The following is a 55,766-nucleotide window of genomic DNA, read 5'->3' as shown; positions in this document are numbered from 1 at the left end:
CATCCACATGCCCCTGGACGGCGTGCTGGAGAGCATGGTGTTCGTGCCGGGGGATCTCTTCTCCGTCAACCCGCTCACCGCCGAAAACGTACCCAACCTGTTCGCCCGCAACGAGCGGGTGGTCGCCACCTTCCGCACCCCCCACGGCCCCATGGCGCTGGTGCTGGTTGGCGCCACTATCGTCGCCAGCATCGAAACCATCTGGGCCGGCAACATAGCGCCGACCAAGCAGAAGGAAGTGGTGCGCTGGGATTACACCGGCGACGAGGCCATCACCTTGCAAAAAGGCGCCGAAATGGGTCTGTTCAAGCTCGGCAGCACAGTCGTCTGCCTGTTTGGCCCCGGCATGCTGGCCGGTTTCGAACCCCATCTGGCCAACGGCGTCACCACCCGCATGGGTCAGCCCTTTGCCAAGCTGGCGGATCAGGCATGAGTGACCAGTCCAAGCCAGGCGCCTCGCAGAAAAACAACCCGCTGCACGGACTGACCCTGGAGGCGATTGTCACCGCCCTGGTCGAGCACTACGGCTGGGAAGCCCTGGGGCAGCAGATCAACATCCGCTGCTTCACCGATGATCCCAGCGTCAAGTCGAGCCTCAAGTTCCTGCGCAAGACCCCCTGGGCGCGAGAGAAGGTAGAGAGTCTCTATCTCTATGTTCAGCGCAAACAGGCCAAACAGAAGGAAGACCCCAGTGGCGTTTAAGATTACCTACACCTACAAGAAGCAGGCCAAAGAGATAGGCTACGCCAACGACAAGTTCAACAGCATCTATGACGCCATTGCCGCGGCCGAGGGGCTGGATCTCTCCAGCTTCCACGCCATGGAGGCCCAGCTGGCCCAGGTGTGCCGCCGCGACAAGAAGAGCGTGAAGGACTACAGGGAGAACTACTTCAAGGAGCTGGGCTTCTCCAACGTCGTCATCGAACGGGACACTCTCGAAGACAAGCAGGAGTAAGCATGCGAACCCTGACTCTGATGGCCGCCTCCCTGCTGCTGGCGGCCTGCAGCACCCAGCCTCCCCAGCTGGTCGGCAACGATCAGGATGCCCACGGCTGCCGTGCCAGCGCCGGTTACCAGTGGTCCCCTCTGCTCGGCCAGTGCGTACGCCTGTTCGAGCAGGCGGTGCGGCTGCAATCCCTCGAGGCCACCGAGACCGGCAGCGCCTTCGTGCTGTTCAACGCAGATCAGAGCAAGGCCGAGCTGACCCTGCCAAGCGGCGAGCAGCACCTGCTGACCCGTCAAGGTGCGACCCCGAGGGCAACTGGTCGTGGCAGGGTAGCGGCTACACCCTCTTTATCTGGAAGGGTTATGTGCTCAAATCCGGCGAGCAAGCCCTTGAGGGTATCTGCTCTTTCACGGTGACAGCGCCCTCTAGTCGCCAGCAGTGAGTCAACCGCTGCCAGTACGCTCCCAGAACGTTCCCTCGGCGGTTTCCCTGCCGGGGGCGTTTTGTTTGGGCGAATGGCTGCTGCCCGGTGGCGAACACAGCCGGGTGTCAGAACCGGAAATGCGCTGACGGCGGCATATACCCGCTCTGCATCCCACTGCTCGCCAGCGAGTCGCGGCCCCACCGCCCAAAACAGCAAACACCCCGCTGCAAGCAAAGACCCCAGGGGGAGGCGAATCAGTTGCCGAGGGTGGCGAACAGACTCTGCTCCAGGCTGCCGCGGGAGACGCAGACCGGCGTGATAGAGGGAGCCAGCACACGCTCGCCGGAGGACTCGACGAAGTAGAGCTGGGTGTTGCCCTTGACGTTGACGGTCGCCACGCTGTTGTTGCCGCTCTGGGTGATGATCAGGTTGATCTGCAGATTGGGGTTGCCCAGCGCGACCTTGGAACCCATGGTGCCGCAATCCAGCCACTCCAGCCCCTCGGCCGCGTTTTCGACGTTGGCGGTCATCAGACCTGAGCCACGCTGGCTGTTTTCGATGTTCAGGCCGTGATCGCCAAACCACTTCTCGGCGCGGGCCCACACCAGATCCACCGGAATTGCCATCTCCTGGGTGTTGTTGGTCGCCTTGGCAACCGGCGGGGTATAGCGGTACTGCTCGCCACCATTGTTGTCACTGGCACAACCCACCATCAACAGCGCCAGCGCGCTCCCCATTATCTTTTTCATCTTGTCTCTCTCGTCCATATCACCAGGCCATTGGCCAACCGGCGGCTATTATGGCCGGAGCGACACAGACTGTCAGCAAGCATCCAGCGTTCGGATGTTATGGGGAGGTTATCGGGGTGCTTTACAAAATTGGTTTGCTATCATAGATTTGCTCGAAATTCCTCCATAAGCGCCCCTGTGACCAACATGCTCACCCCGGATCTGCTGCAGCAGATCATCGACCAATTGCCCATGAGTATCTTCTGTCGGGATAGCCATGGGCGCTACCTGTTCGCCAATCGTGCTTTTGTGCGTGAAGCCAAATGGAGCAACCTCTGCCGAGGTGGTCGGCAAGACGGACGCCGATATGCCCTGGGGCGATGTCTTTCGCGAGTGAGGATGAGCCTGCTGGCCGGAGGCAAACCCCTGCTGCATCAGCAGCTTGCACTGCAACGGCGGGCGGCGCCTGCTGGATGGAGATCCACAAGGTGCCGCTCTATGACGAGCAGGGAGAGGCCCTATGCGCCCTGTTTGGCATGGTCAACGAGATTGCCCAGCGCAAGGAGCCTGGAGCAGACCTTCAAACAGCAGCAGCTGCTGCAGCGCCGCCTGCTCGATGCCATCCCTGATCTGATCCGTTTCGATGATCACAACGGCGTGTTGCTGGAGTGCAATCAGGCCTTCCTCGACTTCATGGGTCAGGGGGCCGATGAGGTGCTGGGTCAGCAGTGCCGTTCCCCGCCTGCCCCGCAGCCCATGGGTAATGGCGAGTGTTGTCTGCTGGATGCCAGCGGGCAGGGGCGACACATGGAGATCACCCGGGTCGATGTGCCGGATGGTGATGGCAACTCCCTCGGGGTCCTGACGCTGGGCCGTGACATCACCGGCTTGCGCACCACCCAGGCCCAGTTGCAGCAGGAGCAGCACTACGACAGCCTGACCGGGCTGCTCAAGCTCTCCCACTTCCTGCAGACCAGCCGCCATCTCGGGGCCCGCAAGGCCAGCCTGGTGCTGGTCGATCTGCACCATTTTCGCGAGATCAACGATCGCTTCGGGATCCGGATTGCCGATCGCCTGCTCAGCCAGGTGGCCAAGCGGTTGCAGCAGTTGGTTCCGCCGCGTCCCTGCTTGTGCCGGGTCGCCGCCGATGATTTCAGCCTGCTGCTGCCCGACTTGAATGAACCCCTTGCAAGGGGTGGAGCCAGCATCTGCAGCAGCAGTTGATGGAGCACTATCAGGTGGAAGAGCACCGGATCCAGATCCCGGTGTTCCTCGGCATAGCCCACGGCAAGGCCAAGGAGGCCGAGCGCCTGCTGAGCCACGCTGAAGCCGCGCTGGCCCAGGGCAAGCGCCAGCAGCAGCACTGCACCCTGTTCGACCCCGAGCTGGACGCCAAGCTCAAGCGCCGTCAGCTCATCGCCGCCCAGCTGCCGCTGGCCATCAAGTCGGCCGAGCTGACAGCCGTCTACCAGCCCATCATCTGCACCCACAGCAACCGGCTACACGGGGCCGAGCTGCTCTGCCGCTGGCCTCATCCGGAGTTCGGCATGATCTCCCCCGACGAGTTCATCCCCCTGGCGGAAGAGCTGGGCCTCATCGGCCAGCTCGGCCAGCTGATGCTGGAGCTGGGTTGTGCCCAGCTGGCCCGCTGGCAGGTGGCGGCCCCGGATCTGGTGCTCTCCATCAACCTCTCGCCGCTGCAGTTTCGCGATCCGGCGCTCTGCCCGCGGGTCTTCGCCTGCATCGAGCGCCATGGTCTCAAGGCCAGTCAGCTGGAGCTGGAGATCACCGAAGGGGTGCTGATGGAGAATGCCGACGAGATTGAGACCAACCTCGACAACCTGATCGCCGCGGGTTTTCAGCTGGCCATCGATGACTTCGGTACCGGCTACTGCTCGCTGGCCTATCTGCCGCGGCTGCAGGTGGCGACCCTCAAGCTGGATCGCAGCTTCACCCAGGGGCTGGCCAGCAACCAGGCGACCACCGCCATCGTGCGTTCCGTCATCGGGCTGGGCCACGAGCTCGGCATCCGGATCACCGCCGAAGGGGTGGAGACGCCAGGAGCAGCAGCAGTGGCTGACCGAGGCGGGTTGCGATCGGCTGCAGGGCTACCTGTTCAGCCGCCCCTGCCACCCCGGAGTTCGCAGCCAGTTATCTGGCGTGACTCGCAGCAAAAACAAGGCCACCGAGGTGGCCTTGTTGTTTGGTCGATGGCACAGGCAGCGGTATGTCCTTACTCCTGGAAGTAGGTGCCCCAACCATCGTAATCCACCCCGTATTTTTCGAGGATGGGCAGCATCTTGGCGATATCGGCCACGATGGCTTCGACATTCAGCTTGCACTCGATGGTGGCATCGAAGCAGAAGATGGTGGCGCCGTCATCCAGCTCCATCTCTTCGGCATCGTCACTTCAAAACCGGCCTTGAACAGGTCAACCGCCGCTTTTTCCAGACGGTCGAAATCCTGGCAGGCGAAGTGGTGCTCAATGTCGTAATCCGCGTCGGGTTGCTGCCATCGGCCAGCAGTTCGTTGACGATCTCGGTCTCTCGGCCACTCTTGCATATTGATCATATAAACCCCAGGCGGTATTGGATATGTCAGCCCCTGCTGGCAGGCACGCTGTTGCCTCGCCGCCAGGCGGATATCATCAATGCGGCAAAGATAACTGCCTTGCCCGATAAATGGCTGTCCGCAGGTGGCAATAACCCGTCTTTGACAGGCGCGACCACAGATACGGCTGAAACAAAATACATTGCAGGCTCTTTGGGGAACCTGAGATTCAGACAGCAGGGTGTTCAGAACCAGCTAAGGCGGTGAAATGATAAGGCTTTGGTGAATAAATGGCGCTTGGCGTTCAGTTGTTGAGCGAACGCACCACCAGCGACGATCCCAACGGGGTGGGCTTCGGGATTTATCGTGCCATCTGGTTGACACTTACCCTGCGCAGGAAAGGGTTTAATGCGCGCCGTTGCCCAGATAGCTCAGTCGGTAGAGCAGGGGATTGAAAATCCCCGTGTCGGCGGTTCGATTCCGTCTCTGGGCACCAATAATTCCTCCTTAGTTCAGTCGGTAGAACGGCGGACTGTTAATCCGTATGTCACTGGTTCAAGTCCAGTAGGAGGAGCCAAATTCGAAAAAGCCCGCTCAATCGAGCGGGCTTTTTTTCATTGTCAGCCGCCGTTGCAGGCCGCCAAAAACAGGCGTCGCGCCGCAGGTGGCGCTGAACAGCAGCATTCCGGTTTGCAACATGCTGCCTGGGCATGGTCTTCTTTTCTCTCTTTCTGAACCCTGATCCACTTCGGCTTCATCACATTCCCTTATCCATTTTATGGCCTGAATACCTGCACTCCTGTGCAGGCGAGCCATCTTTGTTGAATGGCGCATGGCGTCAATCTCTCCGCAAAACAATTAATTCAGCAGCGCGAACCGCAGCTTGTCAGGCCCCATGTTGGTGTTTAAACCCTTGTTAACAATTTGGAAAACCGGAGTGACCCGTGGCTGGCCAAGGTTATGATGGGGTGAGAGATGTTCCCATCCTGACGGAGACCCCAGATGAACAGCCCCTTGCGCTATGTACTGGACGGCATCCATTGCGAGCCGCACTTTTTTACCGTTCCCCTCGATCATGATGATCCGGATGGTGACAGCATCACCCTGTTTGCCCGCACCCTCTGTCGCAAAGACAAACTCGATGACAAGCTGCCCTGGCTGCTCTTTTTGCAAGGGGGGCCGGGCTTTGGCGCTCCGCGCCCGACCGCCAACAGTGGCTGGCTCAAGCGGGCGTTGCAGGAGTTCAGAGTGTTGCTGCTGGATCAGCGTGGCACCGGGATGTCGAGCCCCATCAGCGCCGATGCGCTGGCCAAGATGACCCCCCGAGCAGGCGGAGTATCTCGGCCATTTTCGCGCCGACAGCATAGTGCAAGATGCCGAGTTCATCCGGCAGGAGCTCAGCCCAAGCATCGCTGGAGCCTGCTGGGCCAGAGCTTCGGCGGCTTTTGCAGCCTCACCTATCTCTCCCTGTTCCCGGACAGCCTGCACGAGGTCTACCTCACCGGCGGCGTGGCCCCCATAGGTCGCAGCGCAGACGAGGTCTACCGCGCCACCTACCAGAGGGTGGCGGACAAGAACCGCGCCTTCTTCGCCCGCTTCCCCCATGCCCAAGCCATCGCCAACCGGCTGGCGACCCACCTGCACCGCCACGATGTGCGCCTGCCCAACGGCCAGCGCCTGACGGTGGAGCAGTTGCAGCAGCAGGGGCTGGATCTCGGCGCCAGCGGCGCCTTCGAGGAGCTCTACTACCTGCTGGAGGATGCCTTCATCGGCGAGAAGCTCAACCCCGCCTTCCTCTACAAGGTGCAGGCCATGCAACCGTTCAACACCAACCCGGTGTTCGCCATCCTGCACGAGGCCATCTACGCCGAAGGGGAGGCCACCCGCTGGGCGGCCGAGCGGGTCAGAGGGGAGTTTCCGGCGCTGAACTGGGCGCCCGGCAAGGATTTCGCCTTCACCGGCGAGATGGTTTACCCCTGGATGTTCGAGCAGTTCCGCGAGTTGCAGCCCTGAAAGAGGCGGCCCATCTGCTGGCCAACAAGGCGGACTGGGGGCGCTCTATGACCCGGCGCAGCTGGCCCGCAACACAGGTGCCGGTGGCCTGCGCCGTCTATGCCGAGGACATGTACGTGGAGTTCGACTACAGCCGCGACACCCTCAGGGGCCTTGGCAACAGCCGCGCCTGGATCACCAACGAGTACGAGCACAACGGCCTGAGAGTCGACGGCGAGCTGGTGCTGGACAACTGATCGCCCTGAACCGGGACCGCTGATCTCTACCCCCTGCTGCCGGAAGACAGGCGCGACGAGCGGGCCGATGCCTTCCTCGCGCTCACCGCCGCTGCACCGGTGCGCCCCTGGCCCATCATGGCCTTTATCTGGCGTCACTACCGCCGCCGCATCGGCCTGCTCACCCTGTTGCAGCTGATCGGCATGCTGGCCACCCTGGCCAGCCCCTGGCTGCTCAACCACAGCATGACCCAGCTCGGCACCGGGGCCAGCACAGGCCACAAGCTGTTGCTCGCCTTCGCCCTGTTCGCCTCGGTGCTGGCCGCCGGCATGCTGGCGGAGCACTCCCTGCAACTGGCGCTCAAGATGCACGTCCCCATTCGCCGCCTGCTGGCCGAGTCCCTGCTCGCCAAGGTGATGAAACTCGGCGGCAAGAGCTTCGATGACAGGGCCGGCGGCCGGGTACAGAACCTCATCAACCGGGACGTATGGGACATTACTTGGATCCTGGCCGATCCCGCCATGCCGCTCACAATGGCGCTGCAACTGGCGGGCACCATAGCCCTGCTGGTATGGCAGGTGGGCAGCGCCGGCCTGGTGGGCTTTGCGGTGCTCACCCTGCTGCTGCTGCTCTCCACCCGGGTGGTGCGCCGCATGAACCAGCAGGAGCAGCAGCTCAAGCGCCAGCAGGACGAGCGCAACGGCATACTGGCCGAATACATCAAGAAGCTGCGGCTGGTGCGCCAGAACGGTCTCGGCGCCTTCTTCACCAAGGCGGCCAACGCCAAGCGCCAGCAGGAGCTGGGGGTGCTCGGTCGGGTGCTCAAGCTCGATGCCATCAACAGCTTCCTGATGATGAGCACCCCGCTGCTGGTGACCCTGGCCACCTTCACCACCTATCTGGCCTCGGGCCAGAGCCTGACCCTGCCCCAGGTGTTCACCACCATAGCCCTGTTCGCCGTGCTGCGGATCCCCATGATGCGGCTGCCTTACCTCATCCGTACCCTGATCAACTTCAATACCGGCTTCAACCGGCTGTGCGAGTTTCTGAGCAGCCCGGAGCAACACAGGGATCTCACCGACACCAGCCTGCCCGTCGGCAGCCTGGGGCTGGAAGAGGTCACCGCCCTGCACCAGCAAAAACCTGTACTGCAAGAGGTCAGCCTCAGCATACAACCAGGGGAGCTGGTGGGGATCACTGGGGCGACCGGGGCGGGCAAGAGCTGCCTGCTGCACCTGGTCGCCGGTTTTGACAACGGCTTTGAGGGGGCTATCCGTCGCAACGGCCGGGTGGCGCACCTCGGCCACAAACCCTGGCTGATGAACGACAGCATCCGCAACAACATTCTGTTCGGCCAGCCCTGGCACGAGGATCGCTACCAGTGGGTGCTCGGTGCCTGCGCCCTCACCACGGATCTGGGGCTGCTGAGCCACGGGGATCAGACCCTGGTGGGGGAGCTTGGCACCCGCCTCTCCGGCGGCCAGCAGCAGCGGGTCGCCCTGGCCCGCGCCCTCTATGCAGAGGCCGACATCCTGCTGCTGGACAACCCCTTGTCTGCGCTGGATCCCATGGTCTCGGCCCAGGTGCTGGAGCAGGGGCTCGCCTTCAAGCCGGGGCCGACCCGGCTGCTGGTGAGCCACGATCCGGACGTGCTGGCCCACTGCGATCGGGTGATCCGTATCGAGCAGGGCAGCCTGGTGGAGCTCGGCGCCCACCAGCTGGCGGATCTCATCCAGCACCCGCAACCCACTCCCCTGGTGGCGCCCCAGGAGGCGGAGCAGTTCAGCGAAGAAAAAGTGGTGGAGGGCAAGGTAGACTGGGGATTGTTTGGCTTCATGTGGCAGCGCCTGGCCGCCCCAGGCGCCATCCTGATCGCCCTGCTGCTCACGCTAGGTCAGGAGGGGCTGCGCATCGCCTCGGATCTCTGGCTCGGCGGCAAGGCCGAGGTGAGCGATGTGAGCACCCTGCTCGGCATCTATGTGCTGCTGGGGGCAGGATCGCTGGTCTGCATCATGGTGGTGCGGGTCATCAACTACAAACTCGGCCTCAAGCTGGCCTGGACCCTGTTCGACGGCATGCTGGGCCGCATCAGCCGCGCCCCCATGGCCTTCTTCGACAAGGTGCCCCAGGGGCGCATCCTCAACCGCTTCGATCGGGATCTCGGGGAGGCCCAGGAGGTGCTGCTCTCCATGCTGATGGGACTGTTCGGCATGCTGGTCTCTGTGCTGCTGCAGGTGGTGGTCATCGGCATCAACATTCCCCTGCTGCTGCTCATCGCCCCCCTGGTGGGCTGGGCACTCTACGTGCTGCAACGGCGCTACCGGGCGGTGCAGCTCAAGCTGCGGCGCCAGTCCTCGGTGCTGCGCTCCCCGCTTTATATCAGCATCAGCGAGACCATTCGCGGCGCCCCCGCCCTGCGTCTGGCCGGGGCCGAGCGCTTCGCCCTGGATCAGGTGCTGCATCACTATGACAACAACCTGCGCAGCTGGTACACCACCACCTCCATCAACCGCTGGCTCGGCATGCACCAGACCCTGCTCTCCGCCGCCCTGGTGGGAGCCGTGGCGCTGATGGTGGCCTTTGGCAACAGCCCGCTGCTGGGGGCCGTGGCCATCACCTACGCCTTCACCGCATCGGCCATGCTCAACTCCCTGATCCGTACCTTCGCCGAAGTGGAACAGGTGATGAACGCGGTGGAGCGGGTACGCGAATACAGCGAGATAGAGAGCGAGCGCCAGGAGGGAGAGGCCCTCGCCACTCCCCATCCGGCGGTGCGCTTCGACAACCTGGGGCTGCGCTACCCGGGCGCCAGCCAGTGGGCCCTGCACAGGGTCAACTTCGAGCTGGCCCCCGGCGAGAAGGTGGGGGTCTGTGGCCGCACAGGGGCAGGCAAGAGCTCCCTGCTCGGGGTGCTGCAGGCCATGTATCCAAGCTCCCAGGGGGAGATCTACTACAACGATCAGCCGCTGTCAGCGCTGGCGCCGGAGGCGGTGCGCGATCTGTACGACACCGTCTCCCAGATCCCCCTCACCTTCTTCGGCACCCTGCGCGCCAATCTCGCCCCCCTGAGCGAGCAGAGCGACGCCGCGCTGGAGCAGGCGCTGGCACGGGTGGGTCTGGCCGAGCGCTGCGCCGGCCGGCTGGACGAGGATCTCGACAGGCTGCAGCTCTCCGCCGGCGAGACCCAACTGCTGGTGATCGCCCGCATCCTGCTGTCGCGCCGCCCCCTCATCGTGCTGGACGAAGCCACCTCGGATCTCAGCCACGGCGGCATGCGCAAGATGGCGGAGCTGCTCTATCGCTACCGGCCAGAGGCCAGCTATCTGGTGGTAGCCCACCATCTGGAGCCGCTGTTGTCGGTGGACAAGGTGGTGGTGATGGAGGCTGGCACTGTGGTGGAGCAGGGATCCCCGGTCAGCCTGCTGGCCAATCCGGACTCCCGCTTCCACCAGCTGTTTGCCGGTCAGGTGAACCGCCAGGTGGGGGAACTGACGGGCTGAGATCTGCGTTGCCTTGCCGACGTCAGAAGGGCTGCCCGCGGGCAGCCCTACTCGTCGTGCGCCTCAGCGCTCCATGATCTGGGTGATGTCATCCTTGTTGATCAACATCTCCCGCCCCTCTTCGTCGTAGTAGCGGTACATGCCCGTGTCTTCATCCAGCTTGGGCTTGCTGTCGGTGGTAATCATCTTCCCGTCCCGGGTGCTCATGATGTATTGAGAGCTGCACGCCACCAGCCCCAGCATGCACACCAGGACCATCATCAGTCGTTTCATCGCCCGCCTCTTCTCCCTCCTGCATCCTCAGGACGAGGATGTTTCTTGAAGCCTAGCTCAAGCGCCCTCACCCGAATGAGTGTCACCAAAATATGAGAACAGCGAGCTGAATCAGCGAGTTAACATCGAGATGCGCCAGGATACCCAGATGAAAAAAGGCCGGACATGGGTCCGGCCTTCGAGTGGGCAACGCATTGGCGTTATCAGCCCTGTGGCTTGCGCTCACCTGTGACTGTGGGGTTCTTGGGGTCTGAGCTCCACTCGTACCAGCCGCCGTCATAGACGCTGATCCGCTTCCAGTCCATCAGCCAGGCGTAGAAGAAGGCCTCGGAGGCGCGCCAGCCGGTACCGCAGTAGAAGGCGGCCTGCTGGGTGGGTGCTATGTCCCACTGGTCCCACATGGCGAGGATCTCGCGGGCCGGTTTCATGGTACCGTCCGGGTTGTGGAAGTCGCTCATGCTGTTGGCATCCACGCCGCCGTGACCCCACTTGGCCCCTGGGATGTCGCCCTTGGGCTTGATGTAGCTGTAGCCGGAGGTGTTGCCGACAAACTCGTCCCAGGTGCGCACGCTGACCAGGGCGCTATCGGGCTGCTTGAGCAACTCTTTCGCCTGACTTAGCGTGGTGTAATACTCGGGGTGGGCCGGAATGGTCACGCCAAACTCCTTCACCGGCTCAAACTTGTTGGCCAGGCCGGTCTCGGTGCGCAGGTGCTGCACGAACCAGGCATCCAGGCCGCCGTCCAGCAGGCGCACGTCTTCCACCCCGGCATACATCATCAGGTGAGCGGCACGGGCCGCCGCCATGGTGTTGCGACCGTAGAGGATGACGGTGGTGTCGTGGCGGATGCCGTTCTCCAGCAGCAGCTGCTTGAGGGCTTCGTCAGACACCTTGTTCCACAGCGGCTCCTCTTCCAGGCGGTTGGTGTCGATGTAACCGGCCCCCGGGATATGGCTCAGCAAATAAGCCTTGGGGGCACCCCAGTCGACTTCGAAGACCTTCCAGTCCCCCTTGGGGGTGGCGGCCACCGGCTTGCCTGCCTGCAGATCGGCGAGCCAGAGCGGGTAGACCAGCTGCTGCCAGCGGGCCAGGTGCTCGCGCGGCGCACTCTGCCAGCCCTGCAGCTCGAACAGTTGCTTGATGCCCTGCTGGCGCAGCAGGCGGGCCACCTCGGCCACTTCCCGCGGGGCGCCGTAGAGGGCGACCGGCAGATCGGCCTTCAGCCCCTTGCTCGCGAGCGCCTTGGGCCACTCTTCGTCACTGTATTTCCACTCGGCGGAGAGGTTCTCGGCGCCAGCCACGTGGCCCCCCTGCTTCTCGCCCGCCATGGGCCAGCCCTGATAGAAGTAGCTGGGGCGGGTATCCAGGATCACGGCCTGCTTGGCCTTGGCATCGGCCAGGGAGAGAGGGGGCAGTTCGGCGGCCAGGGCGGGCCAGGCACACCAGAGCAGCAAGGCAGCCAGGCAGCTTCGCCACAGTCCAGTCATTCGTTTCATGATGTTGTCTCGATGCATAGTGAACAAAGTTAAAAAATGGAGCGGCCGAGGCGCTCGGCCAGCAGCTCCAGCGCCGCCGTGCCCGCCAGGGAGTTGCCCGCCTTGTTGAGTTCGGGGGACCAGACGCAGACCGTCAGTTCGCCGGGGATCAGCGCCATTATGCCACCCCCCACCCCGGACTTGCCCGGCATGCCAACCCGGTAGGCGAAGTCGCCAGCCTCGTCATAGAGGCCGCAGGTGGCGAGCAGGGCATTGACCTGCTTGGTGGTACGGGCTGGCAAGAGCGGCGTGCTCTCGCCGAGCGGCGCGCCGCGGTTGGCCAGGTAGATGAATGCCCGGGCCAGATCGACGCAGCTCATGCGGATGGCGCAGGCATTGAAGTAGCTCTGCAGCACCTTGTCCACCTCGTTCTCGAAGTTGCCATAGGCCTTCATCAGGTAGGCGATGGCGGCGTTGCGGGCGGCGTGCTGATATTCGGAGCGGGCCACTACCTGGTCCGCCATGATGGCCGGATTACCGGAGAGGCGTCGCACCAGATCCAGGGTGCGTTGGCGCGGGGCGGTGAGCCGGGTCTCCAGCAGATCGCTCACCACCAGGGCGCCGGCATTGATGAAGGGGTTGCGGGGAATGCCGTGCTCGAACTCGAGCTGCACCAGGGAGTTGAACGGCTGGCCGGAGGGCTCCTTGCCCACCCGGGCCCAGATCTCCTCCTCCTGATAGAGGGTGAGGGCCAGCGTCAGGCTCAAGGCCTTGGAGATGCTCTGGATGGAGAAGGGCTCGAAGGCATCACCGGCGGTGAACAGCTCCCCCTCCACGGTGCAGACAGCGATCCCGAGTCTGTCCGCCGGCACCTGTGCCAGCGCGGGAATGTAATCGGCCACCTTGCCCTGCCCGAGCAGCGGGCGCACCTCTTCCAGGATGCTGGCCAGTAATTCGGATGACAACACCATAGACGATTCCATGACGTGAGACGGGGTGAGGCCAGGCTCACCGACAAAAATCCCGCCGGCGGCGGGATTTTCTATCTGCCCGAGAGGCAGTCAGATATCAGGCCGGCTCGCCGTACCAGAGATCGAACAGCTCGGTGACCACCACGGCCTCCATTCCCTTGCCTTCCAGCCAGGCTTTGACGACGGCGCGGTCCTCTTCGGTGCACTTGCCCAGTTGCTGGGTGCAGATCATCCCTTCCCAGGCCAGGTGGCCTGAACCGGCGAAGGCCAGCTTGCGAGGTTCAACAACCTCATCGATCATCGCATCGACTACCGCATCGATGGTCTCTTCGGCAGTGCCGACCGGGAAGTTGAAACTGATGTCGAAACCCATTTCCTGGAATTCATCGACGCGCAGTTTCTTACGCAGACGGCGGCTACGATTGGCCATGATAGCTCCTCAAGTTAGTTGATACGCGAGTTGACGCGCCAGCTCAGCTGACACGCTTGAAAATCAGATCCCAGACACCGTGGCCCAGACGATGGCCACGTTGTTCGAATTTGGTCAGCGGACGCCAGTCGGGACGGGGCACCCAGTTGCCGGTGGCGGAGGTGTTCTCGTACCCCTCGGCGGCGCTCATCACTTCCAGCATGTGCTCGGCATAGTTTTCCCAGTCGGTGGCCATGTGGAAGACGCCACCTATGGCGAGCTTCTGGCGGATGTCCTGGGCAAAGGCCGGCTGCACTATGCGGCGCTTGTGGTGGCGGCTCTTGTGCCAGGGATCCGGGAAGAAGAGCTGCAGGCAGGAGAGCGAGCCGTTCGGGATCATGTGCTCCAGCACTTCCACCGCATCGTGGCAGATGACGCGCAGGTTGGTGACGCCCGCCTCCTGGGCGGTACCGAGGCAGGCACCCACGCCAGGGGAGTGCACCTCTATGCCGATGAAGTTCTTCTCGGGGGCATTCCTGGCCATCTCCACCAGGGAAGCGCCCATGCCGAAGCCGATTTCCAGCACCACCGGGGCCTCGCGGCCAAACAGCGCCACCATGTCGAGGGGCTGTGGTGCGAAATCTATGCCCATGACCGGCCAGAGCTCTTCCAGGGCCTTCTCCTGCCCTTTGGTCAGGCGGCCTTCGCGACGGACGAAGCTGCGGATCTTGCGCATGAACTTGCCGTCTTCGTTAAATACATCTTGGGTCACAGGCATAATTGTCTCGTTATTTCATCAATCCGGGTAACAGAACCGGGGTCAATCCGGGTTTAGGCCGACCTGGTTGGTTCGTTATTTCATCAATCGGCAAAAACAGGGGAGCGAATTATCCCAAGATAGGCCCAAGGCGCAAGTGTTTCGCAAAACAAATCCCCCCTGACTGACCAATTCCGCCACTGCGGTTGACAAATGCCACCCCCTTCACAGAATCTGCGGGGCGTCAGGTGCATCCTGACGCGGAAAAATAAAACCATACACAACAAAGGATTGCAGTATGAAAAAAGCCCTTTTGACCCTCGCCATCTCGGCCCTGCTGGCCGGGTGCAACCCCTCGGATAATGACTCCCAGCCCCCCGCCCCTGCCACCCAGGCCTATGAATACCTGGTGCAGCTGAGCTCGAGTGCCGAGGGAATAGGTGCCAGACCCACGGGCACCGAGGCCGAGACCCGCGCCGCCGCCTGGATCCAGGACCATCTGACCGGCTGGGGCTACGAGGTGCAGAGCCAGCCCTTCACCTACACCCGAAGCGGCACCGAGAAGCACTCCCAGAACCTGGTCGCCGAGCTCAAGGGCCAGAGTGACAAGGTGATCCTCATCGGCGCCCACTACGACAGCACAGGCGAGAAGAAGGGCTCCGAAGGTGCCACCGACAACGGTGCCGGTGTCGCGGCCCTGCTGGCGGTCGCCGAGGCGCTCAAGGATCAAACCCTGCCCTACACTGTGCGCTTCGCCTTCTTCGGGGCTGAGGAGAACGGCCTCAACGGCTCCAAGGCCTATGCCGCCAGCCTGGATGCCGACGCCGTCGCCAAGCTGCTGGCCATGGTGAACTACGACACCATAGCCGGGGGCGACATCGTCTACGTCCACTCCGCCCATTCGGACGTGGCCGAGTACAGCTGCGCCGAGCCGAGCCGCTACAGCTTCGATCCCAAGGTGCGCGACCGCCTGCTGGCCATCTCCAAGCAGAGCGCCACCCCGTTCGCCATTCACCCCAGCTACGGCGGCTACCCGGAAGGGGAGACCGGCAGCTGGTCGGATCATGCGCCTTTTGCCTGCCTGGGGGTGCCCATCGCCTACGTGGAAGCCACCAACTTCACCATCAACGGGGAAGATGGCTATGACGGCTACTCCCAGAGCACCAACCCGGCGCTGTGGGACTGCTACGACGAGGCCAGCAAGAGCGCCTGCGATCGGGACAGCGAGACCCAGTGGGGCAAGATCTGGCACACAGAGCACGACCGCCTCGACAAGATGGCCGAACTGTTCCCGGGCCGGGTCCAGCAGCAACTCGGTGCCAACACGGATCTGATGATCAGTTTCCTGAAAGAACCCGGGCTCTGAGCACCAAGCCGATGATCTGCGTCTTCAGGCTGAAAGAGCCCGGGCTCCAGGCTCAGGGCAGATGAACACCTGACAGGGGTTTTTGCGCCCCCGGCCAGGGTAGAGACGATAAAATTCGGGCAGGTGCCAAACCTGCCCTTTTTTATGGATTTTTGTGACAGCCATTGCCTCATTTCTGAAATCTGATACAAACGGATAACCTGGCGGTTGAATGGAGCGACCGCCACCTAGTCAGAGAGAACCCTATGCAGCCGTTTTTTGCCCAGCGCTTCGAGAAGGTCGAGCCTTCCTTTATCCGTGAAATCCTCAAAGTCGCCGCCAATCCGGAGATCATCTCCTTCGCCGGCGGCCTGCCCAATCCCCACCTGTTCCCGGTCAAGGCCATAGAGCAAGCCTGCCAGGACGTGCTGCGCGAGCAGGGCGCCGCGGCGCTGCAATACGCCACCACCGAAGGGTTCGCCCCGCTGCGCCAGTACATTGCCGATCGCTACCAGAGCCGCCACGGCATGGTGGTCAACCCGGACAACATCCTCATCACCAGCGGCTCCCAGCAGGCGCTGGATCTGCTGGGCAAGGTGCTGGTGAACGAAGGGCAGGATCTCATCATCGAAGAGCCGGGCTACCTGGGTGCCATCCAGGCGTTCTCCGTCTATCAACCGAATTTCAAGCCCATCACCCTGGGGGAAGAGGGACTGGATCTGGCCGCGCTGGATGCGCTGCTGGAGCAGGGTTCCAGCGCCAGGCTGCTGTACGGCGTGCCGAACTTCCAGAACCCGAGCGGGGTCTCCTACAGCCGTGCCAACCGCGAAGCGCTGGCCGAGCGCCTGGTGCGCCACGATCTGCTGATGGTGGAAGACGACCCCTATGGCGAGCTGCGCTTCGAGGGTGAACACCTGCCCCCCATCGCCAAGCTGGCGCCGGACAATACAGTGCTGCTCGGCTCCTTCTCCAAGACGGTGGTGCCCGCCTTCCGTCTGGGCTGGATGCTGGTGCCGGACTGGCTGCGCAAGAAGGTCACCATCGCCAAGCAGGCCACGGATCTGCACAGCAACGCCTTCAGCCAGCAGGTGCTGCACCGCTTCCTGACCGATCACTCGCTCGACGCTCATCTGGAGAAGATCAAGGAGGTCTATGGCCGCCAGCGGGCCGCCATGGAGGCCGCCCTGAGCCGTCACTGCCCGCCCGGCGTCAGCTACACCCGCCCCGAGGGGGGCATGTTCCTCTGGCTGACCCTGCCGCCCAGCATCAGCGCCATGGCCCTGTTCGACGAGGCGATAAAGGAGAAGGTCGCCTTCGTGCCCGGCGCCCCCTTCTATGTGCGCCCCGAGATCCAGAACACCCTGCGCCTGAGCTTCTCCTGTGTGGATGAGGCCACCACGGAAGAGGGCATCAAGCGCCTCTGCCGCGCCCTGTCCCGCATGCTCTAAGCCCTCCGGGGATGAAAAAAAACCAGCGACCTGGGTCGCTGGTTTTTTTATGCCTCACCGTCAGCCCCTGTGAGCGGGCGGCAAGCCATTGGAGCCGAGCGCCTTGGCGCGGCGCCCTCAGGCTGACGGCGACGTCTGGGTGGGCAGCAGGCTGGCAAAGGCCGTCATCGGCATGGGCCTGCCATAGAAGTAGCCCTGCAGGAAGCTCACCTGGCGCTCCTTCAGATAATCGGCCTGCACCTGGTTCTCCACCCCTTCCGCCACCAGCAGCAAACCGAGCCGGGTCGCCAGATCGATGACGTTCTCGACTATGTGGCTGGAGAGCGCATCCGAGCCAATCATGCCGACGAAGCTCTTGTCTATCTTGAGGAAGTCCACCTGGAAGGCCTGCAGATAGGTCAGGCTGGAGTGGCCTGTGCCGAAGTCGTCGATGGCGATGAAGACCCCGAGCTGATGCAGTTCGGCAAACAGCCGATCCGTCGTCTCGTCCGCCACTATCAGCTCCCGTTCGGTCAACTCCAGCACCAGCTTGATGGGGTTCCCCCGGAAGGCGCCGATGAAGTCCCGACAATCGTCCAGCAGGCTCAGATCCTTGCAGTGGCTGGCGCTGATGTTGAAACCGAAGTGGAACCCCCTGGGCAGCTGGTCCGCCAGGGGGGCAAAGGCCTCCCGCACCTGGGCCATCAGCAGCCGGGTCATGGGGACTATGAGGCCGCTGTCTTCCGCCAGCGGAATGAAACGATCCGGCGAGATCATGCCCTGACGGGGATGCTGCCAGCGCATCAGCACCTCGCAGCCGCTCCAGTGTGCATCCTCCCCCGTCACCACGGGTTGCAGATAGGGGATGAACTCCTGCTGATCCAGCGCCCGCTTCAGCTCCTGGGTCGGGGAGGTCGAGCGCCCCGTCAGCCAGAAGATCCCCACCCCGAACAGCACGCTCAGCAGGGGATAGAGTATGATGCCGACCTTGGAGTAGTCCCAGATGTGGGCCCTGTACTCATCGACCGATACTCGGGTCACCACCTTGAACGGATACTTGGCCGGAGGTCTCCTCCAGATAGCCCTTCTGTCCGGCGGGAGCCCCGACCTGACCTGAGCCAAACCCGCCAGCATCTTCCCCACCACCAGCCCAGGGGGGAGTTGCGGCTGGAGCATGTCCAGAATGTTGCGCAGGTAGTAGCCATCTACACCGACCAGCACGCTGAAGGCGCCTTGTCTCCTTTCATGACGCAGCACGATCAGGGGGCGATTCCGGTGTGACCTCATTGCCAGGCAGCAGTTGCAGCCTGCCACCCATAGCGGTCGGCTTGAAGGGGCCATCGACCGGGCCATAGAGCGAGGTGCAGTAGATGGTCGCTGCCCTCGGCCAGGTTGACGGAACGCACATCCGGCACTGTCGGCCACCTGTTCCGCAGCAGTTGTGCCGCCTCCTTGCAGGGCTTCCAAGCATCCCCTCCACATTGATGGCCGCCTGCTGGGCATGGCCATGGAGCGCTCAAACATCACACTGGCATGCTGCAACCGTGAATCGGCATCCTGCCTTATCTCCGTCACCGTCTGCCAGATAACGGCAACAACCCCCAGCAGCAGGAGCCGACCCCCAGCAGCGCCAAGAGAATCCTCGAGTAAAGCTGGCGAAGTTTCAAACGACGAAATGGCATGGCGGCCTCTTTGATGCTCGGATAAAGGGTGACAGCCTCGGTGGACAGGCGAAAAGGGTCGCCATAATAGCGATTGTTCAACAAATGTCCACCCAACAAAAATCAATCAATTCAAACTATTGTTCAACAATATGTCGTAAGAAGAGGATAGAGTTAACAAACGTCAAACAGAAAACTCCCGAAGCACGTCTCACTTGTTGAAGGGAAGCCACACCATTAAAGTTGAGCCAACAGCAGCAGGAGCATGCAGCGATGAAGATTCTGATTACCGGAGGAACCGGCTTTATCGGCCGCAAGCTGGTGGCCCATCTCAAGGTCAATCACGAGGTGGTGGTACTGAGCAGGCAGGGCAGCCGCGCTTATATCCCTGCTCGGCCACGACATCAAGGTATTGGATAACCTCGACCGGCTCGATGACCTCAATGACGTGGACGCGGTGATCAATCTGGCCGGTGAACCCATCGCCGCCGGACGCTGGAGCGAGTCGCGCAAACAGCTGCTCTGCGATAGCCGCTGGCTGCTGACCGAGCAGCTGGTGGATCTCATCAAGCTCTCCAGCACGCCGCCCAAGGTGCTGATCAACGCCTCCGCCATCGGCTGGTATGGCAGACAGGGCATGAAACCCTCGACGAGCAGTGCCGCTCTCCCAACGACGAGTTCACCCACCAGCTCTGCCAGCAGTGGGAAACCCTGGCGCAAGAGGCCCAGAGCCGCCAAACCCGGGTCTGTATCGTGCGGATCGGGCTGGTGCTCGGCATGGATGGCGGCGCCCTGCCCAAAATGCTCCCCCCTATCGACTCGGACTCGGCGGCCCCATGGGATCGGGCAGCCAGATGATGAGCTGGATCCATGTGCAGGATCTGGTGCGCGCCATGCTGTTCTTGCTGGAACACGAAGAGTGCAGCGGCATCTTCAACGGCACTGCGCCCCATCCGGTCAGCAACCGGGAGTTCAGCCAGACCCTTGCCACCACGCTGCACCGTCCGCACCTCTTCTTCGTCCCGGCGCCGCTGTTGCAACTGGTGATGGGGGAGGCGGCCAGATCTGCTGCTGACCGGACAGCAAGGTGATACCAGCACGGCTGCAACAGGCCGGTTTCCACTTCAGCTATCCCGAGCTGCCGAGCGCCCTCACCAATCTGCTGCGTGAGCCCCGCTAACTCACACCCGCTCGCTGCATCCGCTCGTCAGCGCCCGGATAACAAGCAGCCCGGCCAATGGCCGGGCTGCTTGTTTATGGTGGCTGCGCTATTGCACTCAGTGGCATCGGCTCGCGCTGGCGGGATTACAGCAACCCCTGACCCAGCCCCCGCAGCCGGTCGCTCAGGGTGCCCGCCAGCAGCTGACGGCGTATGCCCTGACCGGCCAGGGTCACCAGCAGGGCCCCCAGCAAGGGCAAGCCGGCCCAGATGGCCCAGTGGAACTGCCACTGGCCATCGAACCACCACCACTGCAGGCCAAAGGAGCAGAGCTCCACCACCATGGCGGCGCACAGCCCTGCCAGGGCGCCACTGGCCACCAGCTCCCAGCGCAGCATCTTCTCCAGCAGTTTGCTGCCCGCCCCCAGGGTGCGCATCAAGAGCAGCTCCCGGCGCCGGTCGGCCATGCTGGCCTGGGTCTGGGTCAACAGCACCAGCAGGGCGGCCACAGTCACCAGCCCCAGCATCAGCCCCAGTGCGCGGCTCACCTGATCCGAAACCACAGTCAGCCGCCCTATCAGATCCTCCACATCGATGAGACTCACCGTGGGGTGACGACGGATAAGCTCCACCTCGGCACTGCGTCCCTCAGGCGGCAATCGGTAACTACCAAGCCAGGTACGGGAGAAGGGTGCCAGCAGATCCTCGGAGAAGATCATGTAGAAGTTGGGGCGCATGTTGTCCCACTTGATGCTGCGCAAACTGGTGACCCTGGCGCCGAAGCTGCGCCCCTCTATGGTAAAGCGAGCATGTCCCCCAGCGATATCGAGCCGGCCCGCCAGCTCGCTATCCACCGACACCTCGCCGGGCCCAGCCGAGCCATTTCCCGGCCACCAGCTTGTTGTCGATTGGCAGGGTCGCCGTGGTAGTGAAGTTGAGCTCGCGATTCACCCCCTCGCGGCCACTGCTCCTCACCCACCGCCTCACCGGCGATATGGGTCAGCCTGCCGCGCACCATGGGATAGAAATCGGAGGTGGTGGCCCCGGCTGACGCCAGTTCGCCAGGATCCCCTCGCGCTCGTTCTCGGCCACATTGACCAGAAAACGGTTGGGCGCATCGACGGGAAGACGAGCCGAAAACTCATCCAGCAGATCGACCCGGGCCGCCCAGAGCAAGCCAAACAGCATCAGCGCCAGCGCAAAGCCCGCCAGCTGAAACAGGCCGCTGCTGCGCTCGCGCGACAGGTGGGCCAGCGCCAGCCGCAAGGCATGAGGCCCGCTCACTCTCGCCCCAGCCGCAACATCAGGGCTGCCAGCAGCGCCAGCAGCCCCATCAGCAATCCCATGCCCCCGACCAGACCCAGCGCCAGCCGCACATCGGCGGTAAAGCCCCAGACCAGCGCAAACAGCCCGAGCAGGCCGACCGGCAGAGCCAGCCAGGGGGGAATCCCCGCCTCCAGCTCCCGGCGCAATACCCGCAGCGGTGGCACCTTCAGCAGCCGCAAGAAGGGCACAAAAGCGAGCAGCAGGGTGATAAAGAGCGCCACCGCCACGCCCAGCGCAAAGGGGCGCCAGGAGGGCGGCGGCAGATCCGGCTGGCAGCAGGTCCCCCAGCAGTTGCAAGGTGATCCACTGCATGGCGTGCCCGCCACCAGACCCAGCAGCGCGCCGATCAGCGTCAGCGACAGCAGCAGGGTTCCCATCAGTTGCCAGAGCGAGCGACGAGATGCCCCCAGCGTCTTGAGCAGCGCCACCATATTGGTCTGGCGCTCGGCGAAGTGGCGCACCGCAATGCCCATCGCCAACGCCCCCAGCAACACCCCGCTTAGCGAGGCAAGCCGGAAGAAACGCTCGGCATTGGCCAGCGAGCGACCCACTTGGGATTCGCTGTCATCCGGTTTGATCCAGCTTCTGTCCGGCCTGCAATTGCGGCATCAGCCAGCGCTCATAGCGGGCGATCCCCTCCCGGGGCCCCTTGATGAGATAGCGCCACTGCTGGCGGCTGCCCGGCAAGAGGGCGCCGGTCGCCTCGATATCGGCGCTGTGGATCAGCGCCCTTGGCGCCATCTGGAAGGGGCTGAAGCCCTGATCCGGCTCCTGGCCCAGCTCCCCCGCCACCTTCAATCTGGTGTTGCCGACCTCCAGCTCGTCCCCGAGTTTGGCGCCGAGCAACTGCATCACCCGGGCGGAGAGCCAGATCTCGCCAGGCGCCGGGGCGCGCTGGGGCATCAGCTCCAGCTTGCCATAGAAGGGGAAATCGCTCGGCACGGCGCGAATGGACGCCAGCTGCAGGCCGTCGCCGTGAAACAGCATGCTGTTGAAGCTGACCGTGGTCTGGACGAGGAGCCCCTCCTGCTTCGCCTGGGCGAGCCAGGCCTCGGGCGCCGGTGTGGCGGAGCGAAGCACCCGATCCGCCCCGATAAAGTCCCGGCCCGAGGCCTTGAGCCCCGCATCCAGCCGGTCAGCCACCAGGGCCACGCTCAGCACGCAGGCCACGCTCAGGGCCAGCGCCAGCACGAACCAGCGCAGCTCGCCGCTGAACCCTTCCCGGCGCAGCAGCTTGAAACCCAGTCTCCATTGACTCATGACTTGCTCCCCATGCCCGGCGCCTGCACAAGCCAGAACAGCAACTCACCGCTGAACCCTTCCCGGCGAAGCGGCTTGAATTCCCGTTTCTTCCATTGATTCATGACAGCTCCCTGACACGGGGAGCCAAGGTGGCTTCGGATGCTGGCGCATCCGCCTCCAGCCGTCCCGCCGCCATCACCAGCTGCCGCTGGCAGCGCTGGGCCAGCTCATGATCGTGGGTCACCACCACTAGGGTGGTGTTGTGCTCACGGTTGAGACGAAACAGCAGCTCGATCACCGTCTCCCCCGTCTTGCTGTCGAGGTTGCCGGTGGGCTCATCAGCCAATAGCAACTGAGGCCGGGTCATAAAGGCCCGGGCTATGGCGACCCGCTGCTGTTCCCCCCCGGAGAGGCGCGGCGGCAGGTGGTGCAGTCGCTCGGCCAGACCGACCTGGGTGAGCAGCTCGCGGGCCCTGGGCTCACAGTCGGTCTCGCCGCGCAGCTCGGCCGGCAGCATGACGTTCTCCAGGGCGCTCAGGGTGGGCAAGAGCAGGAAGGACTGGAACACGAACCCCACCTGCTCGGCGCGCAATCTGGCCCTCCCCTCCTCGTCCAGCCGGGTCAGGGACTGGCCCAGGATCTCTATCTCGCCGCTGCTCGGCAGGTCGAGTCCGGCCAACAGGCCGAGCAGGGTGGACTTGCCGGATCCGGAGGCGCCGACCAGGGCCAGCGTCTCGCCGGTATTGACTTGCAGATCGATCCCTTCAAGGATGGTGAGACTTTCCTGGCCGAGGCGAACGGTTTTGCCGAGCCCCCTGACGGTGATAATGGGCGTTGAACTCATGATGCGTTTCCTGTTTGCCTTAACCTGTAATGACAATAGATCGTGGGAGTTGAATGCATGACGCGTGTCTTGTTCGTCTTGAGTTGCCTGTGTTGCTGGATCTCATCGGTCCAGGCGCAAACCCTGCTGGTACTGGGGGACAGCCTGAGTGCCGGCTACCAGATGCAGGCCGAACAGAGCTGGCCTGCCCTGCTCAATGAGAAGTGGCAGCAGCAGGGTGGCGAGCACAGGCTCATCAACGCCAGCATCAGTGGTGAAACCACCCAGGGTGGGCTGGCCCGCTTGCCCACCCTGCTCGAAGAGCACAAGCCTGACTGGGTGCTGATCGAGCTGGGGGCCAACGATGGCCTGCGCGGCTTTGCCCCCGCCATCACCCGGGCCAACCTCACCAAGATGGTGGAGCTGGCCAAGGCCAGCCAGGCGAAGACGGTGCTGACCCAGATCCAGCTGCCCCGCAACTATGGCGCCCGCTATTTGCAGCAGTTCGAGCAGATTTTTCCGGAGCTGGCGCAGGCCAATGACCTGCCGCTGATGCCCTTCTTTATCGATGATATTGTGCTGCGCCCTGAACTCATGATGAACGATGGGCTCCACCCCACGGCGGCGGCGCAGCCCCAGATCCGCGACCGGGTCGCGAGCTTCATCGAGCCCCTGCTGACCCAGTGACCCCAAGGAGCGAACGAGGGCTCCAACCCACCAAAACGAACGCACCCGCCAAGGCGGGTGCGTTGCTATCTGTCTTCGCCAGATCCAGAGCCTCAGGTTCTGACCCATGCATTCGTGAATCCCCCTGCCAGCAGGCCAGTTCGACTGTCAGTTGGCAAGGCACGACGCTGCCGACTATGCGGGTTCACACCCCACCCCCAGTATCTGGCGCATGCGCTCCTGAGTGACCCCGACCAGCAGATCAGGCTGGAACTTGGAGATGAAGCGGTCACACCCCACCTTCTTGACCATGGCCTCGTTGAAGTTGCCGCTCAGGGAGGTGTTGAGGGTGATGAAGAGATCGGCCATGCGCGGATCGCTGCGCACCTCGTGGGTCAGGCGGTAGCCATCCATCTCCGGCATCTCGGCGTCCGTGATCATCAGCATGATCTCGTCGGTCACCTTCTTGCCCGCATCGCACCACCCCTTGAGCAGCTTGAGCGCCTGCAGTCCATCCTGGCATTCGATCACCTCGAGGCCGAGCTGGGCTAGGGTCTCGCGCACCTGATTGCGCGCCGTGCTGGAGTCATCGACGATGAGCACCCGGCGCCCCTGCATCTGGGGCAGGATCTCCTTGTCCAGCACCTCCGCCGAGATGCGGATGTCATAGGTGATGATCTCCGCCAGCACCTTCTCCACGTCGATGATTTCGACTATCTGGTCGACCCCTCCCTCCGGGATGCGGGTGATGGCGGTGAGGTAGTTGGCACGACCCGCCGAACGGGGGGGCGGCAGTATGTCCTTCCAGGTCATGTTGACGATGTGGGCCACCTGCCCCACCAGGAACCCCTGAATGGTGCGGTTGTATTCGGTGATGATGAGGTTGGATTCGTTGTCGACCGCCATGGGGCGCATGCCGATGGCGCCGCGCAGGTTGATGACGGGAATGGAGACGCCGCGGATGTTCGCCACCCCGCTGATGTTGTGATGGGAGCCCGGCATCTTGTTGAGATGGGGCAGCTTCACCACCTCCCGCACCTTGAAGACGTTGATCGCAAACAGCTGCTGGGTACCCAGCCGGAACATCAACAACTCCAGGCGATTCTCACCCACCAGCTGGGTACGTTGATCCACTGAATCCAATATGCTCGCCATATAAAGCCCTTACGTCCGTTTCCCGAGTGCCGCCCCGCGATGGGGCGCCAGCATGCCAACCAGACCCGCATTCCACCGACAGGAGCAACGCAAGTCTCTATACAAATAATGAAAAGGGTCGAGAAAAGATAGGATCTTGACCGCGGGGCGTGATCCTCACCCCATAGCCCCATGTCAGCAACCCCTCATCCCCATCGACCCGACAATAAGAGTTATCGACCAGGAGGGGACAATGCTGAACCCGGGATTGGCCTGACGGCCGACAAAGGGCACAGCTGGTTTTGCGCCCATAAAAAAACCGGCCGCGAAGCGGCCGGTCAAAAAAATACAGTAGGCAGTCAGGGAACGACTTAGAAGTGGTACTGCATGGCCACGCCAACGACGTCGTCGGTGTTCTGGCCAAACTTGTTGTACCCGTCAGTGCCGTCGCTGCTCAGCAGGTTGGCCTTGTAATCAACGTAAACGTCGAAGTTATCGTTGATGTTGTACCAGGCACCGATGGAGACGTATTCGGTCAGGGTGTCGTCGAAGGTTTCACCCTTCACGTCCAGGCGGTTATACGCCAGGGACGGCTTCCACTGACCCCAGGTGTATTGAACCACGGCTTCGTAACCGTTGCTCTCTTCGGCGTAGCCGTTGTAGCCAGACTGGTTCACATAGACATGGTCTTCGCCATAGGCGTAGGTCGCGGCAGCGTACAGGTTGTTGGCGTTGTACTTGATACCGACTGCGGTCAGCTTGGCGTCTTCGCTGCCACCGAAGTTGGAGTTGGCAGCCTGATCGGCAGTCTTGCCAGCCTGGTTATAGGCCAGACCCAGGCTGATGCCCATGTCGAAGTTGTAGTTGGCAGACAGGGCGTAGCCCTCTTCGGAGCCCTTGGTCCAGCTGGACGCGCTCTCGTTCTGCGCTTCGTTCTCGCCGGTGAACTGGGCACCCAGCACCAGGCCGTCGAAGGTGTAGAGGTACTGAGCCAGGCCGTTGGTACGACCGGTACCGAACACTTCGGTACCCTTGCCCAGGCCATCTCCGCCCCACTCCGGCAGAACGTCGGTGTAATCGTTAACGGCCTTGGCAATCAGACCATCCTGACGACCGTAGCTGAAGGCGCCGAAACGATCGTTCTTGATGCCAACGTAGGCATAACGCAGCTCGTTGTCGGAGCTGTTGGTCGGTACGTTGTACTCGACGAAGCCGTTGGCGACGGTTTCTTCGTTGATGCGGGTCTCACCACCGATGCGCAGACGCAGGTAGCTCTGATCGCCACTCTCGTCGTCGTTGTCGCTACCGTAGTACATGCCTTGAACACGGCCACCGATGTCAAGCTTGGTACCATCCTGGTTGTAAACGGTAGAAGCTTGTGCACCACCGGCCAGCAGCAGGCTGGAGATGGCCATCGTCAATGCTGTCTTTTTCATTGTTCGTTCCTCTGAGGTGTAAACCAGACCTGTGCTCGGTCGTTGTCATTTTGAATCGGGTTCATTTCCGATGACCTAGGGTAGATCTGCGAACCTTGATGGGAACTGAAGAAGGGGTCGATTAATTAGAAATACTCGATTTATCCTGCCTGTTGCGACATCAAATGTCGCAAATCAAGGTGGTTGCGGAATTTTAATCCAATTAAATTAATAACTCAGAACAACAGGAAGGTCGTAACTAGAAATGACAGAGGGTTATATCGAGGAGGGGTCAATGAAAGCCCGAGGGAGCGGGTTCCACTCGCTCCCAAAGAGGCCTCAGGCAGGTTGCCAGTCCCGCATGACCCGCAGCAGGTCTTTCCAGCTGACGATGCCGACCAGGGCGCCGTTTTCCAGTACCGGCAGGCAGGAGACATGTTGCTCCAGCATGATGGCGGCGGCTTCCGGCAAGGACGATTCGGGAGAGATGGTGATAGGCTGGCGACTCATGATCTGGTGGGCCCGCCGGTTGAGGGTCTCGGTGTCGCGGTTCATCTCGGCATCCGTGTCGAGATAGGGGCTGAGGGCGCGCAGCAGATCCCGGTCCGAGATGACCCCCACCAGCACTTCCTCTTCCAGCACCAGCAGGTGGCGAAAGTGGGCCTGCTCGAAGATCTCCTTGATGACACCCAGCCTGTCATCCATGGAAACGGTCGCGACCCGGGTCGTCATGATCTCTTTAATCAACATGGAAGCCTCCTGCCCCCTGACAGATGTCTCTGTTATGGCACGTTTTTCTTGCCGCAGCCAGCCATGCCCCCCAGCCTCAAGTGCAAATCCGAGTCATTTCACGTAAGATCCGCGCCAGTTTCTCCCCTTCATTGAGCCAAGCAGATCCATCCATGATAGTTGCCAGTCAAATCGAACTGATCCGCGGCGGCCGCACGCTGCTGGACAACGCGTCCGCCACCATTCACCCCGGCCACAAGGTGGGCCTGGTGGGCAAGAACGGCTGTGGCAAGTCCACCTTCTTTGCGCTGGTGCGGGGCGAGCTGGCCATCGACAACGGCAGCTTCAGCCTGCCCGCCGGCTGGCAGATTGCCGGCGTGGCCCAGGAGACCCCGGCGCTGGACTGCTCCGCGCTCGAATACGTGGTCGATGGCGACAAGGAGTTCCGCGCCCTCGAAGCCCAGCTGGCCCAGGCCGAGGCCGATGACAATGGCCTCCTGGTCGCCGAGCTGCACGGCAGACTCGACACCATAGGCGCCTACAGCATCCGCGCCCGCGCAGCCGAGCTGCTGCACGGTCTTGGCTTTGGTGGCGATCAGCTCGACTCGCCGGTGAAGAGCTTCTCCGGTGGCTGGCGCATGCGCCTGAACCTGGCCCAGGCCCTGCTCTGCCGCTCCGATCTGCTGCTGCTCGATGAACCGACCAACCACCTGGATCTCGACGCCGTCATCTGGCTGGAGAAGTGGCTCAAGGGCTATCAGGGCACGCTGGTGCTGATTTCTCACGACCGCGACTTCCTCGACTCGGTCATCAACCGCATCATCCACATCGAGAACGGCAAGCTCAACGAATACACCGGCGGCTACTCCGACTTCGAGCTGCAGCGCGCCGAGCAACTGGCCCAGCAGCAATCCATGTACGAGAAGCAGCAGCGGGAGATGTCCCACATGCAGGCCTATGTGGACCGCTTCCGCTACAAGGCCTCCAAGGCGCGCCAGGCCCAGAGCCGCCTGAAAGCCATGGAGCGGATGGAGAAGATCCTGCCCGCCCACGCCGACTCCGAGTTCAGCTTCGAGTTTCGCGAGCCCTCGGCCCTGCCGACACCCCTCATCGCCATGGAGAACCTGTGCGCCGGTTACGGTGACAAGGTGATCCTGGAGAAGATAAAGATGAACCTGGTGCCGGGCTCGCGCATCGGCCTGCTGGGACGCAACGGCGCCGGCAAGTCCACCTTCATCAAGATGCTGTCGGGCTCCAATGCGCCGCTGTCGGGCAAGCTGGAGGTGAGCGCCGGTGTCAGCATCGGCTACTTCGCCCAGCATCAGCTCGAAACCCTGCGTCTGGACGATACCCCCCTCGATCACCTGGCTCGCCTCGCCCCGGACAAGTCCGAGCAGGAGCTGCGCAACTACCTCGGCAGCTTCGGCTTCCACGGCGACAAGGCGCTGGACAAGGTGGCCCCCTTCTCCGGCGGCGAGAAGGCGCGGCTGGTGCTGGCCCTGATCACCTGGCAAAAGCCGAACCTGCTGCTGCTGGATGAACCGACCAACCACCTGGATCTGGAGATGCGCCACGCCCTGACCATGGCGCTGCAAGGCTTCGAGGGGGCCATGGTGGTGGTCTCTCACGACCGTCACCTGCTGCGCACCACCACGGATGACTTCTATCTGGTGCACGGTGGTCGGGTAGAGCCGTTCGACGGCGATCTGGACGACTATCACAAGTGGCTCGGCGAGCAGGAGAAAGAGGCCAACGCCAAACCGGCGGATGGCACCGTCTCCGCCAACTCGGCGGTGGCACGCAAGGATCAGAAGCGGCTCGAGGCCCAGTTCCGTCAGCAGACCCGGCCCCTGCGCCAGAAGCTGGAGAAGCTCGAGGCCAGCATGGAGAAGCTGCAGGGCAAGCTAGGCGACATCGAGAACCAGCTGGCCGACCCCGCCATCTACGAAGAGAGCGCTAAAACCAGGCTCTCCGAGCTGCTCAAATCCCAGGGCCCCCTCAAGGAGCAGCTGGAAGAGGTGGAGCTGGAGTGGATGAGCCTCTGTGAGGAGCTGGAAACCATGGAGCAGGCCTTCTTTGCGTGATGAACAGCTGATGGCAAGCGAGCGGGTCGCCGTGCACGAGCTGCCGACGCCGCTGGGCTTCTGGCACTGGAGCGGCAAGGTCTATGGTGAGCGTAGCCAGGACTGGCTCAACGTGCAGACGCTGGGGGGCAACGTCAATCTGGCGCTCTTGCTGCACCACCTGGATCTGCTCGGCATCCCGGTCGATCTCACCGATCTGCAACCGGCCCTGGTCCAGACCGAGGCGGTGCTGCTCCCCTGGCGCACCCTACGCCAGCAGGCCAAGGCGCGGCTGGCCGAGGAAGAGTATCAGGCCATGCTGGCCCACGAGCTGGAGCTGGAGCGGTTGCAACAGGGGGTCTTGCTGCAGACCCTGCGCGGCCTCTCCCTGTTTCGTGGCAAGAGTCACAACCTGTTGAACTATCTATCGTTACTGGGTGCCCAGCAGGGCCCCCTCAGAGACCTATTATGCTGAGCTACCGCCACGCCTTTCACGCCGGCAACCATGCCGACGTCCTGAAACACGCCGTTCAGGCCCTGATCATCGAGTCCCTCAAGAAGAAGGAGAAACCCTTCATAGTGCTGGACACCCATGCCGGTGGCGGTCTCTACGACCTGCGCGGCGACTGGTCCCAGAAGAAGGCCGAGTACGCCGACGGCATAGGCCGGCTGTGGGACGAGCGCGCCCAGTGGTCCGCCATGGCCCCCTATCTGGGCGTCATCGAAGAGATGAATAGCGATGGTCAGCTGCACTACTACCCGGGTTCCCCCGAGCTGTCCCGCCGCCTCGCCCGCGAGCAGGACAAGCTGGCGCTGATGGAGCTGCACAACAACGAGGTGGAGGACCTGCGCGCCAACATGGGCTATGACCCCCGCGTCGCCGTGCACCACCGTGACGGCTTCGAGGGGCTGATCGCCCTGCTGCCCCCCACCCCGCGCCGCGGCCTGGTGCTCATCGACCCTCCCTACGAGCTGAAGGAAGACTACTTCGCCGTGGTCGACACCCTGAAAAAGGCACAGAAGCGCTGGGCCACCGGCATCTACGCCCTCTGGTATCCCATCCTCGGGCAGGAGGCGGACAAGTCCCGCGACATGCTCAAAGCGATCAAGCGGGAAAACTTCGGTAACGTCCTGGTGGCCGAGCTGGAAGTGGCCGGTCAGACTGCCGATTGGGGCATGAACGGCTCAGGTATGCTGATCGTCAGCCCCCCCTGGATGCTGGATGAGCAGATCGAAGCCTTCCTCAAACCCCTGTGCGCCAAGCTGACCCAGGGCGCCGGCGCCCAGTACAGAGTGGAGTGGCTCAACAAAGCCGCCGACTGAGCCCTCATCGCTCACAAAAATGACAAAGCCCCGAAAGGGGCTTTTCTCTGTCTGCCGTTGCCGAAATGACGACTCAGGCCCGGACGGGCATATCCCGCCAGAGCGCCAAAATGAGCAGCGCCAGCAGGGCCAAGGGCGGGGCCAAGCAGAGCAGCACGCACAGAACGGTGACAAGCACGGGGTGGCGGCTCTTGCGGCGGGCCAGTCGCCAGGCCACGACGCCCGCGACGATCATCAGCAGCAGGATGAACAGTACATAAATGTTGGCATTGAGGGTCATGAAAGCTCCTTTTTCATGGCAAAGGCACACTCTATCGCCTCCGTGGCCCCAGGCAAGTCCCCAATCTGGTGGTCTCGACCTCGGTCGATAGGCTTTTTCTATCTAGCCGATAGATGAGAATGGTTTTCATTTAATGTGATTCCAGGTGATACTGCACTCATCGCCAGAGGAGACACCATCATGAAAAAGACCATCAGCTTCGCCGTTCTGCACTTCAGTGTCGCCTTTACAGTGGCTTACCTGCTGACCGGTGAACTGCTCACCGCCAGCCTGATCGCCCTCATCGAGCCCGCCGTCAACACCGTCGCCTTCTACTTCCACGACCTTGGCTGGCACAAGCTCAAACCCGACCACAGCCTGCAGGCCAAGACCAGCAGCTTCGCCCTGGTGCACTTCTCGGTGGCCTTCGCCGTCGCCTACCTGCTGAGTGGCGAGCTGCTGACCGGTGGCGTGATGGCGTTGATAGAGCCTGCCATCAACACCGTCGTCTTCTTCTTCCACGAGCGGCTGTGGCGTGCCCGCAGCCAACAACTTGCGCTGGCCTGATCAACCGGGCTGCACGCTTCCTCCTTTATCGCGGCTACAAAAAACCCGACATTCCTGCCAGGAATGTCGGGTTTTCACATCAACAAAGACCTGTGTCTGGATGCATCATCAGATGCCCCATCAAGACCGGTCAGGCTTTCTTGCAGAGAGGATCAACGATATAGGCGCTCTGATCAAACTTCTGCCAGGCCCCAGTGCCAACACCATCGACCACCAGAATGGAAACAACGCCGAAGTCGACAAAGATCCCGAGCAAGGTGGTGGCATCGAAAGACTTGGAGACAGGCACCGTCACCGAGTAGCAATCCGCGCGTTTGACCGTGATGGTGTAATTCTCTTTCTTCTTGAAGGAGGTGATCACATTGCCGTGGCCCAGCAACATATCGTTGACATAGATCTCCGCATCCGGATCCTGACTGCGAATAGAGACCTGCTGACTTGTGCCATTAAACATGGCCGCACAGCCGGACAACATGATGGCCAGCAAGACCCCCATCATCAACCTGAACATAGTGAACCTTCTTGTTATAAAGAAAAGGCGGCAATCTAGCATGCCTCTCGATCAGATGAGACACTGCAATACCATCGGTCAACCTGATTGTTCACAATAGCGACCGTTCCTGTTTGGTAATTCATCAATCCACCTCCACCAGCAACGCCCTCCCCCTGGGTGTAATGGGAAACCGGTCATCAGCGGTTGTAGATCAGTAAAAGGCGCTCGGCGGACTCATGCCATTATGTTCTAGTAGCGGATTATCCCCCTTGCCCCTATCCAACCCAGGCGCCACGCTGATGGGCTGATATCCATTTGTTGATCTTGCCCGGCAATTCGCCATTTCCTCCTTTCCCTTCGCTGGCGGGCCGTTAATATAGCCAATTGGCAACACACGCCTCGTTGGAGTCACCCATGAGTCATGCCATCCCCCACACTGGAAGCTGACATTCAGGGGCGGTAGCTTGCCCAAAAGCGGTAGCCAACAAGCAGAGCTGTTTCTTATCCGAAAATTTCTGAGTGGAGGCTGTGCATGGAAACGCAAACACTGCATCGGGGTCGGCTGATCGACCATATTCAGCTGGTAGTAAGAGACTTGGCTGCCAGCCAGCGCTTTTGCAGGGCCATAGTGGATCGCTTCTATCAGGCCGCGCTGGCCCACGGCGGCCAGGATAATGGCGCCCCGGCGAGCGCCATTATCACCCCGGTTACTTCGCCACCTTTGTGCTCGATCCGGACGGCAACAATATCGAAGCGGTCTATCATGGCAAGGCAATACGCAGTGCGAAGTCGGTGGAAATTCGGTTTTAGAAAATAACGAAACGCCGGTGATATGGACCTCGCCATGACACCGTAAGGTGATTATGTCTTACTAATATGGCGGGTGTTTCAATTTCCGTGCATTGAATTTATGATCAGGAGCTTATAGATGATACTGACTCAACCTACTGTAGGTTTTGGCGATAAAATTAATGAAGAATTAAGAAGTTTAGAGAACGAAACAATCAAGTGGGAGCAATTAGATTTTGCTGTGGCATGGATAAATCAACGTGGTGCTACATATTTAAAGGAGGCCTTTAAATACTTCTTGGGCAAAGGTGGAAATATAAATGCTATTGTTGGCTTAGACTTTAGTCATACGAGCAAAGAAGGCTTGAACTGTCTCCTAGATATGGAGATTGAATTGGGTGGTATTACTACACATGTTTTTTACGATGAAAACCCAGCTTGTACATTCCACCCCAAAATATATCTCTTTAAAAACAAACATCAAGCACAACTATATGTCGGTTCCAACAATATGACTGGCGCAGGATTAAGTACAAACATCGAGATGAGCTTGGGCTTTGCTGGCTCTATAGAAGACAAAACAATTCTGGATGTTAGCTCAACTTTACTAATGTGGAGGGATGTGCATACAGAGCCTAGGACTCGAAGGTTAAATCATGAGTTTCTAGAAGTACTGTGTAGCCAAGGGTATGTAAAAACAGAATCAGACATTCAAAAAACCCAGCCCCCTCCTCTCCCGACTAAAGATAAAGAAACGCTTTTTGGAAGAAGTAAACACATCGAAAGAAAAGGTAAACCTATTCCTCATGCAGAACCAAATATAGGTAAAGAAAGGGACGTTTTGATAGGTAGTATTTTATTAATGAGGGTCAGGCCGAGAAGGAATGGAAAACAAATACAAATATCAATGAAAATATATGAAGACCTATTTATGAATTGCACCAAGTCGGTAACATCAGCTAAGACTGGGGAACATCATGCAATTGGATTTAACTACACCCATCGTAATGGTATCAAACAGAAGAACACAGCCAGGTTCGAAGCTCCTGAGCTAAGAGGGATAAATAACCCTGTATTAAGATTTAAATGGGTAGCCACTCCATACAGCCACCTACAATATGAAGTGTATGACGCAGACACTGACACTATCGGAATTAACATTTATAAACAACTATCTAGCGGAATTACCACCCCCTCCGTGACTAGATTGGAGAGGATAAATGAGAACATCACAGTCCTGTCAAAAAAAGACCCCAAAATGGCTCAATGGTATCGCCTAATTTAGGTTAGTTTCAAGTCAAAGGCAGTCAGCTGCCTTTGACTAAAGAAACCGTCAAGATAAATCTAGGATTTTTTTTGTTATTATATCAAGTAGCTTAGGTGGAACACTTTCACCTATAGACTTAGCAATTAAAGCCCTGCTAACCACTTTTCCTTTTACATCCCACTTGTAATCATAATCTGTAATTGTCTGAATTTTCATCACTTCATATGTAGACAACACTCTATTCTCATATGGATGAATTTTATTATCAGATGCCTCATATGGGTAGTTGATAGTAACCGCTCTTGATGGTTTGCTAGGATCCATTCTCCTATAAGCGGAATGAAAACCCTTTATCATTCGATACTCACCACTTTTCTGGTCAAGAATAGTAGGTCTAGGTAGTAATGAGCCACATTTTTCACAGTAAATTGGTAAACTTTTAGCAGAAACCCATTTGCCATTACTTAAGTGTTCAAAATGACGTGGATTACCTTGGTAATTACATGATGAATTTATACACTGATTATTAAAAGCCGTCTCACAGGCCGGAGTATTTTTTACCCACCAGTACTTTTCATCCTTCATGACATTAACGTAATGAAAAGGATGATAATCTTTTCGCTCATTTTTACCTTCGATAGCATCTAAACTAGGTATGCCCGCCAAAGCTTCTCCCAACGATATAGGCCGACTCTTTTCAATACCCGAAAAGAAAGAGCCATTATTTTTAATAATATACTCTTTAGCTTTTTCGCATTTTGTAAAAACAGTAATCAAGCGCTTTCTAAGTTGCGGAATACCATAATCAGAGCAACTCACAACTTCATCAACCCCTAAATACTCCCTCCCCAATTTTTCAGCCATATAATTTATTATGGTCATAGGACCAAACTCTGTCGGAATAACCGTCTCACGCATACCTGGAACATTTTCAAATACGACCCATTTAGGCCTAAACTCCATAATAATATCCATTGCAGGTATTACAAGTAAGTTTCTCTCATCCACCTTAGGTCTTCGACCGGCTTCGATCTCAGACTTTAACTTCCCCGCACCATTTGTTGACATACCTTGACATGGCGGGGTCGCATAAACGAGAAAGAGTTCATCTCTATGATCTAAGTGATTTTTAGTTTGGGAAATAATCTCTTCCTTTCTTTTCCAAATATCACCCTGTATCATTGTCGTCTCGGGGTAATTGCTGCTATAAAGTGCACACCTGTCTTTATGCAACTCATTTGCAACCACAATTTTTATATTGTGACTTTTTATTCCTAACTCACCTATTCCAGATGAACTAAATAATGATATGGCTTTTTTCATAAAAATTTTTTAATTTCTTTAGCAATAGCTTTACCAAGCAACGGAGGAACTGCATTTCCAATCTGACTTGCAATTCTTGTCAATGGACCACAAAAAATATAATCATCATCAAACGACTGAATTCTAGCCGCCTCTCTAGGTGTAATAGTTCTATTTTGATACGGGTGTATACATTTATTTGAGGCCGGGCTTTGAAACTTGACTGTTATAGTTGCCGCTGGCTCATTGGCGTCGAGTCTAGAATAGCAAGAGCTAAAGCCGCTAGTAATAAGATTTCTAGGTATGGAATTAATATTCCCGCCTGCATGCTTAATAATTTCCATCATTTTATCAGAGTGGTTAGATGATTTATGCAATGTCAACTTCGTTGATTTACCACGGCGACTTTCCTGGTAATAATTCATGGGGCTACGAGTGTATGTGCTGGCTTCTTGGTTTCTATCTAATTCTGGTAAGTCTCCTATTGCCTCCATAACACTAATAGCATCTACACTACACATTGCACTGTCTAAGAACTTAGATTTATCTTGATATCCGATCCCTCTTCCTGTGTACTTAAACTCAGGCTTTGGAAAGGTTATATTTAGACTTTCATCTTTAGAACCGATAAGAATAAAGCGTTCTCTTTTCTGAGGCACACCATAATGAGCTGCATTCAGAATTTTCCAATCTACATTGTACCCAATATTACGAAATGTATTGATAACTGTAGCAAGAGTACTTCCATTTTCATGAGTTAGTAATCCAACAACATTTTCCATCACAAAAACTTTAGGTTGGAAATACCCCACAAAGTCGGCAAATGAATAAAATAAATTATTCCTATGATCAGAGTTATTATTCGCCCTATTAGGTCTCAATGAAGAAAAACCCTGGCAAGGTGGCCCACCAATGATAACATCCACTCTATTTATGCCTATTCTCTCGCTAAGAGAGCTTAGATCTATATTAGTTATATCACCGCAATCAACTATCGCTTTGGGATGATTTGCCTTACAAGTCTGTGCAGCATGTTTATCTAAGTCAATTGCATATATTAGTTCTAACTCACCATTCTCTTTAAGAAAACCGTCAGAAAAACCGCCTGTACCACAGAACAAATCCATTACAGTCTTTGTCAAATCAAGCCTCCTAACCTAAACAAAAAGTCATGTGAGATAAAACCAGAAAGTGATTTTAACGGTTAGCATGAAAGAAAACAAAGAAAACGAATACGCTAATTCCAGTGTATATACGAGTCTATAACTACCGTTGATTGATGCAAACGAAAGAGGACTCAAACAAGATATCCTTTACTAGGGAACCTGGCACACCCACCATCTCGATAGCAGACTTGCCTGACAAGGTGGGTGTCCTCTGTCAGCCGTCCCCCGTCAATTCCTACCAATCCAACTCACCCCTCCCCCGTGGGGATTCATTCCCCCCTGCCACTGGCCTATAGTGAGCCCCTACTCGAACAACCTTTGCGAGCAGCAAGATGTATATCGGCGAATTTGCCCGGCTGACGGGCACCACACCCAAGGCAGTCCGTCTCTACGAGCAGCTCGGGCTGCTGCCCGAGCCCAGGCGGCGCGGCAAATATCGCGTCTACCGGGCCGAAGATCTGGAGTGGGTCGGCTTTATTCGCGAGGCCCAGCAGCTCGGCTGCAAATTGAGCGAGCTTGTCCCCTTGCTGGCAGGGCTCACCAATCTCGCCGAGTTTCCCTGGCAGAAGGTGGAGCAGCTTATCGCGGGCAAGCTGGCACAGATCGCGGCGGAGGTGGCCAGGTTGCAACGCCAGCACCAGGCCTTGAGCCAGTGCGCTGCGCTGCTGGCGCAGCACCCCTGCCGCTATGGCGCCCCTGGCCAGAGCGAGCCGCTCCCGCAGGCTGAGCAAGGGCTTGCAGGACGGGCGCACAAGGTGGCTTGACTCTGTCCCATGGGACAAGGGGTCTAATGAGGGCTCACTTCAAGGAGCCACGCCATGACACCCAAGCTGCTTATCATCAACGGCAACCCCAAACCCGACAGTCTCTGCCATGCCCTGGCCAGGGAGTATGCCCGCAGCGCCGAGGAGGGCGGCGCAGAAGTCACCCTGCATCACGTGGGGGAGCTCGCCTTCGAGCCGGATCTGCACCATGGCTATGACGAGGCGCAGCCACTCGAGCCCGATCTGCTGGCATTACAGCAGAGCCTGAAGCAGGCCCAGCATCTGGTCATCGTCGCCCCCCTCTGGTGGGGCCATCTGCCGGCCCGGCTCAAGGGCTTGCTGGATCGCACTTTGCTCTCCGGCTTCGCCTTCCAATATGTCAAGGGCAAGGCCCTTCCCGAGCGCCTGCTCGCCGGCAAGACGGCGCGCCTGCTGCTCACCATGGACAGCCCGCTCTGGTACTACCGCTGGTGGCTGGGCTCCCCGGTCGAGCGCACCCTCGACAAGCCCGTGCTGGGGCTCTGTGGCATCAAGCTGACCCATCGCCAGCATCTGGGGCCTGTCCATACCGCCAGCGAGCGGGAGCGACAGCGCTGGCTGGGCCGTGCCGAGGCTGCGGCTCGCCAGGATGTGCAGCGGCTGGCGCGGCGGCTAACCTAAGTCAGGGCGGCGGCGCCCCTGGTGACCAGGGTTGTCGGAAGCGGGGCCCAGAGAGACGGGCAAGGGAGCCTGGGGTGAAAAAGTCCTCGGCGGCCCGGCACCCTTGTGCTGTAGTAAGTGGGAATCCCCCTTGCTGGAGCCTTTTCGATGAACAAGATGTTGCTTGGTACCCTCGCCTTGATGCCGCTGCTGGCCAGTGCCGCTACCCCTTCCTTTGACTGCGCCAAGGCCCACAGCGCGGCCGAGCAGCTTGTCTGCCAGGACGCCGGGCTGGCGGCGCTGGATAACGAACTCGCCGCCCTCTATCCCAAGGCGCTGGCCAAGCTGTCGGCCGAGCAGCAGAAGACGGAGAAGGCGATGCAGCGCGGCTGGATCAAGGGGCGCAACGAGTGCTGGAAAGAGAGCGACTCGCGCCAATGCGTAGAGGAGAGCTACCAGCTGCGCATCACAGAGTTGCAGATCAAGGGGGGCCAGCTGATGGTGCCCAGCCCGGTCGACTACCAGTGCGACGGCGAGCTCCGGCTCTCGACCTACTTCTATAACGAGGCCAAGCGGCCCGCCGCCGTGATCAACCTGAGCGAGGGGGCGCAGCAGTCGCAGGTGCTCGCCTTTGAAGCCCCCAGCGCCAGCGGTGCCCGTTACGAGGGGCAGAATCTCACGCTGCTGACCAAGGGGAACGAAGCCAGTCTGGAGCGCTATGACCAACCCACCCGGCAGTGCCGGGTCAGCGGCCAATAAACCCGCGCCACCATGAAAAAGCCCCGCTGTTGCGGGGCTTCTTGTTTGCTGTCACAGGGGGTCATTTCACCGGGATGGCGTCAGGCATGGGAGTCTGGAACTCACGCTCTGCCTCGTCGAAGCGATCCAGCATGGCCTTGGAGGGCGCCTTGTCCAGCAGGCTGAACACCACTATGGCCAGGGTGGCGAAGACGAAGCCCGGGATGATTTCATACAGACCCAACCAACCGAACTGCTTCCAGACGATGACGGTCAGGGCACCGGCCAGCATGCCGGCCAGGGCGCCGTTGCGGGTCATGCGGGACCAGAGCACGGAGAGCAGCACCACGGGACCGAAGGCGGCACCGAAGCCGGCCCAGGCGTAGCTCACCAGCCCCAGCACCCGGTTCTCCGGGTTTACGGCCACGGCGATGGCGATAAGCGAAATCACCAGCACCATGGCGCGGCCGACCCACACCAGCTCTTTCTGAGAGGCATTCTTGCGCAGGAAGGGCTTGTAGAGATCTTCGGTGATGGCGCTGGAGCAGACCAGCAACTGGCAGCTCAGCGTACTCATCACGGCCGCCAGTATGGCGGAGAGCAGCACGCCGGCAATCCAGGGGTTGAACAGTATCTTGGAGAGCTCGATGAAGACGCGCTCCGGGTTGGCGGTGACGCCGGCAGCCTGCTCGGTGAAGGTGGAGAAGTAGGCCAGGCCGAAGAAGCCGATGGCCACGGCGCCGCCCAGGCAGAACACCATCCAGGTCATGCTGATGCGACGGGCGCTGGCCATGGAGTGGTGGGAGTCCGCCGCCATGAAGCGCGCCAGGATGTGGGGCTGGCCGAAGTAGCCGAGACCCCAGGCCATCAGGGAGATGATGGCGATGAAGTCCAGGTTCTTGAACATGTCGAGGTTGCTGGCGTTCTGCGCTGCCACCTGCACCATGGCGGTGTCGATGCCGCCGACGGCGATGATGACGAACACCGGGGTCAGGATCAGGGCGAAGATCATCAGGGTGGCCTGCACCGTATCTGTCCAGCTCACCGCGAGGAAGCCGCCGAAGAAGGTGTAGGTGATGGTGGCCGCGGCACCGACCCAGAGGGCGGTGTCATAGCTCATGCCGAAGGTGCTCTCGAACAGGCGGGCACCGGCCACCACGCCGGAGGCACAGTAGATGGTGAAGAACAGCAGGATCACCAGGGCGGAGAGGATGCGCAGCACCCGGCTCTTGTCCTCGAAGCGGTAGGTGAAGTAGTCCGGCAGGGTCAGGGCGTTGCGGTTCTTCTCGGTGTGAACCCGCAGCCGACCAGCCACCCAGCGCCAGTTGAAGTAGGCACCTATGGTGAGGCCGATGGCGATCCAGCTCTCGGAGATGCCGCCGATGAAGACGGCGCCAGGCAGGCCCATCAGGAGCCAGCCGCTCATGTCGGAGGCCCCGGCGGAGAGGGCTGTCACCCAGCTCCCCATGCGGCGGCCGCCGAGAATGTAGTCGTCAAAGTTACGGGTGGCGCGATAGGCGATGAAGCCGATCAGGACCATACCCAGGATGTACACCAGGAAGGTGATGAGCATTGGGGTGCTAGCTGTCATTCAAAACTCCGTTATGTGACTCTTGTACCCGTTCTCGCGACGGGCTCTTCCTTAAAAAACCGGCCTAGATTAATCAGCAGATCGCCTGATCACAACCACTTTTAACAAATAAAAAACACAGAGAAAACGTTTCACACCTAATCAAGTAACCAATCAAGAGGGGTTAGGCCGGATTTTATCCCGACGGTGCAAGGAGTTACCCGGGCAGCCCCTCCTTTACGCATCATAAAAAAGCCCCGACCTTGGCCGGGGCTCGACATCGAGGGCAACCGGATCAGCGGTTGATGGCGATGGGCATGCCGCTGCGCTGCTCCAGGGCCTGCTTGACCAGCTGGGAATCGCTGTCGGCGTGGGCGATGAAACGGGTCACCTCGGTCGACATGGACAAGGGCGCCGGCAGGCTGGAGTTGAACTCCTCCTGGCTGCGGGAGAGCGGCTGGTGCACTTCCAGGTAGCGGCTGCCATCCGGCTCGACCGAGGCCTTGATCGGTTGGTTCACGAACTGGACGCGGGTGCCGACCGGTACCTGCTTGAACAGATACTCGATGTCGTCGTTACGCAGGCGCACGCAGCCGTGGCTCACCCGCAAACCTATGCCGAACTGGGCATTGGTGCCGTGGATGGCGTACATCTTGCCGATGTAGAGGGCAAACAGCCCCATGGGGTTGTCCGGGCCGGCGGGCCAGACCGCAGGCAGGGTCTCGCCACGGGCGGCGTATCGGCATGCATCTTGGCCGTAGGGGTCCAGGTCGGGCCCGCCTTCTTGCGCTGCACGCTGGTCACCCAGTCTTCCGGGGTGTCGGTGCCGAGCTGGCCGATGCCGATGGGCAGCACCTCCACCACCTTCTTGCCTTTCGGATAGTAGTAGAGGCGCATCTCGGCCACGTTCAGCACTATGCCCTCGCGGGGGGCATCCGGCAGGATCAGCTGGTGCGGCACGACCAGCTTCTCGCCCGCCTGCAGCAGCAGGGGATCCGCCTTGGGGTTGGCTTCCAGCATGTTGGTCAAACCGAGCTGGAACTTGGCCGCGACCGCTTCCAGGGGCTGGCCCGCCTCTTCGGCCGGCACCACGTATTCCAGGTTCTCGCCCACCAGGCGGCTGTTGGCCGCAGGCAGGGCATATTCGACGGCAAGCACGGGCATGGCGGTCAGGAGCAGGCTGCAGCACAGTGCAGCCGCCGTGTTGTGGAGGAGCTTCATAACTTTCCTGTGATATTGGGTGATTCAGGACTCTGGCCAGGCCGGGGCGTGCGCGCCCGGGGCGAAGAGAAGGCCGCCATTTTTCTCCTCTGCACCGCAAATTTCAACCGACACGTGGTGACGGGTCGATGATTAATATGGCGTTTTACCCTGGGCTCATCCTGCAACAAGAATCAAATCACCCGTTCTTCCAGGTATGCATGTCATAACCGGTTGGCGATTGATGCAACCGCAGATGAAATTGCCCAATAATGGCGAATATATGGTCGAATATATCGGCCTGGATCCCTTCGTAATCGGCCCAGGCGGTGGTCGCCGTGAAGCAGTAGATCTCCAGCGGCAGGCCGTCGGAAGTCGGTGCCAGCTGGCGCACCATCAGGGTCATGTCCTTGCGAATGCCGGAATGGGCGTGCAAATAGGCATCCAGGTAGGCGCGCAGGGTGCCGAGGTTGGTGAGGTGACGGCCATTGATGGGGCAACTGATGGCGTCGCTGAGCTGCTGGTTGTAGCTGCTCAGCTCCTGCTCCTTGCGGCTGAGATAGGGGGCCAGCAATTTGGCCTGCTTGAGTGTCAGCTGCTCCTCGGCGGTCAGGAAGCGCACGCTGGTCATGTCGATGTTGACGCTGCGCTTGATGCGCCGGCCACCGGATTCCGTCATCCCCTGCCAGTTCTTGAAGGAGTCGGAGATCAGGGCATAGGTGGGGATGGTGGTGATGGTCTTGTCCCAGTTCGACACCTTGACCGTGGTGAGGCCGATGTCGGTCACCTCGCCATCGGCGCCGTACTTGTCCATCTGCAGCCAGTCACCGACGCTCAGCATGCGGTTGGCGGAGAGCTGGATCCCGGCCACCAGACCTAGGATGGGGTCCTTGAACACCAGCATCAGCACCGCAGTCATGGCCCCCAGGCCGCTGAACAGGAAGAGCGGCGACTTGCCGAGCAGCAGGGCTATCATCAGGATGCCGACCAGTATGCTGGCCACCAGTTTCACCCCCTGGAAGATGCCGCGCAGGGGCAGGTCCCGTCCAAGCCGGGTATAGCGGCTCACCGACAGCAGACAGTCGAGCAGGGCGAACAGGGCAAGCAGCAGGAACAGCAGGATCCAGAGCTGGGCCAGCATCTCGATAAGCTGCAGGCTGTCGGATGCCTTGGGCAGCCAGATCTCCGCCTGACCTAGCAGCACGGCCCCTTGCAGTACCAGGGCGAGCCGGTAGAAGAGCCGCTGCTGCAACTGGGGCGGCAGCCACACCTGCTTGGTCTTGCCGAGCAGCCCCACCAGGCGCACCAGCAGGATGCGGTGCAGCACCAGGTGCAGTGCCAATGCGGTCAGCACGATGAAGCTCAGGGCGATCACCAGCGCCATCATGGCGGTGACCTCCACCCCTAGACCGGACAACCAGTTGAAAAATATCTCCTTCATCTCTACCTCTGCGACGTGAAACTGCCGTCAGGGTACGTATCTGGCCCCTCATGTCAAATGACAGCTTGCTCAATGTGCCGCTGAAACGACAACGCCCGGCACAGGCCGGGCGTTGCTTCGGAGCGAGGGGGCCTTAGCCGACCAGGCTCAGGGCATCGCGGGCGATGACCAGCTCTTCGTTGGTGGGCATCACCAGGGCCAGGCGGCTGCCTTCGGCCGTGATGGGGCCTTCACCGCCCAGCACGGCGGCGTTGTTGGCCTCTTTATCGACCTTGAAGCCGAACAGGGCCAGCCGCGCCAGCACCATCTCGCGCACCATGGCGGCGTTCTCACCGATCCCGCCGGTGAACACCAGGGCGTCCAGGCGACCGTCCATGGCGGCGGCATAGGCCCCGACATACTTGGCTACCCGGTAGGTGAACACATCCAGCGCCCGCTTGGCGCCGGCGTCGGTGGCGTAGTTGGTGGTGACATAGCGGCAGTCGCTGCTCACCTCTGTCATCCCCAGCAGACCGGACTCGCGGGTCAGCACATGGTTGATCTCGTCCACGCTGTAGCCGAGCTGGTCGTGCATGAAGAAGACCACGGCGGGGTCTATGTCACCAGAGCGGGTGCCCATCGCCAGCCCTTCCAGCGGAGTCAGGCCCATGGAGGTATCGACGGACTCGCCGTTCTTGATGGCGCAGACGGAGGCGCCGTTGCCCAGGTGGCAGTTGATGATGTTGAGCTCGGACAGCGGCTTGCCCAGCGCCTTGGCGGTCTCTTCGGCGATGAAGCGGTGGGAGGTGCCGTGGGCGCCGTAACGACGGATGCCGTTCTCCTGATAGAGCTTGTAGGGCAGCGCGTAGAGGTAGGCTTCCTGCGGCAAGGTCTGGTGGAAGGCGGTGTCGAACACGGCCACGTTTTTCTCGGCCAGGGCCGGGAAGACCTTGAGGGCGGCACGGATGCCGATGAGGTGCGCCGGGTTGTGCAGGGGGGCGAACGGAATGGCGGCCTCGATGCCGGCGATCACGCCATCATCGATGCGAACGGAGCGGGAGAACTGCTCGCCACCGTGCACGATGCGATGGCCGATGGCGACCAGCTGCTCGGCGAGGGTCGGATCCTGGGGCAGGATGTGGCCCACTATGTGGTCAAGGGCGGCCTGGTGCGCGGCACCGGCGCCCAGCATGGCTTCGCCCTTGACTCCGTGGAGTTTCCATTTGATACGTGCGTCATCCAGATTGAAGCATTCGGCCAGGCCGGACAGCATGTCCTCACCTGTTTCGGCGTCCATTACGGCAAATTTCAGGGAAGAGCTACCGCAGTTAAGGATCAATACCAACTTGCTCATGTTCTACATCTTCCTGTGCTTCGGCTTTATGCCGACAGTGTCGTGTCATCCAACATGGATGGGATTCCCCTGCCGGGGGCGTTATGGTCGCAGGAAAGTGCGCCCAATTTTTCAAACTGTCTGGCGCCGACCATTGTCTGGCGCGCTCATCTTTCTCAAACTCTCTGGCACCGACCCATAGTCTGGCGCGCTCATCCTTTCAAACTCTCTAACGCCGACCGCCAACTCTGGTCCAGGCGCGCTTATCTTTCTCAAACGCTCTGGTGCAGACCCCGAGGCTGGCACACTCATCGAATCGTCAATGCGGGACAGGCCAGCGCCCATTCGACGCGGTCCTGTCCTGGCGGGTGCCCGGGCACCCGGCGCTGCGGCTCAGACCGAGGTCAGCAGCGACTGGTGGACCTTGACGACCAGCTTCTTCACCAAGCCTGGGGTAGTCAGGGTACAGAGAGGGCGATGCAGTTCTCCCGGCCAGAAGATGGCAAAGTCGCCGGGCTGCAACGCCAGATAACTGGTCTGGTCGTCATCGACGAACCAGAGATCGGGGTGGGGATGATCGGCGCCGTCGCTCACATAGGCATGGGGCCCGACGCCGATCCACTCCTCCCCCCGCAGCAGCAGCTGGATATCCAGATACTGCTCATGAAACTCGCCGCGGCGATCCGCGACCGGCTCTGTCAGCGCTTCGCTCACCAGACAGAACAGCTTGAGGCCGTCTATGTCCTGCTTGCCAAGGGGCGCCTCACGCCAGTGGGCAAGGCTCTTCACCACCTCGGCCATGATGCGGGCCAGCGGCGCGGGCAAGGGGGTGCGTTGCAAGGTATCCAGACTGCCGGTGATCATGGGGTTCGCATCCTTAGGTATATCTGCCGTCTATCTTTGTCCATCAATGAAAAAGGACCCCTAAAGGTCCTTATCCAGCGTCGTCTGCCATCCGTGCAGACTCGAAAAGCGCCTGGTTCATCTTGTTGGCGCCGGGTCACTGTTGCACAGTCGCCCGCCCCTTGCCAAGAGATACCCGCTCAATCACCCGATGATCGTACCAGTTGAAACAATATTATTCACTAGTCCATTGCCACCGACTTTGACCAGACGCAAAAACGGGAGCATCTGCTCCCGTTTTTTTCACCGAATCGGCGTCATTCAAACCTTGCTGGCGTTCTCCACCGGCTTGGCGTACATGGCACGCCAGATGGCCTTATGTTCTTCCGGCACTTCCGACTGACGGGTCAGGAAGGCGGTCTGCTCTATGGTGCTGGCCTTGCCGGGCACATCCGCGGCCAGGTAGTTGCCGGGGAAGAGGCGATAGCTGCTCCAGATCGCCTTGTCGATGAGCGCGGCCAGTTCGTCCGGATCGCTGAAGCCCTCGGTAATGGGGGCGCCGAAGGAGACATGTACCCGCCCCTTCTGACCGACGATGCCGGCGACTATGCTCTCGATGTCCTCGAACTCGCCCTTCTCGTAGCTGCCGTTGACCGACTTCTCGTACAGCTCGCGCGCCTTGGCCTTGTCGGTGGGATCCACCTCGTAGCTGATGCTGACCGGCACTATGTTGAGGCTGCGCATGTAGTCGACGAAGTCGATCTTCTGCTTCTTGCCATCCACATAGAACATCTTGAGGATGGCCGGATCCGTCTTGTCGTCCCCGTTCTTGGCGCGCCCTTCCTTCTGGGCGATCCAGATGGAGTGGCCTTCGTGCACCGACTGGCCTATGTAGGCCGACAGCTCGCCGAGGGCCTTCATCATCTCCCGCGGCCCCTTGGCGGAGCGCTTGACGATGAAGCTCTTGTTGAGCTTCATCAGCTCGGTGGCACAGGGCTTGCGCAGCAGGTTGTCGCCGATGGCGATGCGCACCGTATCGAAGCCATGGGTGTGCAGCCCCCAGTTGACGAACGCCGGATCCATGGCGATGTCCCTGTGGTTGGAGACGAACAGGTAACCCTGCTCCTTCTTCAGATGCTCGAGCCCAGAGAAGCTCACCCCCTGGGTGGAGGTGGCTATCATGCGACTCATGTAGCGGGTCACCCCCATCTGCACCTGATGGATGGTGCTGACCTTGGCCCACTTGTGGCGCAGGAACTGGCGGATCAGCGGGCGAATGGCCCAGCCCAGCCAGCTCATCAGGGAACCGAAACGGTATTTGGCGATGGCGCCGATAAACTCGTCATCCTGGATCAGCCGCTCGATGGCAGCCGGCACTTCGTCATCGCGATAGGGGCGAATGTCCGCGAATCTATCTACTTCAGTCACAATGTCAGCCTTGCATGTATGGAGTCGCGACCAGCTGCTGCTGGCCGGGAAAATTCAGGGCGCAATTTTACACGCTTTTGGGGTCAGGGGTATGAGAGGCATACAGATAGTGCGATCTTGCCGTGAAAAAGCCGCCAAAACCCGGGGAGCCAGGATCCGGGACGGCCTGCGCCCATGGCTTGGCGAGGGACTGGTCCCGCACTAAGAAAGCCACAGGCTCCTCAACCGGCCGGATTGAGCAGCGCGGTGAGGACGTGGTCCTCCCAGCGGCCGTTGATCATCAGGTAGTCCCGGGCATAGCCTTCCTGCTCGAACCCGAGACGCGCCAGCAGGGCGCCACTGCGCCGGTTCACCGGCATGTAGCTCGCCATGATGCGGTGCAGGTCGCGCTCCCGAAACAGGTAGTCGATGCCGGCGGCCACCACCTCCTGCATCAGCCCCTGCCCCTCGTGATCCTGGTCGATGGCATAACCCAGATGGCATGCCTTGAACATGCCCATCATGATGTGGGTGAAGTTGCAGGTGGCGAGCACCCGCTCCCCTTTGGGATCGAGCGCCACCAGTTGCACGGCGCTGCCATCGAAAAACTGGCCATAACCGTCGCGCAGCCGCCCCTGCCAGTGACCCAGGGTATAGAAGCTCTCGTCCCGTCTCGGCTCCCAGGGCTGCAGATGGGTGCGGTTGCGCCGGTAGAAATCCAGCATCAGCTCGGCCCGCTCCGGGGGCAGGACAGTCAGCCGGGTGCGGGCCGTGGTGATATGGGGCAGGGTCAGCATTGTGCCTCCCCATACTGGCCATGCAGGGTGCCAGCGACCCGGCTGTGCCGGGACCCCATCAGTGATCCCTTTCCCGCAGCCTGAGCCAGTCATCTCGCAGCAGACCATAGTGGACATGATCCACCACCCTGTCAGCCAGCCGCTCCGACCGCCGGGTGATCCCCTCCTGCTGCATGCCGAGCCGCTCGCACACAGCCCGGCTGGGCTCGTTCTCCAGCGCGGCGCTGATCTCCACCTTCTCCATCCCCATCTCCTCGAAGGCGTGATGGATCAGGGCCTGACAGGCCCGGGTGATGATGCCATTGCCCTGCCAGCGCTCCGCCAGCCAGTAGCCGATGCTGACCTTGGCCAGCCCCTGATCGATCTGGTTGTAACCGATGACACCGACCACCTCCCCCTGATACTCGATGGCGGTGGTCAGCCCCTCGCCTCGGGCAAATTTCTCGATGGCGTGGCGAATGAAGGTGGCGCTGTCGGAGGGCTGCTGGATATGGGGCACCCAGGGCAGCCACTGGGAGAGATAGTCGCGATTGCGCTGACAGAGGCGAAAGAGTTCGCTGGCCATGTCGGGCTGCAGAAACAGGAGCGCCAGCTCGTCATCCAGTTGCCATGAAAACATTGCTCCTCCCCCGCCTTTGGTCCGGCATCCGCCGTCATGGGAGCCAATGTAGTCAATCAATCCCTTGTTTGCCAAGGACTTTCGGCGCCTGTCACCGGCAGGCAATCCCCATATGGATGTGCCCATTTGGGCACTATTTTGGGCCTTGCAGCAATCAGCCCTTCCCTTGGCACAAGTCACCACATTCATAACGAATTTCAGCAGACAAGGATGGCAACAGTCAGATCTGCTACGCCTTCATGCTGCTCTGTCACATATGACAGGCAGTTATTTCAGACCACCGCACTAGTGTAAGAGCGCCGGGCAACGGACCCGGCGTGCAATCTTCATCGACTAAGGAAAGACGAGATGAACAAAGTCTATTTGGCCGTGGTACTGGCCTGCTGGGGAAGCGCCGCCATAGCGGCAGAACAGGTGGAAGTGAACCAGGTCTCAGACCTGACCGGCGCTGTGAGCGGAGCCGCCAGGATCGGCACCCTCGCCATAGGGGATGGCGAGTTTCGCCAGGTACGGGTCGTCAAGCTGCCCAACGGCCAGCAGCGAGTGCGTTATGAGCAGACCTGGCAAGGCATCCCGGTCTGGGGTCAGGTGCTGGTGGCCAATCAGGCCCTGGGGGGCCAGGTCAACCAGGTGTCCGGCTCCATGCTGCGCAAGATAGATGCCGACCTGACGGGCCCGACCGCCACCCTATCCCCTGCCGATGCCGCCCTCAAGGCCCGCGCCGGAGCCAAGGGCAGCAACGAGCGGGTCAAGCTGTTCGTGATGCAGGATGAGACCGGTCAGGCCCGCCTGGTCTACCTGGTCTCCTGGCTGGCGGCGAGCGAACAGCCCAGCCGTCCCTTCGTGATGATCGATGCCCAGAGCGGCAGCGAGCTCAAGCGCTGGGAGGGGATCAACCACCAGGACGCCACAGGCCCTGGGGGCAACCTCAAGACCGGCAAGTACTTCTATGGCGCCGATTTTGGTCCCCTCAAGGTGGATGACAGCTGCCGCATGAGCAGCAGCAACGTGGACACCATCAACCTCAATCACGCCACCAGTGGGGGCGCAGTGCACCAGTTCAGCTGCCCAGAGAACACCATCAAGGAGATCAACGGCGCCTACTCCCCCCTCAACGATGCCCACTACTTCGGCAACGTGGTGTTCGACATGTACCGCAACTGGTACAACACGGCGCCGCTGAGCTTCAAGCTCAAGATGCGGGTGCACTACGGCCGCAACTACGAGAACGCCTTCTGGGACGGCAGCCAGATGACCTTCGGTGACGGTGCCACCACCTTCTATCCGCTGGTGAGCCTGGACGTGGCGGCCCACGAGGTGAGCCACGGCTTCACCGAGCAGAACTCGGGGTTGGTCTACTCGGGTCAGTCGGGCGGCATCAACGAGGCCTTCTCCGACATGGCGGGGGAAGCGGCCGAGAACTACATGAAGGGCAGCAACGACTGGCTGGTGGGGGCCCAGATCTTCAAGGGCAACGGCTCCCTGCGCTACTTCGAGGATCCGACCCGGGACGGCAGCTCCATCGGCCATGCCAGCGATTACTATGATGGCATCGACGTGCATCACAGTTCGGGGGTCTACAACCGCGCCTTCTACCTGCTGGCCAACACCAACGGCTGGAACACCCGCAAGGCCTTTGAAGTGTTCGTGCTGGCCAACCGCCTCTACTGGGGTGCCAACACCAGCTTCGATCAGGGTGCCTGCGGCGTGACCAGGGCGGCCACGGATCTGGGCTACAGCCTGACCGACATCGCCACCGCCTTCACCGCGGTCGGGGTCAACGCCAGCTGTGGCGCCACGCCCCAGCCCGACAAGGTGCTGCAAAACGGGGTAGCTGTGACCAATCTCACCGCCGCCAAGGAGGGCAAGCTGAACTACACCGTCGAGGTGCCGACCGGCAAGAGCCAACTGGTGATCGCCAGCAGCGGCGGCACAGGGGACGCGGATCTCTACGTGAAGTTCGGCTCGGCCCCGACCAGCAGCAGCTATGACTGCCGCCCCTACAAGAGCGGCAACGCCGAAACCTGCACCCTGAACGCGCCCAAGGCCGGGACCTGGCACGTGCAGTTGAGCGGTTTCAGTGCCTTCTCGGGGGTGAGCCTCAAGGCCAGCTACTGATCCCGAATGTCAGTGAAGGGAGAGCGCCGGACTTGTCCGGCGTTTTTTTATGCGGGCTTACCCGACCAGCGCCGGGCCAGGGTGCGCGCCGCCTCCAGCACCCGCTCCTTGGCGGGGTTGGGCCGCTTGCCGCTGCGCCAGGCCATCATCACGTCCCAGTGATCCGGCGGCAGATCCGTCACATCCAGTTTCACCAGACGACCAAACTCCAGATCCCGGGTGATGGCGAGCGCCGGCATCAGGGTGATGAAGCCATGCTCCAGCGCCAGCTCCCGCGCCGCACTGGCGGGCTGGATGGCGTGCAGCGGGCTCGCCACCTGGCGCAGCAGCCGCAGTTGCAGGATCAGCTCGTCGCAGCCTGTGCCCCACTGCTGGGGGGCCAGCCGCTCGTTGGCGATGTCCTGCAGGGTCAGCCCCTGCCGTCCGGCCAGCGGGTGGGTGGCGCAGGCCACGGCGATGATGGGGGAGCGATAGAGCAGCTCGAGCTGGATGCCCGCGATGGCGGGACACTTGAGGATGAAACCGACGTCGGTCTCGCCGGTCAGCAGCTCCTGCATGATGACGCCGGAGTGATCCGTGCTGCAGCGGATCTCGAAAGCCTCGTCGACCAGAGCCAGCAGCAAGGGACCAAACACGACCGTGGTCAGGGAGGGAAGGCAGGAGAGCCGGATCCGCGGCAAGGCGGGTGCCCCCTGCATCGCCAGCCGCCCCCCTTCCAGGGCACTCAAAGCGCTGGTGGCCGCCGGCAGGAACTGCTCGCAGGCCGGTGTGGGGGTGGCGCCACGGCGGTGACGGCGGAACAGGGACTGGCCCAGCTCCTGCTCCAGCACGGCGATCCGCTGGCTGACCATGGGTTGTGACCAGCCGCGAATGGCCGCCACCTTGCTGAAGCTGCCACGGTTGGCCACATCCAGCAGCAATTGCAAATCGTCGAGTGTCACAGCCATAACCAAATCCAATATGAAATATAGCCAGTTGTCGGCTACCACTATATCTGGAGCCCCACCAGAATAGCAGCATCAATCGTCGTGAAATGGCAGAACGCCAGCGAGTCAGGGACTTATCGTCGCCCTTGGCTCTGTTTGGTGACGGCGCCATTCGGATAATGAGTACACAACAAATAATGTCATCGAAGCAAGCAGGGGTATAAGGGTCATGGTGGAGCGGGCGAGGCGGTTGGGGCGGTGGTTCTTGGCATTGGATTCCCTCTTGGTGATCCTGGGGTTCTTCGTGGTGATGCCCATGATAAGCCTGCGATTCGTGGACCAGCTTGGCTGGGCCGCCGGTGTGGTCGGGCTGGCGCTGGGCCTGCGTCAATTGACCCAGCAGGGGCTCGGAGTATTTGGTGGCTCGCTCGCCGACAAGTTCGGGGCCCGTCCGCTCATCGTCTGCGGCATGTTGCTGCGGGCGCTGGGCTTTGCCAGCCTGGCCTACGCCCAGAGCGGGCTTGAACTCATAGTCTCCTGCATCATCTCGGGGCTCGGCGGCTGCCTGTTCGATCCCCCCCGCGCCGCCCTGGTGATCAAGTTCACCCGCCCGCGGGAGCGCGGCCGCTACATCTCCTTGCTGATGATGCTGGAGAGCGCCGGCGCCGTGGTGGGGGCCCTGCTCGGCAGCTGGCTGCTCAACTTCGACTTTGAATATGTCTGCCTGCTGGGGGCCGGCCTGTTCGTCTGCGCGGCCCTGTGCAACCTGCTGATCCTGCCCCCCTACAAACTCTCCCTGCGCCCGACGCCGATCCGGACAGGCCTCGGCCAGGTGCTGGCGGACAAGGCCTTCTGCCGGCTGGTGCTCATCCTGAGCGGCTACTACGCGCTCTGGGTACAGGTGATGCTGATCTTCCCCATCCTGGTCAAGCAGATGGCGGGCAGCACCACGGCGGTGGGCTGGATGTATACCCTGGAGACGGCCATCTCCCTGGCTCTGCTCTACCCCCTTGCCCGTTACGGCGAGCGCCACTTCAAGCTGGAAAACCGCCTGATGGCGGGGGTGTTGCTGATGACGGCAGGGATAGGGCTGGTGGCCTTTGCCACCACCTTGCCCGCCGTCTTCATGCTGCTTGCCTGCTTCTATCTCGGCATCGTCATCGCCGAGCCGGCGCGGGAGACGCTCATGACCAAGCTGGCCCAGCCGGGGGCGCGCGGCAGCTACATGGGGTTCAGTCGCCTGGGTCTGGCGCTGGGTGGCATGACGGGTTACGTGGGGGGCGGCGCCCTGCACGACTGCGCCATGGCCCAGGGACAACCCTGGCTGCCCTGGCTGGTGCTCGGCACCGTCGGCGTCACCACCCTGCTGCTGCTGGTGAACTGCTTTCAGCGCGATTCCCGTCTGGCCCAGGTCAATGCCTGATCCTTGAGCACCCAATGCGGATGACCCCGGGGCGCCCCTCGTTCGAGTCGGCGCCCTTCTTTTACCCGGCAACACAGGGTCTGCAGCCCCCTCCCCTGACCTGCATACCCCCCTCTTTCCTTCACCCCACTTTCCATCACCCCACAAGCCGAATGACGCACATAAAAAAAGCGGCAGATTGCTCTGCCGCTTTGTGTCCATCTGGCTGGCTTACTTGTCGATATCCAGCAGATTGTTGTTCAACATGTAGTCGATGACCTGGTTGGCCGTGGACCCCGATCCCCCGGTCAGGGTGTCGAAGGTGTGGTTCACCAGCACTATCTCCTGGGTCACCGCTGCCGCGCTGCTCTCTTTCACCTGCAGGTGCACCCCTTCGCTGTCCTGGAACACAGAGAGCAGGCTCTTCAGGGAGCTCTGGTTCTTGCTGCCATCGCTGTCGAGCAGGTCACTCAGATCCAGCTTGTCCCCTTCGGCCTTGGAGAAATCGACCACATAGTCCTTGGCAACGGAGCCTGCGACCGTGTCCCCCTTCAGCCAGGTGAAGGTGTCAGCCCCGGCATCTCCCTTGAGAACGTCGTTGCCAAGCCCACCGATGAGGATGTCGTTGCCCAGCCCGCCACTCAGTATGTCATTGCCGGTCCCGCCATAGAGGGTGTCGTTGCCAGCATCGCCGGAGAGTTCGTCGTTACCTCCCTGGCCGAAGAGGATGTCGTCTCCCAGGCCACCATACAGCTTGTCATGTCCGCCACGAGTATCACCCGCGACATCAAATGACTTGGCATTGGCCTTGATATATTCGTACAGCTCTACGGTGCTGGGGGCATAGCCGTTCTTCAAGGTCAGGAACTGGGTCAAGCCATCCAGTCCCTTGCCATTGACCCAGTCCGTCGGCTTGGCCGGATTGCCCGCCGCGCCCCAGGGCAGATAATCTGTGTTAATGGCATCGCCAAACAGGATGTCGTTGCCTGCGCCGCCCTTGACCGTATCCGAACCAACCTCTGCGGGAGTATTCGTCACCGAGCCACCCACAAGCACGGCCTGGAGATCCTCGGCCTTGGTGATAATGTCGGGTTGACCGATCGGCGGGTACGTCACCTTGCCGAGGTTATCTATCACCAGCGTGGCCGATGTGTTATCCCACCAATCTTCTACATCATTCAATGTAAAGACATAGCGATAATCGCCTGCGGCCAGAGGACCACTGTCGATCATCCCTGTCGTATTTAAAGCACTACCGACATTGACCCAGCTCGAGCCATTCAAACGCTGTAATTGCACCGAGAAACTGTCACCGGAAGAAAAATCGCGATCTGTAGACAAATCAAAGCGGATGCCATTACCTGCAGCGACCGCCAGTGTTGCACTGGTAAAGATCGACGCACCGGAAGAGGCTTTATCAGTCAACTCAATCTTGTCGTTGTCTCTCACAACGGTGCCGGAGCTATCGCCAGCTTTACCCCAACTGCTCGCTCTCCACACACCACTATTACTCGAGAAGTCATTCAGTATTTGCGACTGGCCATATTGACTGCCCGCACCGGTCACCTGGGTATTGTCGAAATACTTCAGGTTACCCTCCGTCACACCGGTACCTATGCCAATCGCCTTGACCTCGCTCAATCCCGACAGAGATGTAAAGGCGTCGATTGCCTTCTGCATGTCGGCATCATTCGTGGTACCACCAGACGAGGAGTCGCCGTTGTGCACAGTGGGATCGCCATCGGTCAGGAAGTAGGTCAGGTTTTCGAATTTCAGGCCTGTCCCGCTACCCGGCTTGGTATTGAACCACTCGGTCGCCTTGATGAAGGCATCCTCGTAGTTGGTCGCCCCATTGGCAGACAGGGTCGTGATCTTGTTGATCAGCGTCTGCAGGTTTGCCGAGTTGAGATCTTCGATCTTCAACATATTGCTGGCCGACCCGGCGAAACCGATCAGCGTCACGTTGACCACGCCATCGTGGCTGGTCAGCTGGTTGGCCAACACTTTCAGTGCATTGATCGTCAATGTCATCCGATCCTGACCTGAACTGGGATTCTGACTCCCATTGAGGCCATATTTCATGCTGCCTGAGGTATCCACAATCAAGGCGACATTGTAATTCTTGCCAGGCTCGACCGACGTCTTGATGCCACCTATATCGCCCAGCAGCACATCATCACCACCGCCGCCATCAACGCTGTTGTCACCATTCGGATTGGCCGGTTTGATCATGAAGCCGGCGTCTGCCTCGGTAAATTTCACTTCACCCGAGATAGGTTGACCATTCATGTCGTACTCTTGCGAGCCCGCCACAACGGTAACCTTGATATTCTGGCTACCGACCGGCAGTTCAACCTGCAGCGACAATTTGCCATCCTGATCCAGCATGCTGGCTGGCACCTTCCAACTGCCGTCAGCCTGCAGAGTACCGCCGGAGACCTCAGTCCCCTGCGGCAGTCCCTTGATGGTCAGCTCGGTAAAGCGCTCGCTACCGTCTGTGTCTATCAAGTCAGCATCTATCTTCAGGGTTGCAAGGTCGGCAACCTTGCTCAGCTGGCCACCCTCAAACTCGTACTTGCCATCTTGAAGATAGAGGGTTTCGACACTGTAGAAGTCATGGTTGGTCACCGCCCCAGTGACGGGGTCTGTATAGACAAGCCGGTAGTCGCAGCTGTTGGGTAAACCGGTCGTGACCAGTTTCAGCGCCTTCATAGAGCCGGGCATGTAGGCAACATCCTGGCCGTCACCACCGTAATAGGAAGTGGTTGCCTTCAGGCTTTGAGAGATAAGCGTGTCGTTGCCCCCATCCCCCTGCAGCTTGACCGAGGACGTTGCATTCTTGCCACCGATCAGAATGTCATCTCCGTCACCGCCAATCAGGTGCTCATTGACGCTGGCCCCACCGATCAGGGTGTCGTTGCCAGCCCCACCGATAGCCTGGAAGCTTGTACCGCTGCCGAACTTGATCGTGTCGTTGCCAGCCCCGCCATCTACCCAGGTGCCATTGCTGGAAACCAGATAATCATTCCCCCCGGTCGGGTTCGATGATGGATTTTTGCCTTGCAAGGAGTCCAGGATCTCTTCCACTTTCGCCGCACCCGGAGTCAAACCGCCACTCAACAGCTCAACCTTGAGTGTCACGCCATCAACCACTGGCTTGATATCAATAACGAACTTGGCGTTGTCACTGGAATTGACACCATCGCTTATCTGGAAGTCGAAGCTGGCGTAGTCACCCTTCATATTGCCGACGTCCTCACCGCTGCCCTTGTCGGCGTCGTTGCTCGATTCGTGGGCACCAGGCACGAAACGCAGACGGCTGTGCGCGATGTCATCATAAGAGATGAGATCCCCCTCCTTCACGGCAACCCACAGCCCCTTATCATTGAGGTATTCGAGAGTGCCATTCTTCGGCAGGGTGTTGATCAGCACCTTCAGAGCCGACTCTTCATGATCCTCGTCGTGGGCACCAAACTGGGCCCAGGTCAGCACCTGAGGCTCATCTTCCTGCCCAGTACTGTGACCCCCTGTGGCCGTCGGTGCGTCGTTGACCAGTTCCACCGCCGGCGTGG

50 protein-coding genes, 2 tRNA genes and 7 pseudogenes (1 of these 59 running past the window's edge) are annotated in these 55,766 nt (G+C 60.4%); 27 read left to right on the top strand and 32 right to left on the bottom strand.

Translation table 11 applies throughout. The features are described from left to right. From asd to ACF2JD_RS15255, 4 genes and pseudogenes are all read left to right on the top strand, one after another. Nucleotides 1-433, top strand: the 3' end of a protein-coding gene (asd, locus tag ACF2JD_RS15270) for an archaetidylserine decarboxylase (protein WP_106888021.1). 440 nt of this gene lie to the left of the window's left edge; the window shows 433 of its 873 coding nt (coding positions 441-873); the start codon falls outside the window, past its left edge; its stop codon occupies nt 431-433. After that, a complete protein-coding gene (locus tag ACF2JD_RS15265; protein WP_262108387.1) occupies nt 430-702 on the top strand; it encodes a VF530 family protein in 273 nt (90 codons plus the stop codon). Before asd ends, ACF2JD_RS15265 begins: the two co-directional genes overlap by 4 nt. Beyond that, a complete protein-coding gene (locus ACF2JD_RS15260; RefSeq protein ID WP_025325938.1) occupies nt 692-955 on the top strand; it encodes a DUF2960 domain-containing protein in 264 nt (87 codons plus the stop codon). The genes ACF2JD_RS15265 and ACF2JD_RS15260 overlap by 11 nt, the downstream gene beginning before the upstream one ends. Nucleotides 956-957: 2 nt before the next feature. Next, nucleotides 958-1,375 (top strand): annotated as a pseudogene (locus tag ACF2JD_RS15255) (hypothetical protein). A 249-nt stretch (nt 1,376-1,624) separates the two neighbouring features. On the opposite strand, the gene ACF2JD_RS15250 reads toward ACF2JD_RS15255, so the two are convergent. Further along, nucleotides 1,625-2,119 (bottom strand): hypothetical protein, encoded by a 495-nt coding sequence (locus ACF2JD_RS15250; RefSeq protein ID WP_440987729.1) that lies wholly within the window; start codon nt 2,117-2,119, stop codon nt 1,625-1,627. 99 nt (nt 2,120-2,218) lie between these two features. Here ACF2JD_RS15250 and ACF2JD_RS22685 point away from each other — a divergent pair. From ACF2JD_RS22685 to ACF2JD_RS22675, 3 genes and pseudogenes are all read left to right on the top strand, one after another. Then, nucleotides 2,219-2,371 (top strand): annotated as a pseudogene (locus ACF2JD_RS22685) (hypothetical protein); the annotation flags it as partial. Between the two features lie 276 nt (nt 2,372-2,647). After that, nucleotides 2,648-3,322 (top strand): diguanylate cyclase domain-containing protein, encoded by a 675-nt coding sequence (locus ACF2JD_RS22680; protein ID WP_456305342.1) that lies wholly within the window; start codon nt 2,648-2,650, stop codon nt 3,320-3,322. Next, nucleotides 3,322-4,347: a putative bifunctional diguanylate cyclase/phosphodiesterase gene (locus tag ACF2JD_RS22675; RefSeq protein WP_456305341.1), complete on the top strand. Its 1,026-nt coding sequence runs from the start codon at nt 3,322-3,324 to the stop codon at nt 4,345-4,347. The genes ACF2JD_RS22680 and ACF2JD_RS22675 overlap by 1 nt, the downstream gene beginning before the upstream one ends. Here ACF2JD_RS22675 and rraB read toward each other — a convergent pair. Next, nucleotides 4,332-4,660, bottom strand: a pseudogene (gene rraB / locus ACF2JD_RS15240) (ribonuclease E inhibitor RraB). The gene ACF2JD_RS22675 and the pseudogene rraB sit on opposite strands and share 16 nt — an antisense overlap. Before the next feature lie 408 nt (nt 4,661-5,068). Here rraB and ACF2JD_RS15235 point away from each other — a divergent pair. Next, nucleotides 5,069-5,144 (top strand) — tRNA-Phe (locus tag ACF2JD_RS15235). Nucleotides 5,145-5,149: 5 nt separating this feature from the next. Next, nucleotides 5,150-5,225 (top strand) — tRNA-Asn (locus ACF2JD_RS15230). A 17-nt stretch (nt 5,226-5,242) separates the two neighbouring features. On the opposite strand, the gene ACF2JD_RS15225 is transcribed toward ACF2JD_RS15230, so the two are convergent. Continuing rightward, nucleotides 5,243-5,482 (bottom strand): hypothetical protein, encoded by a 240-nt coding sequence (locus ACF2JD_RS15225; RefSeq protein WP_440987728.1) that lies wholly within the window; start codon nt 5,480-5,482, stop codon nt 5,243-5,245. 168 nt (nt 5,483-5,650) lie between these two features. Between ACF2JD_RS15225 and ACF2JD_RS15220 the strand changes: the two genes are divergently transcribed. The 3 genes and pseudogenes from ACF2JD_RS15220 to ACF2JD_RS15210 all read left to right on the top strand — a co-directional run. Beyond that, nucleotides 5,651-6,661, top strand: coding sequence for an alpha/beta fold hydrolase (locus ACF2JD_RS15220; RefSeq protein ID WP_440987727.1), 1,011 nt, complete (start codon nt 5,651-5,653; stop codon nt 6,659-6,661). 47 nt (nt 6,662-6,708) lie between these two features. Further along, nucleotides 6,709-6,897, top strand: a complete 189-nt coding sequence (locus ACF2JD_RS15215; RefSeq protein ID WP_440987726.1) for a hypothetical protein — start codon at nt 6,709-6,711, stop codon at nt 6,895-6,897. Nucleotides 6,898-6,918: 21 nt separating this feature from the next. After that, nucleotides 6,919-10,377: pseudogene (locus tag ACF2JD_RS15210) on the top strand (ATP-binding cassette domain-containing protein); the annotation flags it as partial. Nucleotides 10,378-10,440: 63 nt separating this feature from the next. On the opposite strand, the gene ACF2JD_RS15205 reads toward ACF2JD_RS15210, so the two are convergent. From ACF2JD_RS15205 to trmB, 5 genes are all read right to left on the bottom strand, one after another. Beyond that, entirely contained in the window at nt 10,441-10,650 is a 210-nt protein-coding gene (locus tag ACF2JD_RS15205) for a YgdI/YgdR family lipoprotein (RefSeq protein WP_106887720.1), read from the bottom strand. 203 nt (nt 10,651-10,853) lie between these two features. Next, nucleotides 10,854-12,137, bottom strand: coding sequence for a rhodanese-like domain-containing protein (locus tag ACF2JD_RS15200; protein WP_420920710.1), 1,284 nt, complete (start codon nt 12,135-12,137; stop codon nt 10,854-10,856). Nucleotides 12,138-12,175: 38 nt separating this feature from the next. Beyond that, complete coding sequence (gene glsB, locus ACF2JD_RS15195; RefSeq protein WP_167402288.1) at nt 12,176-13,096, bottom strand: glutaminase B; 921 nt, start codon at nt 13,094-13,096, stop codon at nt 12,176-12,178. A gap of 97 nt (nt 13,097-13,193) precedes the next feature. Beyond that, nucleotides 13,194-13,526, bottom strand: coding sequence for a YggL family protein (locus tag ACF2JD_RS15190; protein ID WP_106887723.1), 333 nt, complete (start codon nt 13,524-13,526; stop codon nt 13,194-13,196). A 43-nt stretch (nt 13,527-13,569) separates the two neighbouring features. After that, on the bottom strand, nt 13,570-14,283 hold the full coding sequence (gene trmB / locus ACF2JD_RS15185; protein WP_139436010.1) for a tRNA (guanosine(46)-N7)-methyltransferase TrmB: 714 nt from the start codon (nt 14,281-14,283) through the stop codon (nt 13,570-13,572). Between the two features lie 277 nt (nt 14,284-14,560). On the opposite strand from trmB, the gene ACF2JD_RS15180 reads away from it, so the two are divergent. Beyond that, nucleotides 14,561-15,628 carry a M20/M25/M40 family metallo-hydrolase gene (locus ACF2JD_RS15180; RefSeq protein ID WP_440987725.1) on the top strand — a complete coding sequence of 356 codons (1,068 nt, stop codon included), beginning with the start codon at nt 14,561-14,563 and terminating at the stop codon, nt 15,626-15,628. Between the two features lie 245 nt (nt 15,629-15,873). Continuing rightward, nucleotides 15,874-17,055 (top strand): aminotransferase-like domain-containing protein, encoded by a 1,182-nt coding sequence (locus ACF2JD_RS15175; protein ID WP_168234459.1) that lies wholly within the window; start codon nt 15,874-15,876, stop codon nt 17,053-17,055. A gap of 117 nt (nt 17,056-17,172) precedes the next feature. Here the strand turns inward: ACF2JD_RS15175 and ACF2JD_RS15170 are convergent, their stop codons facing one another. Further along, the gene (locus ACF2JD_RS15170) at nt 17,173-18,255 is read right to left on the bottom strand and encodes an EAL domain-containing protein (protein ID WP_440987724.1); all 1,083 of its coding nucleotides are present in this window, start codon (nt 18,253-18,255) and stop codon (nt 17,173-17,175) included. Nucleotides 18,256-18,968: 713 nt separating this feature from the next. Here ACF2JD_RS15170 and ACF2JD_RS15165 point away from each other — a divergent pair. Next, nucleotides 18,969-19,875, top strand: a pseudogene (locus tag ACF2JD_RS15165) (TIGR01777 family oxidoreductase). Nucleotides 19,876-20,000: 125 nt separating this feature from the next. Here the strand turns inward: ACF2JD_RS15165 and ACF2JD_RS15160 are convergent. The 6 genes from ACF2JD_RS15160 to ACF2JD_RS15135 form a co-directional block, all read right to left on the bottom strand. Next, the gene (locus tag ACF2JD_RS15160; protein ID WP_440987723.1) at nt 20,001-20,708 is read right to left on the bottom strand and encodes an FtsX-like permease family protein; all 708 of its coding nucleotides are present in this window, start codon (nt 20,706-20,708) and stop codon (nt 20,001-20,003) included. Continuing rightward, nucleotides 20,701-20,829 (bottom strand): hypothetical protein, encoded by a 129-nt coding sequence (locus tag ACF2JD_RS15155; RefSeq protein WP_440987722.1) that lies wholly within the window; start codon nt 20,827-20,829, stop codon nt 20,701-20,703. The genes ACF2JD_RS15160 and ACF2JD_RS15155 overlap by 8 nt, the downstream gene beginning before the upstream one ends. Nucleotides 20,830-20,853: 24 nt before the next feature. Next, complete coding sequence (locus ACF2JD_RS15150; protein WP_440987721.1) at nt 20,854-21,138, bottom strand: hypothetical protein; 285 nt, start codon at nt 21,136-21,138, stop codon at nt 20,854-20,856. Beyond that, nucleotides 21,135-21,731, bottom strand: a complete 597-nt coding sequence (locus ACF2JD_RS15145) for an FtsX-like permease family protein (protein WP_440987720.1) — start codon at nt 21,729-21,731, stop codon at nt 21,135-21,137. Before ACF2JD_RS15145 ends, ACF2JD_RS15150 begins: the two co-directional genes overlap by 4 nt. Nucleotides 21,732-21,744: 13 nt before the next feature. Then, nucleotides 21,745-22,440 (bottom strand): ABC transporter permease, encoded by a 696-nt coding sequence (locus ACF2JD_RS15140; RefSeq protein WP_440987719.1) that lies wholly within the window; start codon nt 22,438-22,440, stop codon nt 21,745-21,747. A gap of 100 nt (nt 22,441-22,540) precedes the next feature. Next, a complete protein-coding gene (locus ACF2JD_RS15135; protein ID WP_234567681.1) occupies nt 22,541-23,266 on the bottom strand; it encodes an ABC transporter ATP-binding protein in 726 nt (241 codons plus the stop codon). A 57-nt stretch (nt 23,267-23,323) separates the two neighbouring features. On the opposite strand from ACF2JD_RS15135, the gene ACF2JD_RS15130 reads away from it, so the two are divergent. Further along, nucleotides 23,324-23,932, top strand: coding sequence for an arylesterase (locus tag ACF2JD_RS15130; RefSeq protein WP_106887731.1), 609 nt, complete (start codon nt 23,324-23,326; stop codon nt 23,930-23,932). 174 nt (nt 23,933-24,106) lie between these two features. Here ACF2JD_RS15130 and ACF2JD_RS15125 read toward each other — a convergent pair whose 3' ends face one another. The 3 genes from ACF2JD_RS15125 to ACF2JD_RS15115 all read right to left on the bottom strand — a co-directional run bounded on the left by ACF2JD_RS15125 (nt 24,107) and on the right by ACF2JD_RS15115 (nt 27,210). Continuing rightward, nucleotides 24,107-25,066, bottom strand: coding sequence for a chemotaxis protein CheV (locus ACF2JD_RS15125; RefSeq protein ID WP_440987718.1), 960 nt, complete (start codon nt 25,064-25,066; stop codon nt 24,107-24,109). Between the two features lie 350 nt (nt 25,067-25,416). Then, the gene (locus ACF2JD_RS15120; RefSeq protein ID WP_303809113.1) at nt 25,417-26,481 is read right to left on the bottom strand and encodes a porin; all 1,065 of its coding nucleotides are present in this window, start codon (nt 26,479-26,481) and stop codon (nt 25,417-25,419) included. A 318-nt stretch (nt 26,482-26,799) separates the two neighbouring features. Then, nucleotides 26,800-27,210, bottom strand: coding sequence for a CBS domain-containing protein (locus ACF2JD_RS15115; protein WP_106887734.1), 411 nt, complete (start codon nt 27,208-27,210; stop codon nt 26,800-26,802). Between the two features lie 152 nt (nt 27,211-27,362). On the opposite strand from ACF2JD_RS15115, the gene ACF2JD_RS15110 reads away from it, so the two are divergent. The 3 genes from ACF2JD_RS15110 to ACF2JD_RS15100 are packed head-to-tail and all read left to right on the top strand — an operon-like array spanning nt 27,363 to nt 30,575. Next, a complete protein-coding gene (locus ACF2JD_RS15110; protein ID WP_440987717.1) occupies nt 27,363-29,273 on the top strand; it encodes an ABC transporter ATP-binding protein in 1,911 nt (636 codons plus the stop codon). Beyond that, nucleotides 29,266-29,727, top strand: a complete 462-nt coding sequence (locus ACF2JD_RS15105) for a DUF2390 domain-containing protein (RefSeq protein ID WP_163134798.1) — start codon at nt 29,266-29,268, stop codon at nt 29,725-29,727. The genes ACF2JD_RS15110 and ACF2JD_RS15105 overlap by 8 nt, the downstream gene beginning before the upstream one ends. Further along, nucleotides 29,721-30,575, top strand: a complete 855-nt coding sequence (locus ACF2JD_RS15100; protein ID WP_440987716.1) for a 23S rRNA (adenine(2030)-N(6))-methyltransferase RlmJ — start codon at nt 29,721-29,723, stop codon at nt 30,573-30,575. Before ACF2JD_RS15105 ends, ACF2JD_RS15100 begins: the two co-directional genes overlap by 7 nt. Before the next feature lie 73 nt (nt 30,576-30,648). Here the strand turns inward: ACF2JD_RS15100 and ACF2JD_RS15095 are convergent, their stop codons facing one another. Beyond that, on the bottom strand, nt 30,649-30,855 hold the full coding sequence (locus tag ACF2JD_RS15095) for a hypothetical protein (RefSeq protein ID WP_440987715.1): 207 nt from the start codon (nt 30,853-30,855) through the stop codon (nt 30,649-30,651). 180 nt (nt 30,856-31,035) lie between these two features. Here ACF2JD_RS15095 and ACF2JD_RS15090 point away from each other — a divergent pair, with 180 nt between their 5' ends. Further along, nucleotides 31,036-31,401 (top strand): DUF2061 domain-containing protein, encoded by a 366-nt coding sequence (locus ACF2JD_RS15090; protein WP_163153388.1) that lies wholly within the window; start codon nt 31,036-31,038, stop codon nt 31,399-31,401. A gap of 130 nt (nt 31,402-31,531) precedes the next feature. Here the strand turns inward: ACF2JD_RS15090 and ACF2JD_RS15085 are convergent, their stop codons facing one another. Next, on the bottom strand, nt 31,532-31,897 hold the full coding sequence (locus ACF2JD_RS15085) for a hypothetical protein (RefSeq protein ID WP_440987843.1): 366 nt from the start codon (nt 31,895-31,897) through the stop codon (nt 31,532-31,534). Nucleotides 31,898-32,426: 529 nt separating this feature from the next. Here ACF2JD_RS15085 and ACF2JD_RS15080 point away from each other — a divergent pair. Together ACF2JD_RS15080 and ACF2JD_RS15075 are read left to right on the top strand one after the other, a co-directional pair. After that, a pseudogene (locus ACF2JD_RS15080) lies at nt 32,427-32,704 on the top strand (glyoxalase). A gap of 118 nt (nt 32,705-32,822) precedes the next feature. Beyond that, a complete protein-coding gene (locus ACF2JD_RS15075; RefSeq protein WP_163153392.1) occupies nt 32,823-33,968 on the top strand; it encodes a phospholipase D family protein in 1,146 nt (381 codons plus the stop codon). Between the two features lie 48 nt (nt 33,969-34,016). On the opposite strand, the gene ACF2JD_RS15070 is transcribed toward ACF2JD_RS15075, so the two are convergent. Then, nucleotides 34,017-35,273, bottom strand: a complete 1,257-nt coding sequence (locus ACF2JD_RS15070) for a DNA cytosine methyltransferase (RefSeq protein WP_440987714.1) — start codon at nt 35,271-35,273, stop codon at nt 34,017-34,019. Further along, the gene (locus ACF2JD_RS15065; protein ID WP_205599238.1) at nt 35,270-36,394 is read right to left on the bottom strand and encodes a DNA cytosine methyltransferase; all 1,125 of its coding nucleotides are present in this window, start codon (nt 36,392-36,394) and stop codon (nt 35,270-35,272) included. The genes ACF2JD_RS15070 and ACF2JD_RS15065 overlap by 4 nt, the downstream gene beginning before the upstream one ends. A 356-nt stretch (nt 36,395-36,750) precedes the next feature. Here ACF2JD_RS15065 and ACF2JD_RS15060 point away from each other — a divergent pair, with 356 nt between their 5' ends. The 3 genes from ACF2JD_RS15060 (at nt 36,751) to ACF2JD_RS15050 (ending at nt 38,580) form a co-directional block, all read left to right on the top strand. Then, nucleotides 36,751-37,182, top strand: a complete 432-nt coding sequence (locus tag ACF2JD_RS15060; RefSeq protein ID WP_440987713.1) for a MerR family transcriptional regulator — start codon at nt 36,751-36,753, stop codon at nt 37,180-37,182. A 54-nt stretch (nt 37,183-37,236) separates the two neighbouring features. Continuing rightward, entirely contained in the window at nt 37,237-37,842 is a 606-nt protein-coding gene (locus ACF2JD_RS15055) for an NAD(P)H-dependent oxidoreductase (RefSeq protein WP_440987712.1), read from the top strand. Nucleotides 37,843-37,989: 147 nt separating this feature from the next. Then, entirely contained in the window at nt 37,990-38,580 is a 591-nt protein-coding gene (locus ACF2JD_RS15050) for an MliC family protein (protein ID WP_440987711.1), read from the top strand. A gap of 61 nt (nt 38,581-38,641) precedes the next feature. On the opposite strand, the gene putP is transcribed toward ACF2JD_RS15050, so the two are convergent. From putP to ACF2JD_RS15010, 8 genes and pseudogenes are all read right to left on the bottom strand, one after another. Beyond that, nucleotides 38,642-40,150 carry a sodium/proline symporter PutP gene (gene putP, locus ACF2JD_RS15045; protein WP_163147105.1) on the bottom strand — a complete coding sequence of 503 codons (1,509 nt, stop codon included), beginning with the start codon at nt 40,148-40,150 and terminating at the stop codon, nt 38,642-38,644. 274 nt (nt 40,151-40,424) lie between these two features. Then, nucleotides 40,425-41,350, bottom strand: a pseudogene (locus ACF2JD_RS15040) (L,D-transpeptidase family protein). Between the two features lie 178 nt (nt 41,351-41,528). After that, nucleotides 41,529-42,770 carry a mechanosensitive ion channel domain-containing protein gene (locus ACF2JD_RS15035; protein WP_440987710.1) on the bottom strand — a complete coding sequence of 414 codons (1,242 nt, stop codon included), beginning with the start codon at nt 42,768-42,770 and terminating at the stop codon, nt 41,529-41,531. A 133-nt stretch (nt 42,771-42,903) separates the two neighbouring features. Further along, nucleotides 42,904-44,103 carry an acetate kinase gene (locus ACF2JD_RS15030; RefSeq protein WP_042648912.1) on the bottom strand — a complete coding sequence of 400 codons (1,200 nt, stop codon included), beginning with the start codon at nt 44,101-44,103 and terminating at the stop codon, nt 42,904-42,906. A gap of 372 nt (nt 44,104-44,475) precedes the next feature. Continuing rightward, nucleotides 44,476-44,946, bottom strand: coding sequence for a YhcH/YjgK/YiaL family protein (locus tag ACF2JD_RS15025; RefSeq protein WP_025325895.1), 471 nt, complete (start codon nt 44,944-44,946; stop codon nt 44,476-44,478). Between the two features lie 300 nt (nt 44,947-45,246). Continuing rightward, nucleotides 45,247-46,353 carry a 1-acyl-sn-glycerol-3-phosphate acyltransferase gene (locus tag ACF2JD_RS15020; protein ID WP_025325894.1) on the bottom strand — a complete coding sequence of 369 codons (1,107 nt, stop codon included), beginning with the start codon at nt 46,351-46,353 and terminating at the stop codon, nt 45,247-45,249. Nucleotides 46,354-46,574: 221 nt separating this feature from the next. After that, nucleotides 46,575-47,126 (bottom strand): ribosomal protein S5-alanine N-acetyltransferase, encoded by a 552-nt coding sequence (gene rimJ / locus ACF2JD_RS15015; RefSeq protein WP_289985140.1) that lies wholly within the window; start codon nt 47,124-47,126, stop codon nt 46,575-46,577. 61 nt (nt 47,127-47,187) lie between these two features. Beyond that, complete coding sequence (locus ACF2JD_RS15010; RefSeq protein ID WP_289985112.1) at nt 47,188-47,748, bottom strand: GNAT family N-acetyltransferase; 561 nt, start codon at nt 47,746-47,748, stop codon at nt 47,188-47,190. 348 nt (nt 47,749-48,096) lie between these two features. On the opposite strand from ACF2JD_RS15010, the gene ACF2JD_RS15005 reads away from it, so the two are divergent. After that, the gene (locus ACF2JD_RS15005; protein ID WP_440987709.1) at nt 48,097-49,866 is read left to right on the top strand and encodes a M4 family metallopeptidase; all 1,770 of its coding nucleotides are present in this window, start codon (nt 48,097-48,099) and stop codon (nt 49,864-49,866) included. 47 nt (nt 49,867-49,913) lie between these two features. Here the strand turns inward: ACF2JD_RS15005 and ACF2JD_RS15000 are convergent, their stop codons facing one another. Then, a complete protein-coding gene (locus tag ACF2JD_RS15000) occupies nt 49,914-50,813 on the bottom strand; it encodes a LysR family transcriptional regulator (RefSeq protein WP_025325890.1) in 900 nt (299 codons plus the stop codon). A 208-nt stretch (nt 50,814-51,021) separates the two neighbouring features. Between ACF2JD_RS15000 and mdtH the strand changes: the two genes are divergently transcribed. Then, a complete protein-coding gene (mdtH, locus tag ACF2JD_RS14995) occupies nt 51,022-52,215 on the top strand; it encodes a multidrug efflux MFS transporter MdtH (RefSeq protein WP_440987708.1) in 1,194 nt (397 codons plus the stop codon). 210 nt (nt 52,216-52,425) lie between these two features. Here mdtH and ACF2JD_RS14990 read toward each other — a convergent pair whose 3' ends face one another. Continuing rightward, nucleotides 52,426-55,686 (bottom strand): type I secretion C-terminal target domain-containing protein, encoded by a 3,261-nt coding sequence (locus ACF2JD_RS14990; RefSeq protein ID WP_440987707.1) that lies wholly within the window; start codon nt 55,684-55,686, stop codon nt 52,426-52,428. Nucleotides 55,687-55,766: the final 80 nt, after the last annotated feature.

The organism is Aeromonas ichthyocola (assembly GCF_046087985.1).
Taxonomy (GTDB): Bacteria; Pseudomonadota; Gammaproteobacteria; order Enterobacterales; family Aeromonadaceae; genus Aeromonas; species Aeromonas rivipollensis.
Note: the sequence above shows the minus strand (reverse complement) of the source record. Positions and strands in the feature narration are given on the sequence as shown.

What these genes read in the sequence shown, in the direction of transcription:
- ACF2JD_RS15110 (WP_440987717.1), top strand. Translation starts at nt 27,363, where the DNA reads ATGATAGTTGCCAGTCAAATCGAACTGATCCGCGGCGGCCGCACGCTG.
- ACF2JD_RS15180 (WP_440987725.1), top strand. Translation starts at nt 14,561, where the DNA reads ATGAAAAAAGCCCTTTTGACCCTCGCCATCTCGGCCCTGCTGGCCGGG.
- ACF2JD_RS15135 (WP_234567681.1), bottom strand. Translation starts at nt 23,266, where the DNA reads ATGAGTTCAACGCCCATTATCACCGTCAGGGGGCTCGGCAAAACCGTT.
- ACF2JD_RS15035 (WP_440987710.1), bottom strand. Translation starts at nt 42,770, where the DNA reads ATGAAGGAGATATTTTTCAACTGGTTGTCCGGTCTAGGGGTGGAGGTC.
- ACF2JD_RS15225 (WP_440987728.1), bottom strand. Translation starts at nt 5,482, where the DNA reads ATGCGCCATTCAACAAAGATGGCTCGCCTGCACAGGAGTGCAGGTATT.
- ACF2JD_RS15030 (WP_042648912.1), bottom strand. Translation starts at nt 44,103, where the DNA reads ATGAGCAAGTTGGTATTGATCCTTAACTGCGGTAGCTCTTCCCTGAAA.
- ACF2JD_RS15140 (WP_440987719.1), bottom strand. Translation starts at nt 22,440, where the DNA reads ATGAGTCAATGGAGACTGGGTTTCAAGCTGCTGCGCCGGGAAGGGTTC.
- ACF2JD_RS15025 (WP_025325895.1), bottom strand. Translation starts at nt 44,946, where the DNA reads ATGATCACCGGCAGTCTGGATACCTTGCAACGCACCCCCTTGCCCGCG.
- glsB (WP_167402288.1), bottom strand. Translation starts at nt 13,096, where the DNA reads ATGGTGTTGTCATCCGAATTACTGGCCAGCATCCTGGAAGAGGTGCGC.
- ACF2JD_RS15090 (WP_163153388.1), top strand. Translation starts at nt 31,036, where the DNA reads ATGAAAAAGACCATCAGCTTCGCCGTTCTGCACTTCAGTGTCGCCTTT.
- ACF2JD_RS15205 (WP_106887720.1), bottom strand. Translation starts at nt 10,650, where the DNA reads ATGAAACGACTGATGATGGTCCTGGTGTGCATGCTGGGGCTGGTGGCG.
- ACF2JD_RS15000 (WP_025325890.1), bottom strand. Translation starts at nt 50,813, where the DNA reads ATGGCTGTGACACTCGACGATTTGCAATTGCTGCTGGATGTGGCCAAC.
- ACF2JD_RS15215 (WP_440987726.1), top strand. Translation starts at nt 6,709, where the DNA reads ATGACCCGGCGCAGCTGGCCCGCAACACAGGTGCCGGTGGCCTGCGCC.
- ACF2JD_RS15010 (WP_289985112.1), bottom strand. Translation starts at nt 47,748, where the DNA reads ATGTTTTCATGGCAACTGGATGACGAGCTGGCGCTCCTGTTTCTGCAG.
- ACF2JD_RS15055 (WP_440987712.1), top strand. Translation starts at nt 37,237, where the DNA reads ATGACACCCAAGCTGCTTATCATCAACGGCAACCCCAAACCCGACAGT.
- ACF2JD_RS15250 (WP_440987729.1), bottom strand. Translation starts at nt 2,119, where the DNA reads ATGAAAAAGATAATGGGGAGCGCGCTGGCGCTGTTGATGGTGGGTTGT.
- putP (WP_163147105.1), bottom strand. Translation starts at nt 40,150, where the DNA reads ATGACAGCTAGCACCCCAATGCTCATCACCTTCCTGGTGTACATCCTG.
- ACF2JD_RS15125 (WP_440987718.1), bottom strand. Translation starts at nt 25,066, where the DNA reads ATGGCGAGCATATTGGATTCAGTGGATCAACGTACCCAGCTGGTGGGT.
- ACF2JD_RS15265 (WP_262108387.1), top strand. Translation starts at nt 430, where the DNA reads ATGAGTGACCAGTCCAAGCCAGGCGCCTCGCAGAAAAACAACCCGCTG.
- ACF2JD_RS15120 (WP_303809113.1), bottom strand. Translation starts at nt 26,481, where the DNA reads ATGAAAAAGACAGCATTGACGATGGCCATCTCCAGCCTGCTGCTGGCC.
- ACF2JD_RS15190 (WP_106887723.1), bottom strand. Translation starts at nt 13,526, where the DNA reads ATGGCCAATCGTAGCCGCCGTCTGCGTAAGAAACTGCGCGTCGATGAA.
- mdtH (WP_440987708.1), top strand. Translation starts at nt 51,022, where the DNA reads ATGGTGGAGCGGGCGAGGCGGTTGGGGCGGTGGTTCTTGGCATTGGAT.
- ACF2JD_RS15220 (WP_440987727.1), top strand. Translation starts at nt 5,651, where the DNA reads ATGAACAGCCCCTTGCGCTATGTACTGGACGGCATCCATTGCGAGCCG.
- ACF2JD_RS15095 (WP_440987715.1), bottom strand. Translation starts at nt 30,855, where the DNA reads ATGACCCTCAATGCCAACATTTATGTACTGTTCATCCTGCTGCTGATG.
- ACF2JD_RS15115 (WP_106887734.1), bottom strand. Translation starts at nt 27,210, where the DNA reads ATGTTGATTAAAGAGATCATGACGACCCGGGTCGCGACCGTTTCCATG.
- ACF2JD_RS15175 (WP_168234459.1), top strand. Translation starts at nt 15,874, where the DNA reads ATGCAGCCGTTTTTTGCCCAGCGCTTCGAGAAGGTCGAGCCTTCCTTT.
- ACF2JD_RS15050 (WP_440987711.1), top strand. Translation starts at nt 37,990, where the DNA reads ATGAACAAGATGTTGCTTGGTACCCTCGCCTTGATGCCGCTGCTGGCC.
- ACF2JD_RS15085 (WP_440987843.1), bottom strand. Translation starts at nt 31,897, where the DNA reads ATGGGGGTCTTGCTGGCCATCATGTTGTCCGGCTGTGCGGCCATGTTT.
- ACF2JD_RS15100 (WP_440987716.1), top strand. Translation starts at nt 29,721, where the DNA reads ATGCTGAGCTACCGCCACGCCTTTCACGCCGGCAACCATGCCGACGTC.
- ACF2JD_RS22675 (WP_456305341.1), top strand. Translation starts at nt 3,322, where the DNA reads ATGGAGCACTATCAGGTGGAAGAGCACCGGATCCAGATCCCGGTGTTC.
- ACF2JD_RS15200 (WP_420920710.1), bottom strand. Translation starts at nt 12,137, where the DNA reads ATGACTGGACTGTGGCGAAGCTGCCTGGCTGCCTTGCTGCTCTGGTGT.
- ACF2JD_RS15060 (WP_440987713.1), top strand. Translation starts at nt 36,751, where the DNA reads ATGTATATCGGCGAATTTGCCCGGCTGACGGGCACCACACCCAAGGCA.
- ACF2JD_RS15070 (WP_440987714.1), bottom strand. Translation starts at nt 35,273, where the DNA reads ATGAAAAAAGCCATATCATTATTTAGTTCATCTGGAATAGGTGAGTTA.
- trmB (WP_139436010.1), bottom strand. Translation starts at nt 14,283, where the DNA reads ATGCCTGTGACCCAAGATGTATTTAACGAAGACGGCAAGTTCATGCGC.
- ACF2JD_RS15005 (WP_440987709.1), top strand. Translation starts at nt 48,097, where the DNA reads ATGAACAAAGTCTATTTGGCCGTGGTACTGGCCTGCTGGGGAAGCGCC.
- ACF2JD_RS15075 (WP_163153392.1), top strand. Translation starts at nt 32,823, where the DNA reads ATGATACTGACTCAACCTACTGTAGGTTTTGGCGATAAAATTAATGAA.
- ACF2JD_RS15130 (WP_106887731.1), top strand. Translation starts at nt 23,324, where the DNA reads ATGACGCGTGTCTTGTTCGTCTTGAGTTGCCTGTGTTGCTGGATCTCA.